42 protein-coding genes (2 of these 42 running past the window's edge) are annotated in these 57,671 nt (G+C 41.2%); 41 read left to right on the forward strand and 1 reads right to left on the reverse strand.

Annotated elements, in window-relative coordinates:
* The 41 genes from ACEQ81_RS05000 to ACEQ81_RS05200 all read left to right on the forward strand — a co-directional run.
* Positions 1-516 carry the 3' portion of a hypothetical protein gene (locus tag ACEQ81_RS05000; protein WP_411029746.1) on the forward strand. 417 nt of this gene lie to the left of the window's left edge, so only the last 516 of its 933 coding nucleotides appear in the window; the start codon falls outside the window, past its left edge; its stop codon occupies positions 514-516.
* A gap of 8 nt (positions 517-524) precedes the next feature.
* Positions 525-2,132 carry an amidase gene (locus tag ACEQ81_RS05005; RefSeq protein ID WP_411029747.1) on the forward strand — a complete coding sequence of 536 codons (1,608 nt, stop codon included), beginning with the start codon at positions 525-527 and terminating at the stop codon, positions 2,130-2,132.
* A gap of 9 nt (positions 2,133-2,141) precedes the next feature.
* Positions 2,142-3,587 (forward strand): sodium:solute symporter family transporter, encoded by a 1,446-nt coding sequence (locus ACEQ81_RS05010; RefSeq protein ID WP_411029748.1) that lies wholly within the window; start codon positions 2,142-2,144, stop codon positions 3,585-3,587.
* A 231-nt stretch (positions 3,588-3,818) separates the two neighbouring features.
* Positions 3,819-4,535, forward strand: coding sequence for a GntR family transcriptional regulator (locus ACEQ81_RS05015; RefSeq protein WP_411029749.1), 717 nt, complete (start codon positions 3,819-3,821; stop codon positions 4,533-4,535).
* A gap of 66 nt (positions 4,536-4,601) precedes the next feature.
* The gene (locus tag ACEQ81_RS05020) at positions 4,602-7,724 is read left to right on the forward strand and encodes a TonB-dependent receptor domain-containing protein (protein ID WP_411029750.1); all 3,123 of its coding nucleotides are present in this window, start codon (positions 4,602-4,604) and stop codon (positions 7,722-7,724) included.
* A gap of 25 nt (positions 7,725-7,749) precedes the next feature.
* A complete protein-coding gene (locus ACEQ81_RS05025) occupies positions 7,750-9,315 on the forward strand; it encodes a hypothetical protein (protein WP_411029751.1) in 1,566 nt (521 codons plus the stop codon).
* A 435-nt stretch (positions 9,316-9,750) separates the two neighbouring features.
* Entirely contained in the window at positions 9,751-10,647 is an 897-nt protein-coding gene (locus ACEQ81_RS05030; protein ID WP_411029752.1) for a TRAP transporter substrate-binding protein, read from the forward strand.
* Between the two features lie 6 nt (positions 10,648-10,653).
* On the forward strand, positions 10,654-11,157 hold the full coding sequence (locus tag ACEQ81_RS05035; protein WP_411029753.1) for a TRAP transporter small permease: 504 nt from the start codon (positions 10,654-10,656) through the stop codon (positions 11,155-11,157).
* Positions 11,158-11,164: 7 nt separating this feature from the next.
* Positions 11,165-12,442, forward strand: a complete 1,278-nt coding sequence (locus tag ACEQ81_RS05040) for a TRAP transporter large permease (RefSeq protein ID WP_411029754.1) — start codon at positions 11,165-11,167, stop codon at positions 12,440-12,442.
* 49 nt (positions 12,443-12,491) lie between these two features.
* Positions 12,492-13,535, forward strand: coding sequence for an aldo/keto reductase (locus ACEQ81_RS05045; protein WP_411029755.1), 1,044 nt, complete (start codon positions 12,492-12,494; stop codon positions 13,533-13,535).
* 15 nt (positions 13,536-13,550) lie between these two features.
* Positions 13,551-14,651, forward strand: coding sequence for a mandelate racemase/muconate lactonizing enzyme family protein (locus tag ACEQ81_RS05050; protein ID WP_411029756.1), 1,101 nt, complete (start codon positions 13,551-13,553; stop codon positions 14,649-14,651).
* Between the two features lie 13 nt (positions 14,652-14,664).
* Complete coding sequence (locus ACEQ81_RS05055; protein ID WP_411029757.1) at positions 14,665-15,411, forward strand: SDR family NAD(P)-dependent oxidoreductase; 747 nt, start codon at positions 14,665-14,667, stop codon at positions 15,409-15,411.
* Positions 15,412-15,528: 117 nt separating this feature from the next.
* Positions 15,529-17,208 (forward strand): DUF885 family protein, encoded by a 1,680-nt coding sequence (locus ACEQ81_RS05060; RefSeq protein ID WP_411029758.1) that lies wholly within the window; start codon positions 15,529-15,531, stop codon positions 17,206-17,208.
* Between the two features lie 44 nt (positions 17,209-17,252).
* Positions 17,253-17,837, forward strand: a complete 585-nt coding sequence (locus ACEQ81_RS05065; protein ID WP_411029759.1) for a hypothetical protein — start codon at positions 17,253-17,255, stop codon at positions 17,835-17,837.
* Complete coding sequence (locus tag ACEQ81_RS05070) at positions 17,834-19,381, forward strand: GMC family oxidoreductase (RefSeq protein ID WP_411029760.1); 1,548 nt, start codon at positions 17,834-17,836, stop codon at positions 19,379-19,381. Before ACEQ81_RS05065 ends, ACEQ81_RS05070 begins: the two co-directional genes overlap by 4 nt.
* Positions 19,382-19,421: 40 nt before the next feature.
* Entirely contained in the window at positions 19,422-20,072 is a 651-nt protein-coding gene (locus ACEQ81_RS05075) for a YceI family protein (protein WP_411029761.1), read from the forward strand.
* Positions 20,073-20,078: 6 nt separating this feature from the next.
* On the forward strand, positions 20,079-21,479 hold the full coding sequence (locus ACEQ81_RS05080) for a hypothetical protein (protein ID WP_411029762.1): 1,401 nt from the start codon (positions 20,079-20,081) through the stop codon (positions 21,477-21,479).
* A 44-nt stretch (positions 21,480-21,523) separates the two neighbouring features.
* Complete coding sequence (locus ACEQ81_RS05085) at positions 21,524-23,002, forward strand: hypothetical protein (protein ID WP_411029763.1); 1,479 nt, start codon at positions 21,524-21,526, stop codon at positions 23,000-23,002.
* 28 nt (positions 23,003-23,030) lie between these two features.
* Positions 23,031-24,347, forward strand: a complete 1,317-nt coding sequence (locus tag ACEQ81_RS05090; RefSeq protein WP_411029764.1) for a M24 family metallopeptidase — start codon at positions 23,031-23,033, stop codon at positions 24,345-24,347.
* 21 nt (positions 24,348-24,368) lie between these two features.
* Positions 24,369-25,718 (forward strand): M24 family metallopeptidase, encoded by a 1,350-nt coding sequence (locus tag ACEQ81_RS05095; protein ID WP_411029765.1) that lies wholly within the window; start codon positions 24,369-24,371, stop codon positions 25,716-25,718.
* A gap of 24 nt (positions 25,719-25,742) precedes the next feature.
* Positions 25,743-27,401 carry a DUF885 family protein gene (locus ACEQ81_RS05100; RefSeq protein WP_411029766.1) on the forward strand — a complete coding sequence of 553 codons (1,659 nt, stop codon included), beginning with the start codon at positions 25,743-25,745 and terminating at the stop codon, positions 27,399-27,401.
* 15 nt (positions 27,402-27,416) lie between these two features.
* Positions 27,417-28,196 (forward strand): CPBP family intramembrane glutamic endopeptidase, encoded by a 780-nt coding sequence (locus tag ACEQ81_RS05105; RefSeq protein ID WP_411029767.1) that lies wholly within the window; start codon positions 27,417-27,419, stop codon positions 28,194-28,196.
* Positions 28,197-28,428: 232 nt separating this feature from the next.
* Positions 28,429-29,544 (forward strand): formylglycine-generating enzyme family protein, encoded by a 1,116-nt coding sequence (locus ACEQ81_RS05110; protein ID WP_411029768.1) that lies wholly within the window; start codon positions 28,429-28,431, stop codon positions 29,542-29,544.
* A 26-nt stretch (positions 29,545-29,570) separates the two neighbouring features.
* The gene (locus tag ACEQ81_RS05115; protein WP_411029769.1) at positions 29,571-30,347 is read left to right on the forward strand and encodes a hypothetical protein; all 777 of its coding nucleotides are present in this window, start codon (positions 29,571-29,573) and stop codon (positions 30,345-30,347) included.
* Positions 30,348-30,365: 18 nt separating this feature from the next.
* On the forward strand, positions 30,366-32,165 hold the full coding sequence (locus ACEQ81_RS05120) for a DUF885 domain-containing protein (RefSeq protein ID WP_411029770.1): 1,800 nt from the start codon (positions 30,366-30,368) through the stop codon (positions 32,163-32,165).
* Entirely contained in the window at positions 32,131-33,285 is a 1,155-nt protein-coding gene (locus ACEQ81_RS05125; protein ID WP_411029771.1) for a formylglycine-generating enzyme family protein, read from the forward strand. The genes ACEQ81_RS05120 and ACEQ81_RS05125 overlap by 35 nt, the downstream gene beginning before the upstream one ends.
* The gene (locus ACEQ81_RS05130; protein WP_411029772.1) at positions 33,285-36,032 is read left to right on the forward strand and encodes a WD40/YVTN/BNR-like repeat-containing protein; all 2,748 of its coding nucleotides are present in this window, start codon (positions 33,285-33,287) and stop codon (positions 36,030-36,032) included. Before ACEQ81_RS05125 ends, ACEQ81_RS05130 begins: the two co-directional genes overlap by 1 nt.
* 62 nt (positions 36,033-36,094) lie before the next feature.
* Entirely contained in the window at positions 36,095-37,216 is a 1,122-nt protein-coding gene (locus ACEQ81_RS05135; RefSeq protein ID WP_411029773.1) for an aminotransferase class I/II-fold pyridoxal phosphate-dependent enzyme, read from the forward strand.
* Positions 37,217-37,218: 2 nt separating this feature from the next.
* A complete protein-coding gene (locus tag ACEQ81_RS05140; RefSeq protein ID WP_411029774.1) occupies positions 37,219-38,565 on the forward strand; it encodes a YfcC family protein in 1,347 nt (448 codons plus the stop codon).
* 32 nt (positions 38,566-38,597) lie between these two features.
* Positions 38,598-39,416: a hypothetical protein gene (locus tag ACEQ81_RS05145; RefSeq protein WP_411029775.1), complete on the forward strand. Its 819-nt coding sequence runs from the start codon at positions 38,598-38,600 to the stop codon at positions 39,414-39,416.
* A 50-nt stretch (positions 39,417-39,466) separates the two neighbouring features.
* A complete protein-coding gene (locus ACEQ81_RS05150) occupies positions 39,467-40,669 on the forward strand; it encodes a hypothetical protein (protein WP_411029776.1) in 1,203 nt (400 codons plus the stop codon).
* A gap of 30 nt (positions 40,670-40,699) precedes the next feature.
* On the forward strand, positions 40,700-41,659 hold the full coding sequence (locus tag ACEQ81_RS05155; protein WP_411029777.1) for a hypothetical protein: 960 nt from the start codon (positions 40,700-40,702) through the stop codon (positions 41,657-41,659).
* 478 nt (positions 41,660-42,137) lie between these two features.
* Positions 42,138-42,722, forward strand: coding sequence for an RNA polymerase sigma factor (locus tag ACEQ81_RS05160; protein WP_411029778.1), 585 nt, complete (start codon positions 42,138-42,140; stop codon positions 42,720-42,722).
* 137 nt (positions 42,723-42,859) lie between these two features.
* A complete protein-coding gene (locus ACEQ81_RS05165; RefSeq protein ID WP_411029779.1) occupies positions 42,860-44,080 on the forward strand; it encodes a FecR family protein in 1,221 nt (406 codons plus the stop codon).
* An 87-nt stretch (positions 44,081-44,167) separates the two neighbouring features.
* Positions 44,168-47,734 (forward strand): SusC/RagA family TonB-linked outer membrane protein, encoded by a 3,567-nt coding sequence (locus tag ACEQ81_RS05170; protein WP_411029780.1) that lies wholly within the window; start codon positions 44,168-44,170, stop codon positions 47,732-47,734.
* 11 nt (positions 47,735-47,745) lie between these two features.
* A complete protein-coding gene (locus ACEQ81_RS05175; RefSeq protein ID WP_411029781.1) occupies positions 47,746-49,140 on the forward strand; it encodes a SusD/RagB family nutrient-binding outer membrane lipoprotein in 1,395 nt (464 codons plus the stop codon).
* Between the two features lie 137 nt (positions 49,141-49,277).
* The gene (locus tag ACEQ81_RS05180) at positions 49,278-50,462 is read left to right on the forward strand and encodes a M14 family metallopeptidase (RefSeq protein ID WP_411029782.1); all 1,185 of its coding nucleotides are present in this window, start codon (positions 49,278-49,280) and stop codon (positions 50,460-50,462) included.
* Positions 50,443-52,008, forward strand: coding sequence for an N-acyl-D-amino-acid deacylase family protein (locus ACEQ81_RS05185; RefSeq protein WP_411029783.1), 1,566 nt, complete (start codon positions 50,443-50,445; stop codon positions 52,006-52,008). The genes ACEQ81_RS05180 and ACEQ81_RS05185 overlap by 20 nt, the downstream gene beginning before the upstream one ends.
* Before the next feature lies 1 nt (position 52,009).
* Complete coding sequence (locus tag ACEQ81_RS05190) at positions 52,010-53,548, forward strand: glutamate racemase (RefSeq protein WP_411029784.1); 1,539 nt, start codon at positions 52,010-52,012, stop codon at positions 53,546-53,548.
* A 10-nt stretch (positions 53,549-53,558) separates the two neighbouring features.
* Positions 53,559-54,866: a dicarboxylate/amino acid:cation symporter gene (locus ACEQ81_RS05195; RefSeq protein WP_411029785.1), complete on the forward strand. Its 1,308-nt coding sequence runs from the start codon at positions 53,559-53,561 to the stop codon at positions 54,864-54,866.
* Positions 54,867-54,885: 19 nt separating this feature from the next.
* Positions 54,886-56,142 (forward strand): M14 family metallopeptidase, encoded by a 1,257-nt coding sequence (locus tag ACEQ81_RS05200; protein ID WP_411029786.1) that lies wholly within the window; start codon positions 54,886-54,888, stop codon positions 56,140-56,142.
* A 57-nt stretch (positions 56,143-56,199) separates the two neighbouring features.
* On the opposite strand, the gene ACEQ81_RS05205 is transcribed toward ACEQ81_RS05200, so the two are convergent.
* Positions 56,200-57,671, reverse strand: partial view of a WD40/YVTN/BNR-like repeat-containing protein gene (locus ACEQ81_RS05205; RefSeq protein WP_411029787.1) — the final stretch only. Its footprint extends 1,492 nt past the window's final position; 1,472 of the gene's 2,964 nt are visible here — the last part of the coding sequence; the start codon falls outside the window, past its right edge — the gene reads right to left on this strand; it ends in the stop codon at positions 56,200-56,202.

A 57,671-nucleotide genomic window follows, 5' to 3' on the forward strand; every position in this document is an offset into this window, starting at 1 on the left:
ATGAACGCAGATGGCAGCAATGTTAGACGTATTACACAAGAAGATTTCCATGCAGGTTCTCCTTGTCCTTCTCCAGACGGATCCATGGCGGTTGTGGAACATGAAAGCGGCCCTGCCTGGACGGAAAAAACAGAATATTTGAGGCGGGCTCAGATATGGATCGTCCATACCGACGGAACTGCCCCAAATCAGGTTACGGATATTGATGCATATAATGGCTATCCAGCATGGTCTCCCGATGGCAGTAAAATAGTGTTCGATTCCAATCCAACGCCGGGTAACCCGCCGGCCAATATTTTGAGCATTAATAGAGACGGTTCCGGATTAAAAAACTTGACCAATAGCAAGGGGTATAACGAATTTGCCGCTTGGTCCCAAGACAGTAAGAAAATTGTTTTCGTATCCGATCGTGATGGTAACAATGAAATTTATAGCATGAACGCAGATGGAACACAACAAACCAGGCTGACCAATAACAACAATGACGATACAATACCATCTTGGTCTCCCTTTTAAATATTTCAATGATGAATCAAATTAAAAAACCGTTCGCATATCTTTTTTTAGCAACTCTAATTTTGTCCTGTAATCAGGAAAAGATACCGCAAGCATCTTCCCGAGCGTTGGATCATCTTAATATTCATGAAGAAATTACAGTTGATGAGATTCATAAGGCGTACAAAAACAAAGAATACACGATAACAGAATTAACACAGTTTTATTTGGATAGAATAAATGCTATCGATAAAAATGGACCTTCCTTAAATGCGGTACTGACCATAAACCCGGATGCACTTGATATTGCCGCAAAGCTCGATGAAGAATGGCAAAATGATAATATCATGGGCCCCTTGCATGGCATTCCAGTTTTACTAAAAGACAATATTGATACAGCCGATAAAATGCCCTGCACTGCGGGTTCTAGGGTAATGAAAAATTCATATCCACTAAAAGATAGTCCATTGGCGGCACAGCTAAGAAAGGCGGGGGCAGTTATTTTGGGCAAGGCCAATTTAAGTGAATGGGCAAATTTCCATTCGAGCTATTCTTCAAGTGGTTGGAGCGGTTTGGGCGGACAGACTAAAAATCCCTATGACCTTAGTAGAAACCCTTGTGGGTCTAGCGCAGGATCTGGTGCAGCAGTAGCCGCTAACCTGTGTGTTCTGGCAATAGGTACAGAGACCAATGGCTCTATAGTTTGCCCATCAAACAACAACGGGATTGTTGGAATTAAGCCTACCGTAGGCTTAATCAGTAGAACCGGGATAATTCCAATTTCATTTACCCAAGATTCTGGTGGCCCAATGGCAAGAACGGTCAAAGATGCGGCTATTTGCTTGGGAACTTTAACCGCCATGGACGAAAATGATAGTAAAACCATGGTTCCAGATCGGGTAGCATATCAAGATTATGTCCAATTTCTCAAAGAAGGGAATCTTAAAGGAAAACGGATCGGTTATTTTAAAAGTCCGTTGGGTACCAATGCTAGGATGACCAAACTAATGGAAGAAGCTGTAGGGTTTTTTAAGGAACAAGGAGTAGAAATTTTTGAAATAGAAGAACTTTTGGATAAGGCTACGGGAGATCATTCTTTTGAAGTTTTATTGTATGAATTTAAAGATGGTCTTAATAACTATTTTGACACATTGGGGGATAATGCACCGGTAAAAGATTTGCAAGAACTAATAGATAGCACTTTTGCCGATAATGTAGAGATGCGATATTTTGATCACGAACTATTGAAGCTGGCACAGTCCAAAGGAAGTTTACAGGACGAAGAGTATAAAAAGGCCTTATGGACAATGCTAAAATCTAGTAGGGATGAAGGAATTGATAAAATAATGGACGATAACAATTTGGATGCGATTATTGCTCCAACAGGCGGCCCGGCCTGGAAAACAGATCTCACCAATGGGGATAATTTTAGTATTGAAAGCAGCTCACCCTCGGCTATTGCCGGATATCCCATAATCAATGTTCCCATGGGCCTGTTGGATGGGCTTCCGGTGGGGCTGTCTATTTTTGGTCGTGCTTGGTCAGAATCCGTACTGTTGGAAATAGCCTACAATTACGAAAAAGGAACGCATCATAGAAAAACACCGAGGTATATTAACGATAACCAATCGGATTAAAGCATAAATATGAACTATATCGGAATTGCTGTAATTGTTTTTGCTATTATCACTTTTTGGATAAGCCTTTGGACTTATTTTAAAGTGAAAGGGAAAGCTGTTAACTATTTCAAAGCTGGGGCAATGATGCCGGTATGGGTCGTTGGAATAAGTCTTGTGGCACCGGCGATAGATGCAAATGGCTCCATTGGCGCTGCAGCACGCAGTGCGGAATTTGGGTTTTGGTCCGGGGCCTCAATTCCTATAGGTCTGGCGGCATGCATGTTTTTATTGGGACGTTTTTTTGCAAAGCCAATTTGGAATATGAATATGATGACTTTGGCCGATTTTTTCGGAAGACGCTATAACAGAACTGTAGAAACTTTGGCCACGTTAACCATGTTGGTGGGTAGTGTAATACTTTTGGCCGGTAACATAGCAGGCCTGGGAATTTTGTTCCACGGAGTGTTCGATCTTTCTTTTGTTCCCATCGTCATTGTATTGGGCGCGGGGATTTTGCTCTATTCACTAACTGGTGGTTTTTTTGCTTCCCTTTCATCCAGTGTTTTTCAAGTTGGCATTTTTATCATAGGCATTTTATCCGCTTTCTTTTGGCTGACATTCCATTATGGATGGGAGGATCTCTTAATGAAATTGCCACATGATAAATATTCAAGTGTTGGGTTGACCCAAATAAAAAATGGAGCTCTTCAAAATTGGGCCGCAATTATATCCTTGGCGTTGGGAAATGTTGTTGCATTGGATTTGGTTCAACGGGTCATATCCGCGGAGTCACCAAGGGCTGCACGTAAAAGCTGTTATTTGGGAGGAGTGTTAATTTTGTTGGTAGGAACCCCCGTTTCCCTCATTGGTCTTTACGCCGTTTATCTTAAAAAAGAGCTGGGTTTTTCACTGTTGATAGATTTAGCCATGGAGAATGTACCTGTTTGGATAGGGATATTACTTGTGGTTGGCGTAATAGCAGCAAGTATTGCCGTGGCCTCGGGAGTTATTTTGGCAATGGCCAATACAATGACCCACAATCTTTTTCAACGATATTCCCAATCTGTTTGGAGCGATAATAAATTATTGCGAACAGCACGTTTAATGGCCATACCGTTAATGGTCTTGGCCATAATCTTTGCTTGTGTTCGCCCGGAGCCCGGTACGCTTTTGATACTAGCCTTCGATATTGTATTGGCCGGTTGTTTTGTGCCATTTGTTTTGGGGATTTTTTGGAAGAAAGCAAATTCCGCGGCGGCTATATTATCGGTAATATGTGGTGTTGGTATTAGAATGGCCTTGTTTTGGATTGTTCCAGAAGATTGGGCAGGGTTAGACACCTTACTTGCGCCAGTATTTTCGTGTGTTTTGTTCGTTGGTGTGGCCATAACAACTCAGGAGAGATCGCCCCCAAGGTCAGATGCCTTTAAAAGGGCACTTTCCAAAGAGGAGTTGGTGGCCGGAAAATATTAATTGGCCGGTAGTTTAGCCTTTGTTTTGTAGGTAAATAAAACAAAAAACAGATATCGCCAAAATATAGGGGAAAACGGACGATAATTGATGCTTATTTTCTTGGATTTGTGATATATTAAGGATATATTAGTTCGATATTACTGATATATCAGTTGTATATTAATAAGAAATAAATGTTAACGAATTGCACAAAACCGAATTACTAAAAAATGGCATTATTCAGATAGAAATATGACTTGGAACAAAGAGGTTTTGATCAACAAAAAAGGCAAGAAAAAAATGGGATTAATCGCACATTCAGAAAAACATAAATCTTTTAGCAGTCTGGCCGACAAGGCTTATTACCTCCTTGAGGAGATGATAGTAACCCTAAAGCTAGCGCCCGGAAGTCTTATTTCAGAAGCTGAATTGAGTAAAAAAATCGACATAGGCCGTACACCGCTAAGAGAAGCTTTGCAACGGCTTACAAGAGAGCGTTTGGTCTCTGTTTTGCCAAGACGAGGAATGATTATCAGTGACGTTAACATTATGGATCAATTGGAAATTGTGAAATTAAGACAGGTGGTAGATCGATTGATAGTAGGAAATGCCACAAAACGATTGACACCCGAACAGCGAGAACGTTTAAATGAACTTGCAGATGGTATTTTAAAGGCAGCTAATGAAGATGATGCTTTAGAATTTATAAAGTATGATGGGGAGTTTGATCAAATCCTTCAAATAGCATCACGCAACTTTTTTGCATCGCAGATTTCTGAAACCACACATGCGCATTGCCGCCGTTTTTGGTTTATGCACCGGGTGGCTTCGGATTTAGTGGAATCAGCAAGTTTACATGCCAACATGATGAGGGCTACGGCCAATGGCAATCAAGCGGAGGCCGAAACGGCTTCGGACGCATTGAGTGAATATATTGAAAAATTTACCCGGTCCATTTTGGACCATTAAGGTGAGGTTCAATATCAAAATTTCAACTTACTAACTAGCATATAATTATAACTAACTAAATGTATTATGAAACAGTTAAATCTGGCTTTTATTCGTAAAAGTCTCCGTAAAAAACCTAGGTGGACTACGGTATTGCTAATTTTTTTAATGACGTTTACCAATGTTGTTCTGGCGCAATCCTCCGGAACGCTTGTTGGAAAGGTTATTGACAATCAAACAGGTGAATCCCTTTTGGGTGCAACCGTACAAGTGGAAGGGGCCAATCTTTATGCGGTTTCTGACATTGACGGTAATTTTACCATAAATAACGTCCCCGATGGGAATTATACGGTAAAATGTAGCTTTTTAAGCTACAAAACACAGACTCAGAACATTACTATTTCTGGGCAAGAAACAAGCATTGAGTTTAATTTGGAAATTGACCTACTTCAGATGGATGAAGTTGTAGTAACTGGGGTGGTGTCTCAAAACTCCAAGGCAGTTTCCAGTATTTCTGTTCAACGAATCAACGCAAGTGAGCTTTCTAAAAAAGCCAGTTACAATGGTGTTGATGATTTGTTATCCGGTAAAATTGCAGGGGTATCGCTACAAAAATCTGGTGGTGGATTTGGCTCTGGAACTAGGTTTATAGTTCGGTCCGGTGCAGGAATAAATGGAAACGGACAACCACTGATTTTTATTGATGGTGTAAGAATGGATAATAGAACCTCTACTGGTACCGGAGGTGGTGATAGAGGTACCGGAGGTATTTCTTCATTAGTTGGTCTAAACCCCGAAGATATTGCTAACGTAGAGGTTATAAAAGGACCTGCCGGATCGGCATCATACGGAACAGGCGCTGCAAACGGGGTGATTTTAATTACCACTAAGCGAGGAACTAGAAGTGGAATGGAAGTTAATTATAAAACCACCATCGGTTTTCATGATGTAGGAAACGTTTTAGATGAAAGGAATTACAGAAACCATGAATTCTTAAGAAGCGACGTTTTTGAAACAGGGGTTATATTTAAAAATAGTCTAAACGTATCTGGTGGTAACGATGTTTTCAGATCTTTTTTCTCAATAGATAGAAACGAAGAAGACGGTACAACCCCTGATAATAGTATGGAACAGACCAGTGCCCGATTCAACATTGATTTTACACCTTCTGCCAAATTTAGCTTAAAGGCCAGTTCGCAATATAGCAAAACGGATATTTTATTACCTCAAAGAGGTCGTGGTGATGGTGAATTTGGAGCTCTTGGTTTTAACCCAGCCAATTATGATCCCGATTTTGATCCAACAAGGCCAGCTTTTTTCGAAAGTTCGTCCGATGACAATCAAATAAATAATTTCACGGCTTCCTTTCAAGGAAAGTATGCTCCTTTTGTAGACAGGGAAAATGCCCTAAAAGGTCTATCAGCTGCCTTTACAATTGGAGTTACCAATAGAAATGAAAACAGTGTTTTTGTACAAAGGCGTACAAGCGAGGCCATTGAGGGAGTAGATGATCCGGGTACTGTAATAGTGGCTAATGACGAGTCTACTGCATTTACCTTTACAAATAATATTAACTATACCTATAACCTAGGTAAATTCTCAGGGTCATTATCCGTTGGATCACAGATTTTTAGTGAGCGTTCTAGTGGTAACTTTACCTCTGGCACGGATCTTCCCCCGGGATTTGAAACCCTAAATGCCGCAAACACAATTTTACCACCTACACAATCTGCCTTTCATTCAAAATCGGCAGGGATTTTTGCCTCAAATGATTTGTCCTACGATGATAAGTTTTTTACAACACTTATGATCAGAAGGGATTATTCCAGTGTTATGGGCAATTTGGCGCCAAGTATAAGTTATCCGTCCGCAAGTTTTTTAATCAGATGGGATAATTTTGATTGGATGCCAGAAGTATTCTCATTTCTTAAGACTAGAGTGGCATATGGCGAATCTGGCACGTTGCCGGATGTTACGGCAGGCATACCTTTTCTTTATGCTCCAGGGTCATCCCAATATGGCGTAGGGCTTAACGTAGCCTCTATTGGAAACCCACTCTTGGAACCGGAAAGGGTACAACAATTTGAAGTAGGTTTAGAGGCCGAAGTTGGTAATTTTGGTCTGGAATTAACCTATTACAAAAATAAAGCTAAGAAATCTTTAGTGCCACGACCTCCGGTATCATCTTCAGGATTGGCCAATTTTGCTCCTTTCGTAAATGTTGGTTCGGTAGAAGGTTCAGGTTTGGAACTTACATTGAGTACAAGCTTCGCTGGGGAAGCCTTGGGAGGATGGAGAGTTAATTTCACTTTGTTAGGAGGATATCAAGAAAATACCGTAACAAATTTAGGGTTTGACGGACAGATACAAGGTGGCCCAGGTGGAGGCACACAAGTTTTTAGGTCTGGTTTGCCAAGAGGGGCCTATGTTAACTCGGTGACTTTAGGAGCACTATTCTCAGATGGTACAAACGAACAGCAAATAGACATTTTGCCTAATTTCGGAGAAGTGGTACCGGCAGGGGAACTCTATGATTTTGAAAATAGTGACGGAGATGTATTTATTGGCGTAAATACTCCCGAGTATATAGCCAGCTTAAATACCAATATAAGTGTGGGCAATTTTAATTTCTCTGCTCTTTTAGAGGCCAAAACTGGTTTTGTTGTATACAATGAGCAAACGATCGATCAAATATTTTTTGGAGTTGATACGGATTATTTTAATGGTATCGGAACCAATTATTTAGCTTTTGATAGACTGTATCAACAATTGGGATATGGAGATTTTGGTACGGGTGACGCAGCGCTTACACCTGGTTCACCGGCCTACATAGATGCTGCCAATCAGTTCGCTTCATTGTCTCCCTTTAACGATGCAAATGGCATTCAAAAAGGTGATTTCATTAAACTTAGAGAAGTGAGCATTAGTTATAATTTTAAAAAACTGGTAAGTAAATCGAAATTTATCAAAGGTCTAAACATAGGTGTTGCCGGATCAAATGTATTGGCATGGTATAAGCGCAAAGCAAGTTTGCATACCGTAACATCTATTGATACTGGCGAAAAAATACAGCGTTGGATCTCTGGTTATTCCGGTTTAGATTCAGAATCTAACGCGGGAGCATTTACCAATAGCCCTTCAACTGGTGTGCAATCGGGACAACTACCACCAAGTAGAACGTTCACCACATTTGTAACATTAAAATTCTAGCAGAATGCTTTTAAATTTGGAAATTATGAAAAATATAAAACTAATTGTCTGTTTTGTTACACTGCTAGGTTTTTCTTTAGCATCGTGTGACAGTTATGTACAGGATATTGATCCGCTCCTCAACCAAGTTGAAGGTACAGATTTGAACAACGAAACCAGTCTGGGGCTACTTGTAAATGGTATTAAAGGTCAGATGGGTAGTACCGGGGACGCCGGAGAAGGAATTGGACGTATGCTTTGGAGAGTAGCGGGCTATTCTGATGAGATGATCCTAGGTGCTTTTGGTTCTGCACCCGATCATATTACATTTGTCCAAGATCTACCCGGGAATCTTACATTCCATGAAGATGATTGGAGCAATTATCAGCTTTTACGCTTTCTTGCGGATGACTTAGTGCGTAGAGTAGGAGTTATTGACGCAAATGGAGGCTTTGTTAATGAGGAATTGAGAGCAAACGCATTGTGGTGGGGTAACTTTCTAGGGGGGCTAACACGCATGTATCTGGCAGATCATTGGGGAGCAAGAGCTACCGTGGGTGATTCGCCCGGAGCGCCAATTACTACACAAGAACAACTGGATAATGGCGAAGTTGGGGCGTTTTTAAGCTCCAATGAACTACGTGCCCTAGCTCGCGAAAAGTTCAATGCACTTCTGGGAACAGATCCTGGTGATGTTCCTGAGCCGGATAAGTTTGCTTGGTCTTTTATCGCCCGTACCTATTTGTTCGATGGAATGTATGCCGAAGCCAAAACTGCGGCAGAAAACGGATTGCAAGAAGGAGATGAAACATTTGGCATAATCCACAATACAATTTTTCCGAATCAAATGTGGTTGCAATCTGGAAGGACAAACGACGACAATCAATTTATCTTTAGTCCACATCCCCGATTTCTTCAATATGTGTTGGATGACCGTAAGGAAGGTGAGATTATTTCGGAATTAACCCAGGAAAATTTGGATGATGGTATTGTTTCAAGATCGCTTCGGGGTATTGAATCTGGCGAGGGCGAACCAGGAAATGCCACAACGCCCAATCCTAGAAGTGGTTTGGCAAATCAAAATGAGCGATTACCTCTATGGGAAAAGGCAATAACAACAGCATCGGTATCAGGAATCGGTGACGATACGCAATGGGCAGAATTCGCAACAGGCGCCAATGTCACTCAAGATATATATACCGCTGCCGATAGTCCATTTCATATTATAGACTGGCGGGAAATGCAATTAATTTTAGCTGAAGTGGCAATCAGAAATAATGATAATCCCACGGCATTGATACATATTAACAATGTGCGTACATTTCACGGCTTAGATCCGTATGACGAAGCTCAAATGTTGGCATATGATAATCCGAAAGGTGGCGCAAGTGCATTAGGTATTGGTGTAAAGAATGTTCTGTCTGCTACAACAAATTTTACTGGCCCTATGGGTTTACTTATAGAGGAAAGGGATAAAACATTGTTTTTGAAAGGGACACGGATCGTTGATCAGGCAAGATTTGATCTTTGGCATTTAGAAGGGGATGTTTTTAGATTTTATATGCCAATCCCAAGAAGTGAAACAGATAATAATCCAAATGTTCCAAACTAAGAAGTATTTGAGTATAAGCGTGTACATCCTTATTGTACAAGTATTTTATTAAGCAAAAGTATATGGTATAAACACACCTCCAAAAAGCAAATGTTTTCATGCGTGAGTTAGTTTAAGTTGATTTGCAAGAATAAACCCCGGAGGTGTGTTTTTATAAGAATGATTTGAAGGAGAATGTGGAAGCACCAGTTCATTGGTTCTCCGCTGTTTTATCATGGCGGGATAAAAAGTGGAGCAGTGCCTTCATATGACTTAAATAAGTTGATAAACAAGAACTTGCAAAGTTGCAAATTGGACTATACCTTATGGGGTGTTCTACCAATAACCCAAATAATGACAATGAAAAGTAAAAGTAGTTTGTGTTTGTGCTATACAATAGTTTTGTTCTTGTGCTTTTCTTCATGTAACTGGCATGGGAATTCCAAGAACGTCGTAATGAAGAATTCACATAATGCAGGTGAAAAACATTCTTTTCAGGAGGGATATCTTTCCATGAAAAAGCATTTAGAAAAGATAGGCGAAGGCAAAATAGATTTTCAAGTTTTTCCTGCCGCTCAAATTGCTACGGAAAAAGATGCCATTGAAATGGTTAAGTTAGGGGTAATTGCTTCCACACCGGTTAACATTGGTGCTTTAGGATCATTTGTTCCAGAAGCGGATTTGTTTAATTTTCCTTTTCTTTTTAGGGATACAAATCATTTTTATGATATAATAGATGGACCGGTCGGTAAGCAAATTGCCAAAAAAATTGAAGACAAACTAGATTGTATTGTCTTGGGATGGTGGTTTGCAGGGGTTAGGAATGTTTGGAACAAAGAACGCCCTATCCATAAACCTGAAGATCTTCAAGGATTGAAAATTCGCGTTATAGGAAGTTCAATAATTTTGGACGGATTTAATTCATTTGGTGCCCAGGCAACCAGTATGTCATTCAATCAACTTTATTCTGCCGTTCAGACAAAAGTACTTGATGGGGGAGAATGTGATAACACTGATCTTCTTGATATGAAATTCTACGAAGTAACGAAGTACATTTCCAGTACGGAGCATTTATTTCCGGCGGTCGCATTGCTTTTTAGCAAAAAACAGTTTAACGAATTATCACCGGACGTTCAAAAAGAAGTTTTGGAAGCTGGGCATACTTCTGTTGCTGTTCAGCGTAGATCGATGAAACAAAAAACGGAAGAAGCGGTGGTTCAACTTCAGGAAAAAGGAATGGTTTTTAATGACGTGGATAAGAAACCCTTTCAGGACCTTGCTAAAGAACTTTATTTAAAAAATGCAGAAAAGGTAGGCGGCATGCAATTAATTGAACAGATTATAAACCAGTAGCTTGTTATGAAGGTAAATACATCATCTGTTGGAATAGAAATGAAGAATTTATGGAAACATCCTCTAGAGTTGGCACTTTGCCTATTGCTTATTGGTATTGTAGTAGTGACTTTTTTACAGGTTTTGTTTCGGTTTTTTCAGCTTCCATTGGGTTGGACGGAAGAATTGGCTACCTATTTGTTCATGTGGGTCGCAGGGCTTTCCGTAGGCTATGCGTTTAAAACAAAATCCCATTTTGCACTGCGTTTCGTGGTAGATCGTTTAGGCTCAAAAGCACAGCGAATGACATCAATTTTTGTTTCGGCAATAATGGTCGTCTTTTTGGTATTGTTTACATGGAAAGCCGTAGAATATACTATAAGTTCTTCGGATCATTTTGGACCCGGTACGGGCCTATCATTGGCAGTACCATATTCCTCGGCAATCTTCGCCGGCTTAATAATGCTTTACTATGTAATAAAAAACTGGTTTGACGAAACCTCGGATAAAACAATTAATAAAAAAGATTAAGGATAATATGTGGTGGATTGTTGTAATTGTATTGATTGTAGCCTTGCTTTTGGCAGTGCCCGTAGGTATGGCACTGGCAATTACAGCCTTAACAGCTATGCTTTTATTGCCAAATGATATTCTGATCATGATGCCGCAAAAGTTTTTGGCAGGATTTGAATCTTTCCCTTTAATAGCGATTCCGTTGTTTGTGCTCGCGGGCCAACTTATGGCACAGGGAGGTTTGGCAAAACGTATTGTTGATATGGCCATGGTATTTGTGGGCAGAATTTATGGAGGATTAGGATTGGTGGTAATCTTATCAACAATGCTAATGTCCGGTATATCGGGATCGCCCAGTGCAAATACCGCAGCTATTGGTTCTGTGGCATTGCCGGGGATGAAAAGAATGAAATACCCCCCGGCTTTTGCAACGGCATTGTTAAGTGCTGCAGGCGGCGTATCTACATTGGTGCCACCGGCAATAGATCTGATTATCATTGGGGTCATTGCAAACATTTCTATAGGAGGTCTTTTTGCGGCAGGTATAGCCCCGGCAATCTTTAATGGGGTGGCAATTATGGGATTGGCCTATTACTACGCCCGTAAAATGAAATTGCCATTAGCGGATAAAATGAAACTGAAAGAAAAACTTCATGTTTTAAAAGGAGGCTTTCTACCAGTTTTAATGGTAGTGATTATTTTAGGAGGCATATATGGGGGTATTTTTACGGCTACCGAGGCGGCATCCGTGGCCGTTGTATATGGTTTTCTGGTATCGGCATTTGTATATAAGACGCTGAAGGCAAATAACCTGCCAAAAATACTATTGGATACCTGCGCTTTAACTGGTGTGGTTTTATTGGTGTTGGGAACAGCCTCCATGTTTTCTTTTGTATTGACATTTGAGAGAATACCCCATGTAATGGCCGAATGGATTATGACCTATGCAGATAGCCCTCTTGTATTTCTTTTATTGGTACATATTATTTTTCTGGTTCTGGGAATGGTGATGGATGCATTGCCGCCCATTATTGTGTTATTGCCCATATTGGTCCCGGTAGGTATTACGTTGGGTATAGATCCTATGCATCTTGGAATTATGATTGCCGCCAATGTGGGTATTGGGATGATTACACCACCCATGGGCATATGTCTTTTTGTAGCCTGCGGTATTAACGGTGTCCCCATAGAGAAGGTAGTAAAGCCACTGTTGCCGTTTTTGTTGATTTTAATTTTCAGCTTGATAATAATTACGCTTGTACCAGAAATAACATTGTTTTTGCCTAAGCTGTTAGGCTATTAGACTTAATATCAAATTAAAAAATTATTAATACATAAATGCAAAGTAGAATATGGAATATAGAACTTTAGGCCGTACAGGTGTTAATGTATCATCGTTGGTTTTGGGAACAGATAATTTTATGGATCCCTCCCCACCGGCCGAATGTGAGCGAATTTTATTAAAAGCGTTGGATGCAGGTATCAATATGGTAGATACGGGAGATGTATATGCCGATGGAGAAGGAGAACGTATTATTGGTAAAATTTTAAAGGAGTCTGGCAGACGAGATCAGGTTATTATTGGTACAAAGGTAGACCATGGGCAACGTAGGCCTGGTTTTACTTTAGAAGAATACAATCCGGAACTTGGGCCTAATCAACATGGCCACACCCGCTTAAATATTATTCGTGCCTGTGAAAATTCATTGAAGAGGCTAGGAACAGATTATATAGACCTATATCAGTTACACCGCCAGTCGCCCAATATTCCAATGGATGAAATTTTAAGGGCCTTGGACGATTTGGTTACACAAGGAAAAGTACGTTACATCGGTTGTTCCACACATCCAGCTTGGGCGGTTGTAGAATCAATCTTAATGAGTGAAATGAAGAATTATGTTCGGTTTGTCTCGGAACAGCCTCCTTACAACTTGTTGGATCGTCGTATTGAGAATGAGTTGGTACCTGTCTGTGAGAAATATGGGGTAGGCTTAATTACCTGGGCTCCCATGGCCATGGGTGTATTGGCAGGTCGTTATACCGATGCCAATAAATTCCCCGAAGGTTCCCGAGCGGCACTTCGAGGAGGATTCTATGCAGATAGGGTTACAAAAAGAGGTATTGAAGTAGGAATTGAATTCACCAAAATTGCAAATGAACTTGGTCTAAGCCCAGCGCAACTGGCCATACTGTGGTGCAAAGACCAACCCGGTATTACGGCACCACTTATCGGCCCACGTACCGTGGAACAATTGGAGCCTTTATTGCCCATTATGGATATGAAACTTACCGATGAAACGAGAAAAGCTTGTGATGCGCTGGTGCCTCCAGGGAGTACTGTAGCCAATTTTCACAACACGGCAGATTGGATGATCGGGAAAATAGCGGATGTATAAACAACCAATGAAATTATGAAAATTACTAAAATAGAAACGATCGCATATGGGATTCCGGTCAAAGGTTTTGCCGATGCGTATACGAGCTTTGTGCGATCGGATGCAATTTTGATCAAGATATATACGGATGACGGACATGTTGGAATTGGCGAAGCGTGTGCTTGGGAACCCGAGTTTTACGGAGAAACTCGAGAGTCTATCGAATCTACCATCCTAAACTATGCCGCTCCAAAAATTATTGGAGAAGATCCTTTTAATATTGGACGTATCATGATGATTCTAGATCAGAATCTCGCCCGCATCACCTGCGTTAAAGAAGGTATTGATTTGGCATTGCACGATCTTTTGGGAAAGATTCTAAACGTTCCGGTTTATAAACTATTGGGAGGTAAGTTTAGGGACAAAGTACCCGTAGGTTCGGAAATAGGAATCAATACGCCAAAGGCAATGGCAGACAATGCACTACGGGTGTTAAAGGAAGGCATCAGTGTTATCAAAATTAAAGGTTCCGATGATATGAAACTCGATGTGGAGCGAATTAAAACCGTTCGTGCCGCTGTGGGAGATGATGTGGAACTTCGGCTAGATCCAAATGCCGCTTGGGATACTATTGGATCAATACGGGTTATGAGGGCAGTAGAAGACTGCAATCTACAACTATTGGAGCAACCCATACCTAATTGGGATTTAAAGGGAATGGCGCACATTCGTAGCAATATAGGCGTCCCCTTAATGGCCGATGAAAGTATCTGGACCCCTCAGGATGCAGTGAAGATACATGATTATGGTGCTGCGGACCTCTTAAACCTTAAAATTGCAAAAACATGCGGTCTTCATTTGGGCAAGAAAGTAGAAGCTGTTGCGGAAGCACTAGGACTACCATGTATTGCAGGTACGGAACTAGAACCCGGAATATCCTCCGTTGCCAAAATACATATTGCAGCATCTATGAAAATACACCCGATAGCCAGTGAATTTACGGAACTTACCCAAGTAGATGGTTCAGTCCTAAAGCAACCTCTTAAAGTTGTTGACGGTTGTTTGGCCGTGCCAGAGGGTCCTGGTTTTGGAGTAGAAATAGATGAAGACGCATTGGAAGAATATAGAATTAAGTAAAAGGGTATAAAATATGAAGGAAGAAAGGGTCATTTTAATTACAGGTTCATCGAGCGGACTGGGGGCATGTTTGATTAGACACTTTTCCAAAAAAGGTTTTGGTGTAGTGATCAATTACGTTATGGATGCCGAAGCAGAAGCATTGTATGGGGAAATAGCCGAAAATGTTGGAGATCAGAAGGTGATGAAGTTTAAAGCAAATGTTTCTGACCGCTCAGAAGTAAAAGCCATGTTTGATGCTGCTATCAAGAAATTCGGAAGGGTAGATATCCTCATCAATTGTGCCGGAATAAATCGGGATGGCCCCTTTATGGAAATGACGGATGAACTTTGGGACGCCGTGGTGAATGTACACTTAAAAGGACATTTTGTGTGCAGTCAGGAATATGCCTTTCACAATACGGATAGAGAAGGTCTAATTATCAATCTGGGTGCTGCAGCGGGCCAGATTGGAAGAAAAAATGGTGCTAATTTTTGCGCGGCAAAAGGGGGCATTTTTGCCCTTACAAAAGCGATGGCACTAGAACTGGCTCCAAGGATTAGGGTCAATTGCCTTGTTCCGAATGCAATACGCACAAAAGAAGTCATTGAGCGTTACGATTTGGAAAATAAAGAAGGACTGGAAAAAGAACTCGCAACCATGCCAATGGGGCGTTTGGGAGAGTATGAAGATGTAATTCATATGGTAGATTGTATTGTTGATGCCAAATTTTCAACAGGTGCCAACTTCTACGTAAATGGCGGGCAATACATGCATTAAACACTAACCACTAAAATATTGACAATCAATTACTTACCAAGTCATTTTATGGCTATGGGAGGAGAGTTACACCTCTTTTATTGTGCAAAAATTTAATTAATTCAAAAAACTAACATCATGATCAAGTATTTAAAACCCATTATTTGTACCGTATTATGTGCCACTATTTCATGGGGCTATTCCCAATCCCATGAAAAGAGTTCCACTTACGACGCATTGGTAGAATTATTCGTAGGGTTTCGAGAAGCGCAAAAACCGGCCATCGTTGATGGACTGCCAGATTATAGCGAGGCCGGAATGGATAGGAAGCATATCGAAATGAAGAATTACCAGAAACGACTGGCCGATATAGATACCACAGGTTGGTCCAAATCCTTGCAAGTAGATTACCTTTTGGTATGGGCGGAAATGAATGCTGTGGAGTTTCATCACCGTGTGCTTAAGCCATGGAAACACGATCCTGGGTTCTATTCTTTCTTTGGAGCGGGAGATGCTGGGGCATCAATGAATCTAGAAGACATCATGCCGGTCTTTTTTGACTTTGAAGGTCCTTTGAACAAAGAACAAAAGGCACAATTAAAGACCGGACTTAAAATGGTTCCGGCAATTTTGGAACAGGCAAAGGTAAATCTTACCGAAGGCTCTGGTGACTTGGCAGCTTTCGCCATAAGAAATTTTGAGCAAGAGGCAGAGTTCTTCAATGCCATGGGGGAAGATTTTTTAAAAGGCGAAAGAGGTTTGATCAAGCTTGCAAAAAGCGCAGCAACAGCAATAGAGGAATACCGCCAATGGATCATTGCCAACAAACATAAAATGACCGCTTCTGCCGGATCGGGTAAGGAAAACTATTCTTGGTGGATGCACAACGTACAGTTATCCCCATGGGGATGGGAAGAAAACAATGCCATTATCCAAAGGGAGTACGACCGAGTTATCACTTTTTTGAAGTTGGAAGAACAAAGAAACCGAAAACTTCCCCCACTAGAGGTGGCCATGTCGGAAAGAGCCTATAACAAGAGCTTACGAGAGGCATTACATTATGTGGTCAAATTTTTAAAGGAAAATGAAATAATGACCATTGATGATTGGGTAAACCCCGCCGATTATTATATGGGTGGACGTGGTTCCGAAGGCGACCTATCTGAATTGAGTGATGAGGTAGGCGAAGAGTTTTTACCAGAAAATTCCAATGTAGACCTAAAGTACCGTCAACGGGAAATACTGCCCGGTGAAAACCATGAGTATGTTGGCCATATGCTAGATTACCAGAGACAACAACGTCTTAATTTGAGTCCCATTCGCAAAATGGGAACACGATACAATATGGGTTCTATGCGCTTGGAAGGTTGGGCCGTATGGATGGAAGAAGGCCTTATGCAAGCGGGGGTGCTGGATGAGCGCCCACGTAAAGGAAGGGAAATGGAATATTTGATGAATGCATCCCATATGAGCCTATCCATACCCGATATGAAGATGCATGCCAATGAGATTACCCTTGCCGAGGCAAGAAAACTCTGTGCAGAAATAATGCCGCGAGGTTGGACCAAAGAGGATGAGGGTGTGGTTTTCTTCGAAATGCAATCCAATTTACGAAACCCTGGTGGCTTTCACAGCAATGTGGTTGCTGGTAAAGCTTACTTTATGAAACTGTTTAGGGAAAGGGCGGTACAGTTGGGCGATGATTTTGTAATCAAAGATTTTATAGATGAATTTCTATCATATGGAATTATTCCAATGCCACTTATTAGATGGCAAATGACAGGCTATAGTGATGAACTTGATAAGATAAGGGGATGATGGATTTCTGAGACATAAAAGTTAATTTTTTAAACCGGAAGAATATGAACGATATAATGATAGATCGCCGAAAACTTATCAAGATGGGTCTTGCAGCCGGTGCCTTGGCGATGCTCCCTTTGGGTTGTATCCAAGTGTCGGACGACAAATTGGGACAGTTGCTCAAAACCGTTGGAGATTCTGACCTACCGATCGATTGGGAACTGACCGGAAAGTTGACAGATACCGAGTTCAATGCCTTGGCATCTCTATGCAAGTATGTAAACAAGATATGGGAACTTACTCCAGATCTTGAGACATACCTAAAGATACTAAGGGTAGACCTAAACCTGAAGACCAGCGAAGAACCCAGTTATCTAACGGAGTACAGAAACGCTGTGGCATTGATCGATGCAGTGGTGGGCAAGGACGATAAGGAGTGGGCTACCTTGCTCTTTTCAGAATTTGAAGAGACCGATTTTCAAAGTACCCAACTGGGAAGGGCAAGACGGTTGGTATTCTCCGAGATCATTACCCATTTCGTTCCCATATCAGGAGGGTTCAAGACGTTCGGTTTATGGAATTATAGTGGCTATTTTGGAGGTTCTTACAATTCTCCCGAGAGCTATAGAAAAATGAAAGCCTTATGAAAAAAATTATCATTGTCGGCTCTGGGGTAGCCGGGACAATATTGGCGCGACAGCTTTTAGCAAGCGGAAATTTTGAAATTACCATGTTTGAGGCCGGACCAAAGTTTAAACCTGGTGATCGCCGTATTTGGCTAGATCATCTTGTAGGCGCCAATAATTTGTATGAGGATTTCATTGATGATCCGGGTACAGGGCATAAACACATGAGAGTACGCGGTGCAAGGTTGTTTATGAAGGGTGGTACTACCAATCATTGGGGCGGACTAACTCCCCGTTTTAAGCCTGAAGACTTTGAGCTAAAGTCGCGCACAGGTTTTGGGGCCAATTGGCCCATCAGTTACAAGGACCTTGCCCCCTATTATACAAAAGCAGAACTCCTTTTAGGAATTACAGGCGATTCTGATAATGACGATCCACCAAGATATGGCGATAAATTTCCGTTCACCGCACCGCCCTTTACTCTAGGTGACGGAATGCTTATAGGTATCCTTAACCGTTTAGGTATATCCTACGGACATGCTGCAGTAGCAAGGAATGGTAATAGATGCATTACCACAGGAACTTGTGATTATTGTCCTATGAATGCCCGGTATACAGCGCTCTATGATTTGGTACAACTGCAAACTGAATATGGGGATAAACTAACCCTGAAAACAGAATCGCCGGTGACAAAAATAACTATGGACGGCAAAAAGCGCGCTAGGGGGGTAGAATTTTTAGACCTTAAAACGGGTAATTATGCATCAATGGAGGCCGATGCCGTTGTTATTTCCAGTGGCACAATAGAGTCTGCCAAACTTTTGCTGGTCTCTGCCAACAAAGATTGGTCTCATGGTATTGGTAACAATTCAGATCATGTTGGACGGCATTTGAACGGCCACCCTGTAATGGGTGCTGAAGGTACCCGTCCAGGAAATCCGGACAAACTCGCTACCGAACTTGGTTTTACTTCCTTGCTTAGTCGGCATTTTGATTCACCCGAATATCAACCAAAAGGCAAAATGTGGTTTTCTGCAGGTATTGGCGCCAACACTGCCATTGAAAGGGGAATCCTTTCAAATATGTCGCGGGCCGATATTGACGCAAGAATGACTTCTGAGATGAACATCTCAGCCGGGGGAGAAATGGAAATGTTCGAAAGTCCCGCAAACCGGGTCAGTTTGGGAAAGGGCAAAACAAGACATGGCCTTCCCAAGACAAAAGTAGCGTTCGAAATCCAGGAAATTAATGTAAAAACCAGACAAGAACATGTAGATACTTTTATTAAAATATTAAAGGCGGCCGGTTGTAAAGAAGATAGTATTGAAACATATCTTGGAGATCCGGACGGCGCCCACGCATCGGGTACTTGTCGCATGAGTAAATCCGATGCTGACGGTGTAGTGGATCCTAACCTGCAGGTTCATGGTACGGATAATCTTTACGTGTGTTCAAATGCTGTTTTTCCCAGTATCGCCGCAGCCAACCCAACATTAACGGTATCTGCACTCGCGGTAAGATTGGCAGAACATCTCGGAGGAGAAAGATTGAATAGACCGACCTAATAAGTATCTAATTATTGACAAGAAATAACAACGGATAAAAATGACAAAATTCAGCTGCATATCGGTGCTCTCACTCTTAATCTTTCTTTCGTGCAAAGAAGTGAAAAATGAAACAAAGTCAAAAGCTCAAAAAGAAGCGGTTCAAATATCAACCGCTGGTACAACTTATAAGATAGATGCAAAAAACAGTGTAATTACTTGGAAAGGATTTGCGGTGGTAGACGGTCATAATGGTACCATTAGCATATCGGAAGGTGTTGTAAATTTTGAAAAGGGTCATTTAAAAGCCGGAAACTTCATTATAGATATGGGTACCATTGCAGTGTTGGATCTAGAAGATGAAGAAGAGAACGGTGATTTAGTTGGGCACCTAAAATCTGAAGATTTTTTTGATGTGGAAAAATTTCCGACCAGTGAATTTGTACTAACAGACATTGAGGAAAAGGAAAACAAGACATTTTTAAGAGGCAATTTTACCCTAAAAGGGACTATTAGGAATATTGAATTTCCAGTGGTCGTATCTAAACAAGGAAAAGAAGTTACCATGGTAAGCAAGCCTTTTACTATTGACCGAACCGAGTGGGGAATTATTTACGATTCGGGCAAATTCTTTAAGGATCTAAAGGATGAACTTATCAAAGATGAAATAGAGATTACCATAAATCTTAAAGGTTTTTTAGACGATAAATAATAGTTTATGATACATAAAATAATACTTGTTGCAACTATACTACTACTCTGTACGGGTTTCGTACGGGCACAAACAGATGAATATACTCCAGACCCTGAGACAATCCTTCAACTTATTAGAAATGATAAGTTAGAACTAGTGGTGCCAGGTGCCATGCGAGACAATAAGGTTGATATGTGGATACATGCGGCACGCGCCGGAAATCCGGATCCTTTGGAATACGAATTCGGTAAGATTGACGGATTCCTAATTTTCACGGACAGGGGTGATCGTATAGAACGAGCCATGTTCGGAGGTGTTTTTACCGGTAGTGGCGGTGTTGAAGATATAGATGTATGGGGCTCTGTAGAGGTCGCTAGGGCAATTGGCGGATATGACTATGGCAAGACGGATTTTTCGGTTTTTGATGAAATTAGAAAGTTTGTAGAGGAACGCGATCCAAAAAAAATTGCGGTCAATTACTCGGACTGGCTGGCAATATCGGATGGAATCTCACATACGCAATATCAGAAGTTGATCAAAATACTGGGAGAGAAGTACGCTTCCCGGATCATATCGGCAGAAAATGTGATTACCGATTTTCGCTCCCGTAGAATTCTCAGAGAGGTAACGGTGCAAACCAATACCTTGGAAATTGCCCGTCAGAATGCCCTTAAGAACTTGGCTAGGATCGTACCGGGAAAAACAACCATTCACGAATGCAATTGCGACGGTCGGGTATTGTATTCGGCCTCCGCACCCCAGCCAGAGACACCGAGGGCCACGGGCTGGATACGCAATCCGGACTATGTGCTCCAACCCGGCGATTTTATTTCCTTCAGTGGTAATGCCACTTGGATGGATTTTGGTTTTTCATCCTTCGGTGTAGATACAAAGCAGCATGCCTACCTACTAAGGGAAGGTGAAACGGAAGTACCCAAGAGTCTTCAATATGCTTGGAATCAAACTAAAAAAGCACAGGGAATTATGCGAAGACATGTCAAAGTAGGCATGACCGCAGGTGAATCTCTCCAAGCCATCATCACAGCAATGGAAAAAGAAAACTTTATTTATACACCCTTTACAGACGATTCGGCAGAAGATTACAAGATGATACAACGGATGTTGAGAGGTAAAGAAAAATCTGGATTTTATGTGGATTTTCATGCTATGGGTAACAATGGTGGGGATCTGGTAACCGTGGGACCGTCCATTGCACCTTTTAGAAGGGATAGAGACCATTTGGTCATGAAAGAGAATCACATTTTTGCCTTTGAATATGCAGTGCATACAAATATTCCGGAACGACCAGGTTTCCCAATGACCATAAATTTTTCGAACCCGCAGGCCGTTACCAGCCTTGGCGTGGAGTGGATTCAACCAGCTAACGAGCGTATATATTTAGTTAAGGGAAGTGCCCAAAATTAAGGGAAATCCTATCGTATGTAGTGATGAATATAAAGCAAACAATCATGAAAAAACGAAATCCAATATTTAAGATACTCCTATGTGTTTTCATAGCAGGATCTAGCATGGAAATCGCATCCCAAACTACTTCTGTATTGCCTACACAACAGGAGTTGGAGAAGTTAAGCGAGGATGAATGGAAAAATCAGATCAGGCGAGAGAAATTCGATATTGTTCTGCCCAAAATTATGCGAGAGCAAAAAGTGGATATGTGGATCCATATTATGCGAGATGCCATCGAAGATCCTTTTGGAGAACATGATTTGGGTTCTGCTTCGGGCGTTTTTGTTTTTACCGACCGGGGAGGAGATAGGATCGAAAGGGCCATCGTAGGTCGCAGATGGGGAGATTCTCAGCGAGGATGGAGCAGCAAGGCCAACAACAACTTGGAGCGGTCGGGTGCGTTTGATATTATCGGAGATCCAGTGTTTGTGGTAGAACCCATTGCCGAACCTACTACGGAATATGACTTGCGATTTAAAGGAATCAAAGAATTTGTTGAAGCAAGGGATCCCAAGGTAATTGCAGTGAATTACATGGAAAAACTTGGGCCATGGGGAACTTCCCAAGAAGTGTATGACGGTATCTCATTGACGGATTACCGCCTTTTGGTCAAAGCGTTGGGAGCGAAGTATGCAGATAGGATCGTTTCTTCCGAATACCTGATGATGAACTATCAGATAACCCCTGTCCCCAGCGAGGTTAAACTGCTAAAAAAAATGCGGCAGGACGAGCTAAAGATAGTCGAGAAAATTTTTGATGGGATAAAACCTGGAATTACTCCAATAGGGGAATTTGGCCAGGTAGGAAACATAGAATCGTACGAAGCTTATGTAGTAGCTTTTAGAAGGATGAGCACGGGCCTATCCCAAAGGGGAAGAAGTGCAGGTTGGGAAAATGAGGTGGTCAGAAAGGGCGATATTATAGCTGCCACTACACAGGGCATGTTTGCGTATGTACTTCGTGATGGGGAAGAAGAGCCTCCTGCCGAAATAAAAAAGTTATGGAATACCTACTTGCAAATAGAGAAGATTTTTGCCGAGACCATTAGGGTAGGAAGAACACCAAGGGAAATAGTGAAAGATTATTCGGAAAGACTCAAGAAGATAGATGTCTTGGTAGAAGATTATCAGTTGCACATGTTCAGCCCCAAGAATGATTTTCCGGCATATTCCAAAAAATATGATCCTACAAAGACCATCATCTCCGTTGATCATCATGGCAAGGGCATGGGAGCATCGGGCCAAAAGCACGATATCTATCTCGGCCCAAGAATAGGGTCCTACGGCCCCGATTGGGTGCTAGATATCCCCTTACCGGAGAATCATCATTTTGTACTGGAATACTTCTTCTATATGCCTTCGCCAGGACCGGCAGGGAAAGATCAGTACCTATTATTCTGGAACCATGAGCAGGCAATAGCAACCAAAGAAGGGGTAGAATATTTATCACCACCTCAGAAAGAGCTGATTTTAATTAGATGATGCAGGGATGAAAAAAGAACAAACTAGAATGAAAAAAATCACCATTTTTTTAGTGCTGGTCATAACAACAGCTTCTACATACTCCCAAAGAGGTTCTTTTGAACCCATGGGCGATATCGAAAATATTCTACCTGTTTGGGAACAGGCGAAAATTATGGAAAAGCAGTTACGCATCCGGCAAAGAACTGTTGTTCCGCAAATTATGGAACGAGAGAATGTAGATATGTGGTTGGTGTCCTGGGATGAATATGTACTCTACGTTTCGTTGGCCAAAGGGAATGAAGAGGGGCTGGTTTCCAACCGTGCGGAAGCACTCATTTTTTATGATAAAGACGGGGAAGGACAAATAAAAATGATAGAAGCTGAAGCAGAACAGATCAGCAGTATTGTATCAAAACTGAACCCTTCAAAAATTGCAATCAGTGAAGAAATGAAAGAGGAACTAGGTGCGGCATTAAAAAAATATAGTTCGCGTTTTGTATCGTCAGAAGCGCTCCGAACATCATTTTTGCAGATAAGGAGTGATGAAGAAATGAGCCTTTTCCAATACGTGGCAAGAGTAGCACATAGCGTAATAAAAGAAGTTTTTTCAAATAAGGTCATCATTCCTGATGTGACCACTACCGATGAAGTAAACTGGTGGATACGTCAGCGATATAGGGATTTGGGTTTGCTTACCAGTGATCATCCAACAATCAATGTCCAGCGCAGCAAATTAGAACGTCCAAAATATACCGAAAACGATGAACATTTCAGAATCGATATACCCCCTAGAAATGGGTACAATACCATAATACGAAGAGGAGATATCATCTCTTGCGATACCGGCATTGATTATTTGGGATTGGGAACAGATACCCAACAGAATGCCTATGTGCTGAAAAAAGGAGAAACAAATGCACCGGAGGGACTTAGAAGGGCATTTAAGAATACAAACAGGCTTCAGGAAATATTTGCCGATGAATTTGTGAATGGTAGACCCTCAAATGATATTGTAAATGCTGCCATAAAAAAGGCCAAAGCCGAGGGGCTTAGACCTGAAATTTATAGCCATCCCATCCCTCATTTTTTAATGCGCTATTCGCTCAACGGCGGATTTTTTAGCGGTACCCGTTATTTTGCCGGCCCGGAAATGGGCGGTGAGGGCGGTGAAGAACTAGAACCCGGCGGAGGTGGCCCCGTGTACAACAATACGGTATATGCCATGGAATTGGATGCGGAAACCGCTGTTCCGGAATGGGGTGGGCAGGATGTGCGATTGGTGTTAGAGCAGACCATAGCGTTTACTGGCGATAAAGTAGTGTTTTTAGGAGGCAGACAGACCAATTTTTATTTGATAAAATAAATAACTTAAAAGTAGAACAGGATGATCAAGAAATTAAAAATAACCGTGGTTTTAATACTATGGTGCCTGGGACAATCTGCACTTGCCCAATATAGTACGGCCAAGGCAAATCATGAATTGTTAAACCTGATCAGAAAGGAAAAATTTGACCTGATCCTGCCTGGTGCTATGCGAGACAACGGAGTTGACATGTGGATCCATGTAATAAGACGTGGGGATACGGATGCATTTGCAATAGATTTTGGAATTACCATGGGCTATATTGTTTTCTCGGACCGTGGGGGTGAACGTATTGAAAGAACCGTTTTTGGTTTTGGATGCTGTGCCGAAATTGCCGACGAATCGGTTTACGATGATTTTTTGGAGGAAGAGGCCCTGACAAAATTCGTGGCAGATAGAAATCCGAAAAAAATTGCAGTGAACATGTCTAGTTTATTGACCCATGCGGATGGACTTTCACACACCAATTATCTAAAACTAAAAAAACTGTTGGGCGATGGTTATTCAAAAAGATTGGTATCCTCCGAAAATGTCATCACGGATTTTAGGGTACGGAGAATTCAACCCGAAATTAGAACGTTTGCCAATTTATGCGAGCTGCAACGTAGGATCATGGAAACCGCTTTGGGAAATATTAATCCCGGGACTACCACAATAAACGATGTATACTGGTGGTCCGAAGATCAGTTGCTAAAACAAGGTATCCAAGCATCCTATTTTGGGGGCAGAACCCCTGGAGTTTTACATTCCGAGGTTTCCAAACCTTCGGAATATCGCAGCTTTGACTATGCCTTTCAACCGGGCGATTTTGTGTCGTGGGATTGGGAAGTGGTCCATTTAAATATGGGAACGGATTATAAACGAAACGTTTATATTCTACGTGAAGGAGAAACGGAGATACCGGCAAGCCTTAAACATGCTTGGCAGCGAGGCCTTGAGGCCCGTAAAGTGATTCGCAAGGAAATTATAGTGGGCCGCACCGCAGGCGAAACCCAGAAGGCCGTTGTAAAGGCATTGGAGAAAGCAGGTTTTGTTTATACACCCTTTGAGGACACGCCCCGAGATAGGGAAATTGTGGAGGCACTTAAGGATAACCCTAAATCTGGTATATCCCTAGACTTTCATTGTGTGGGGAATACAGGTAACAGCGAAGTGGCCGTGGGTGCGGCATTCGCCCCTTTTAGACCATATCGATCCCACTTTAAGATTCAGCCCAACCATTTGTTTTCATTTGAATATATAGTTCATACTTGGGTTCCGGAGTGGGGCAAACGGATAGCTATCAATTTTGAGGACAATCATATTGTAACCCATAATGGTGTAGAATGGCTTTATCCGCCAAATGAAAAGATCATTTTGGTAAAACCGTAATCAATCATAAGTAAAAATCAATTTATGGACCTATTTAAAAACTTGAATATCGTTTTCGCAGGCATTTTATGCTTGGTTATATCCGCTTGCTCGGAGGTCAATAAAAATTCCAAAGCCAAAGAAACTACCAACAAAGTGGCAGTTACTACAAATTACAACGACCTGGTAAGTTTGTTAAACGAATTTAGGGCGTTCAGGGAGCCAAAAATGGAAAATGGGGTTCCAGATTACACGTCGGATGCCATTTTACAACAGAAAAATAGACTTGGAAATTTTCAAAAACAACTCCAAGCAATAGATGTAACAACCTGGCCAGTATCTCAGCAAATAGATTACCAGTTGGTACGGGCAGAAATGAATGGCATGGAATTTCAATATCGTGTAGTGCGCCCATGGGCCAGGGACCCAAGTTTTTATTTACAATCCCAAGAAGGCAGTGGTCCAACCCGATCAGGGGTCTTAGAAGTTGAGGGCATGCCAATGAGCGACCAGAAATTGGCGGGGTTTACTACACGCCTAAGAGCCGTTCCCAAGATTTTTGAACAGGCCAAGCAGAACCTCGTTGAAGGAGCCGGCGATTTTGTTACACTGGCACTTCAACACCTAGATGAAGAAATCGCTATCTACACCCATTTGGCACCCCTACTTGCAGAACATCATCCAGATTTGGTCCAAGATGCAAAAAATGCGGAAACGGCGGTTAAGAACTATGGTAAGTGGTTAGCGAAGAATAAGGAAAATATGACCGCCCAAGCCGGGGTTGGTAAGGAAAACTATAACTGGTTGATGAAGAATGTATATCTCTTTCCCTATACGTGGGATGAGATACGGACTATTGTGGAATTGGAAGATAATAGGGTCATTACATTTCAACGACTCGAGGAAAATAAAAACAGGCATTTACCCAGACTTAAACCGGTACGGTCGCAAGAGGAGTATAAGCAGAGTGTTAAGGAATCCATAGACCACATCATGGACTTTCTTAAAGATAAGGAAATCTTCACAGTCGAGGATTACCTTACCCCGGAAGGTTATTTCGGTGCTTGGCATGGATTTGAAAATCCTTGGCCTGAAAAACACGATTATTTCTTCAACTTTTCACATCGCGAATCCGTAATGGAGGAAACCCACGAAATGGTTGGGCATCATTTTGATGAACTACGGGCACAACGGAATCCCCATCCCATCAGAGGGGGTATTCCACCCTATAAAATTGCTACGGCCAGGCATGAGGGTTTTGCTTTTGCCTTGGAAGAATTAATGGTATATGCCGGTTACTTGGATGGGCGCTCTCCTAGAAGCAAGGAAATTGCCTATGAACAGGCTGCTTTTCGTACCGTAAGAGCACTTTCGGATGTGTACATGCATAGTCAGGAATGGACGTTGGAAGATGCAGTAGACTATTGTGTAGCCAATGCACCTCACGGCGAGCTATTGGAGGATAGCCACCATTTATGGTACGAAATGGCTACTACCCTTCGTGGTACAGGGCATCATATGCTTATGGTGGTAGGGAAGGTGCAATTCATGAAGCTTTTTAGGGATCGTGCCAACCAGTTAGGGGATGACTTTAACCTAAAAACCTTTATGGACGAATTTTTTGCCTCCGGTTCAATACCATTTGCACTCACCCGTTGGGAAATGACAGGTTATGATGACGAAATCAAGAAATTATTGGAATAAATGAACTTCATGTAGATGAAAAAAATCTGGACATTTTTATTGTTAACGTTTTTGCTAAGTGCTGTTTTTTATGCAATGATCCTCTCCTTGGAATCATTGAAAGAAGCGGATAACCTGGTTTTTGGATTAATGTGGTGTCCTGGTATTTCGGCCATAATAACCGTACTGATCTTTGATAAAAATATTAGAGGATTGGGCTGGAAACTAGGGAAGGCCAAATATCTTTTATTAAGCCTTTTAATACCGATCTCATATGCATTGATTCCTTATTCCATAGTTTGGGTTACAGGTCTTGGCAAGTTTGTGCCCTCAAATTTTGAAGAGAACATACTAGTTTTTTGGACCTCTGGTTTGGCCCTAAGCTGTCTATCGGCCTTAGGGGAAGAAATAGGATGGAGGGGTTTTTTAGTCCCGGAACTTTCTAAAAGAATGAACTTTCTAAAAACTTCATTGATTTCTGGTTTTGTTTGGGCATTGTGGCACGTTCCCGGAATAGTATTCTCGGATTACAATAACGGTGCAGGCTGGGGCTATTCTTTAATTATGTTTTTCATATTGGTTTTGGGAGTGAGTTTTCTATTCGCCTGGCTCCGGTTAAGATCGGGTAGCCTATGGACAGCGGTAATCATTCATGGTGTCCATAATTTGTTTGTACAAGGGTATTTGGATGTGGTAACCGAAGACACCGGTATTACCAAATACATTACTGGTGAATTTGGGGTGGCGCTGGCGTTATCTGCAGTAGTAGTGGCGTTTATATTTTGGAAAAAGAGGTCGCAAGTGATGAACATTTAGTTTTATAAAAAATCAATGGATTTCTATGATAAGAACGAAGAATTTTGTCAATTTTATTGTATTTTTAGAAGGATTAAAATAGTGTGGTAATATGCCACAGGCTTATTTTCTATCGTAAGGAAGACAATAGGGAAAATAAGTTATTTTTTTACGGATAACCTCCGTATACCTTAAGCAATAAAATTGGTTAGGTGTACGGAGGTTTTGCTTTTTACGATTAAGATGACATGAAATGGGAAAATTAAAAACAGAAATGATAAAGGTGCTTTTTATAACTGTGATAACGATGTTGGCCGGATGTAAATTGGGTGGTTCCAATCCTAGTTTTAATGGGCAAATGGAAAATATAAGAACTCAAGAAGAAGAACTGCAATTTGTGAAAAAAAAGGCCCTCTCTTTTGAGAAAAACCAATCGGGCCACTGGGAAGCAACCTTTGACCATAATATAGTAATGATCTATGTGCCTGAAGGGTCTTTCACCATGGGCAATAATAAAATTGAACAAGCATTGCCAGAACATAAAGTGAATTTAAGTCACTATTGGATAAGTAAAACGCCCGTTACCATAGGACAGTTTAGGGCGTTTGTAAATCAAACAAAATACCAGACCGAAGTTTTGGAAAAGGGGCATACCGGGCCATGGGTCTATGATTTTAAGGAAAAAGGATTTTTGCCCAAATACGGTTATTATTGGGACAATGCATTTAAAGATGTCATTGCAAAATTTCCGGAAATCACTATTGATGATCTACATCCGGTGAGCAGCGTTACCTGGAACGACGCCATAGCATATGCCAACTGGCTTTCGGAGGAAACAGGCTTACAAATTTCGCTGCCAACGGAAGCGGAATGGGAATATGCCGCCAAAGGTACGGATGGCCGAATTTACCCATGGGGAAATGAAGAACCCGATGGTACCAGGGCAAATTATGCCGATGAGACATTCAATAAATACTTTCCAGGGACAGAGCAGGCACTTGTACATTATGGAGTCAACGATGGCTTTGCCATAACCTCGCCCGTTGGGAGCTTTCCCAATGGCAGATCACCAGTTGGTGCCATGGATATGGCCGGGAATCTAACAGAATGGGTATATGATTCGCACTACACCTTAAATCCTGATGAGGTAAAAGAGGTGAGCAACCCAATTTACACGGAAAAAAATGGCGAAAACATGGAAAAAGGAGGTCTTTGGTGTGGTTCGGCCGGCCGAGTTGGACAGACCCCCGATGAAATAGAAATGGGACATAACATAAGAACGGATACTAGACCTTCGGATGAAACCGATAGTGCCGATGACCATATGGGGTTTCGAATAGCAATTTCCTATACCCCAAGAAATAGATAAGATAATTTGATCAAAACACAAGAATAATGAAAACAACAATTTTAACCGTATGCCTTTTGGCAATTTCGTTTACCTCATGCGGACAGCCAAGTAATTATTTACCCGATGCCAAAGCTTGTAATCTATCCTCGGATAAGCCAAGCAGTACCGAAACCTATGAGTTCGATAAGGGATTTAACGAGTATTTTACGCAAAGCACACGTTGGGAATCACATGATGCCGATATCCAAATTGTAAACGGAAAAGGCCAGCTCACAGCAAATTCCGATAATGTCTCCAATGCTTTGGAAGCTTGGAAACTTTATAAAAACCAAATGCCTTACAACAGGTCCTGGGAATTTTCTGTTGTTGTAAATGTACCTATTTATTGGAACACAAACGGGGGTAAGGAAGCGCAAGTAGGTGTTGGTCCGTTTGCGGGCAGACCTGTTGAAAAAGGACAATCACCAAAGGTTTATGAGTGCAATATGGCAGCCATTAATGGTGAATTTAGATTCGTGCAGGCACAGTTGATCAAAAATCGTTTGGGCTTTGACCCCGATGATGTACAGTTCAAAAAATTGCCAAAATCAAAGGAGAAAGCAACCCTAACACTTCAGTATTGTGCCGACCACAATAGCCTGGGCCTATTTTTGGATGGCGTGCAGGTTGGCAAGAGCAAGGCCATAAATAAAGAAGGAGCGGACGATTGGCAGTTAAACGCTGATGACAAAATAGATGTTGGTATTATGGGCTTTGCCGAAAACACAGTAATTACCTCGCATTCTCCTACCATAGAAAAAGTAACCGTTACAGTCTATTGATACCTGAAAATGAAAAACATGGGTAAACTTAAAATATATTGGATGACACTTTGCATTGCAACCTTGGTCGTGGCATGTAAGACAGAGCCAAAAATCGAAAAGGACAACAATAATGTTGCAACCGATTTTGAAGCGTTTTTAATGGATTATTATGAGGAAGGCCTTCGTTTAAATCCGTTGGATGCTACTTTTCAGGGAGATTATAGGTTTAACGACCAATTACCCAATATACTTTCCGATGAATTTACGGATAAAACAAAAGCGTACTATACCAAATACAAAAGTAGATTGGAGGAATTTGATGATACTTCACTTTCTGAAAATGAAAAAATGACCAAGGCAATACTGACTTGGGACTTTGAGGTTAACCTAGAAGGGTTCAATTACAGATCTGATCTGATGCCTATTGACCAGTTCAATTCTTTTAATCTTACTATAGGACAACTGGCAAGTGGCAAAAGTGCCGTACCATTTAATACCGTGCAAGATTATATGGATTGGTTAAAGCGTTTGGATCAATATTTAGAATGGATGTCCTCCGCCGAAGTCAAAATGAAAGAAGGCGTAAAAGCGGGTTATGTACTTCCTAAATCATTGATCGTAAAGGCACTCCCACAACTGAAAGTGCTCATAAATGATAATTTGGATGAACACATATTTTATGCTCCTATAAAAAATTTTCCCGAAAATTTCTCCGAACGGGAGAAGGACCAACTTACTACGGCCTATTCCAAAATGATATCTGAAAAGATTATCCCTGCCTATAAAAATATGTATAACTACATGAGTACGGACTATTTGGATGCCGGGAGAATGTCTTCCGGAATTTCTGATATTCCACAAGGAGAAGCCTACTATGATTACTTGATAAAAGTAAATACGACTACCGATATGAAAGCCGATGAAATTCATCAGATAGGACTTTCTGAGGTAAAACGTATTTTAAGCGAAATGGAGGAGGTGAAGGCCGAGGTGGGCTATAAGGGCGATCTAAAATCTTTTTTTAACTACGTTAGAAGCAATAGGGAGTTAATGCCTTTCACCGAAGCACAACAGGTTATCGATAATTTTTATGCCATCCATGATCGCATGAAACCGCAATTGGAAAAGTTGTTCGATAAAAGACCTAAAACAGCTTTTGAGGTAAAACAGGTAGAAGCTTTTAGAGAAGCATCGGCAAGTGCGCATTATGACCCAGGTTCTTTGGATGGTACACGCCCGGGGGTTTTCTATACCCCAATTCTCGATGTTACAGAATACAACACCTATTTGGACGAATCCACTTTTTTACATGAGGCCATTCCAGGACACCATTATCAAGTATCCCTAACACAAGAGAACGAAGAATTACCTCATTTCAGAAAAACACAGTCGTACAGCGGCTATGATGAAGGTTGGGCATTATATACCGAATCGTTGGGCAAAGAACTGGGGCTGTATGAAGACCCATACCAGTATTTTGGGATGTTGGATGCCGAAATGCACAGGGCCATCCGTTTGGTGGTAGATACAGGGCTGCATTCAAAAGGGTGGACGCGAGAACAAGCAATAGAGTATTCATTGGACAATGAAGCGGCATCGGAGACCTCCATTATTTCTGAGATAGAACGATATATGGTTATTCCCGGACAGGCACTGTCCTATAAAATTGGACAATTAAAAATAAGGGAACTCCGTGCTAAGGCCGAAGCGGCTTTGGGTGATGATTTTGATATCCGAGAGTTTCACAATCAGGTGTTGGAAACTGGTTCCATTCCATTGGCCCTGTTGGAAAATAAGATAAATGAATGGATTAGATCGAAAAAAGCTAAAGGATAACACCATGGGATTAAGTCGCCTTTTTTTATGCCTTGTTTTTCTATTTGCAGGATGTAAGAATGCAAATAAAAGTACTGATGCGCCCAATGGTACCGTTGAGGTACAGCAAAAAGAATTTGAAGAAGTGAAGACAAAGGCAAAATCGATTTCAAAAAACGAGCAAGGCCATTGGGAAGCCACTTTTGGTTATGGAATTGTTATGATTTATGTGCCTCAAGGAAGCTTTGTTATGGGGAATGACCTATTGACCGATGATGCCGTACCCGAATTGAATTCGTTTGGCGCCGCTCCGCAGCATAAGGTAGACCTAAGTCATTATTGGATAAGCAAAACACCAATTACAATTGCCCAATTCAGAGCATTTGTACAGGAAACAAGTTATGTTACGCAAGTAGAAAAAGAAGGACACTCCGGTCCTTGGGTCTATGAATTGAGGTTGCGGGCGTTCGAAACAAAATTTGGACATAACTGGGACAATGCCTTTAAGGAAAACGTATTGGACAAATTTCCCGAAATAACTATCAACGAACAGCACCCTGTGGTCAATGTTACTTGGTTTGATTGTATTGCCTATACCCAATGGTTATCAACAAAAACGGGCTTAAAGTTCACTTTACCCACCGAAGCAGAATGGGAATATGCGGCCAGGGGCAATGATTTACGCACGTATCCCTGGGGCAATGAAGTACCTAATGGAACTAGGGCAAATTATGCGGACGAGAGTTTCAATAAGTACTTTTCGGGCACGGGTGAAGCGCTGGTACATTTTGGTGTAAATGATGGTTATGCCGTTACCTCGCCAGTAGGTAGTTTTCCCATGGGCATGTCTCCGATCGGCGCTTTGGACATGGTGGGCAATGTACGGCAGTGGGTCTATGATTCTAAATATACTTATGGAAAGGAATTGGAGACAAACCCCATTAATCTGGAAGAGAACAATATAAAACTAATGAAGGGAGGGCTTTGGTCTGCCTCCGCGGGTAGGTTTGACCAAACTCCGGATGAGATAGCCATGGGCCATAATATCAGGGTAGATGCCAGACAAGGTTTTGAACCGGACAGTGCCGATGATCATTCGGGCTTTAGAATAGCTATTTCCTATGTTAAAAGACCATTGTAATGAAGATCAAAAAAATTAATATCCATCAAATATGCATTTTCTGTCTGCTTTGTGTAATTCCCAGTGGGATTAAGGCGCAAGCGGATACAGAAAAGCTGTTGAAAAGTGTGCATTATCGTCAGATAGGGCCAACCAGACAAGGAGGTAGGGTGGTTGCCTTTGCAATTTCCAAACAAGACCCATTTACATTTTATGTGGCGGCGGGTCCTGGCGGTATCTGGAAGACCGAAAACAACGGAAATACCTTTTATCCGGTATTTGATAATGAGAATATTGCCTCGGTGGGAGATGTAGCCATAGCCCCATCCGATGATAACATTGTTTGGGTAGGTAGTGGTGAGGCCAACCTCAGAAACAGTACATACTATGGTAACGGGGTCTACAAATCCGTCGATGGTGCTAAAACTTGGGAGCATATGGGGTTGGTAGAATCCCATCATATAGGTAGGTTGCTCATTCACCCCACCGATCCCAACATTGTTTATGTGGCGGCCCAAGGACATTATTATTCCGAAAACTCCGAGCGTGGCATTTATAAAACTACAGATGGAGGTAAAACCTGGAAAAAATCTTTAGATATACAAATAGAGGGAACTCATATTGGGGCTACCGAAATTAAAATGGATCCAAACAATCCAGATATCCTATATGCCGTAACCTACGATCGAATCCGCAAGCCTTGGATGTTCAAAACAAGAGGTGTTGGCAGCGGTATTTACAAATCAATGGATGCCGGAAAATCTTGGAAAAAACTTGAAAATGGATTGCCAAGTGGAAAACTCGGGAAAATAGGAATCGATGTCTATCTTAAAAACCCAAATATATTGTATGCTACGGTTGATGTTGTCCGAACATCTGCGGGTCATGAACAGACCAATGTGCATGAAATATATAGAAGTGATGACGCCGGCAAACATTGGCAGCGGGTCAGTGCAGATGGTGAAAGTATTGGAAACCGATCTAACTACTACGGCCAAGTTATTGTTGACCCCAATGATGATCAACACGTCTATGCATTAAGCCCAATTGTTCACGAATCTTATGACGGTGGCAAGACCTGGGCACAACATATCCGCTATGCGGGAGACAATCATGTGCTTTGGATAAACCCCAACAACTCCGGGCATATGCTTTTGGGTTACGATTATGGTATGGCCATTTCCCATGATGCCGGTAAAAATTGGTATCATCCGGATGAGCTGCCCATGGGACAGTTTTATGCCATAGGGATAGATATGGATTATCCCTACAATGTCTATGGAGGTACCCAAGATTTTGGTTCATGGAAAGGTCCGAGTACAAAAAAAGGGCGTTTTCCCATTCGTTTCGAGGATTGGGAGCACGTTAATGGAGGTGATGGATTTTCTAATTTGGTCGACCCCTCCGACAGTAGATGGTTATACTCAGCGGCCCAATTTGGCCATATTACGCGTATAGACCAAAAGACGGGGGACCGAAAAACCATTATGGGCGATAATGCCAAGGGTCTTCGGTTTAATTGGAATACCCCTTTACTGATTTCACCCCACGATAGCAACACTTTGTTCGTTGGTGCCCAAAAGATTTTACGATCTACGGATAGGGGCGATAATTGGGAAGAGATAAGCCCCGATCTGGCCGGATTCAGTGAAAATAAAAAAGGTTTTGGCCCTTTTTTATATGGCACATTGACTACTATGGCCGAATCCCCAATAGAAAAAGGGGTTATTTGGACAGGTGCGGATAACGGCAGCGTTCATGTAACGACCGACGGGGGTGAAAGTTGGGCAAAATTAAATCAAAATATAGATGGATACCCAGATTACTGGGTTACTCGGATAACAGTTTCGAGCCATACCGCTGGCAAGGCATATGTAACCCTATCCGGATTGCGTCAAGATGATTTTCGCCCTTTTATTTATGAAACTACCGATTACGGAAAGAGCTGGACCTCCATAGCTGAGGGCCTTCCCAATGAATCCGTTAACGTTATCAAAGAAGACCATAAAAACCCGAACCTTCTGTTTATTGGCACGGACAAGGCAGTATATACCAGTTTGGATGCAGGGCAACATTGGACCAAAATGAAAAACAATATGCCCACAATCGCTGTACATGATCTGGTAATACATCCTAGGGAAAACGATTTGGTTGTAGGAACCCATGGACGGAGCATTTTTATTGCGGACATTTCCCCCTTGCAAGAGCTGACCTCGGAGGTGATAAACAAGGATGTTCACTTGTTTCGTGTTGAGCCAAAAGTACAATGGAGAATGACAGGGCAACCCGCCATTAGCGCGCAGAATTTTACCGGGGAGAATGAACCTGCAGGGGTAGGTATCAACTATTATCTAAAGGAACCGATAGAAGGTGAAGTAAAATTGTCAATCTATGATGGTGACCAGCTAATAAATGAAATAATCGGGACGAACCGAGTAGGAATAAATACTGTACAATGGGGGATGACAAAGCGAAAGCCAAGAACGGATAAAGAAATGGAGAATTGGGAAAATGAACAAAAAGAGCTGGCCGAGGAAGAAGAGTTTTTTGATTATTACGATACGGTAGAAATTTTCCCTACCCCTACCGAAGAGGTAGACAGATACGGCCGTTCCCTTCGGACCCGTGTACATTTTGTGCCAGGACTAACGGACAAGCAATATAAATATACTAGAGTAGGTCCCGGACAATACAAAGTGATATTATCCGTGGACGGAAGAACATTTGCCCAAGAGATATCCCTTTTGAAAGACATCTGGTACGATTGATCGGGCACCTAAATTTAGAAACTAGCAGGCAATAAACACAATAACTAATAACAACGCATAGCATGATGAACATTCCAATTTTTGAACTAGAAAGAGTACAATCGCTTTTTGAAAATACGGTCGATTTTAACCTTACCGAAAGCGGTTTTCATCCGTACACCCTTAATGAGTTACTAACTACGGAACAAATAGGTGAATTGACCAATACCGTATTGGGTTACGGACAGACCAATGGCTCTATCCCTCTGCGTAAAAGGATAAGTGATATGTATAACGGGGCAAATGAAGAAAGTGTATTGGTTACCAATGGTTCTTCCGAAGCTAATTTCATTGCTTGTCATACTCTATTGGAAAAGGGGGACGAGGTAGTGATGATGGTGCCCAACTACATGCAGATTTGGGGAATAGCCGAGGAAATGGGTTGCGTTCCCAAAGCGTTTCACCTTAGGGAGGAAAATCAGTGGAAGCCAGATATTTCAGAACTAAAAACATTAGTGGGCCCAAAAACAAAAATGATTGCATTATGCAACCCGAACAATCCCACAGGATATACCCTTACTGCGGAGGAAATGCAAGAGATTGTGGCCATTGCCAAAGGGGTAGATGCCTGGGTGTATTGCGACGAGGTATATAGAGGCGCCGAATTAAACGGTAAAACTATTGAGAGTTTTATGGGTATGTACGATAAGGTAATGGTAAACGGAGGTTTATCCAAAGCCTATGCCTTGCCCGGTCTTCGGTTGGGATGGTTGGTAGGGCCCGAAGAGCTTATAGCGGACACTTGGGCATATCACGATTATACTTCCATCACAGCAGGGGTCATGAGCCATTTTATTGGCGAGATCGCCCTACGGCCCGAAAAGCGTTTGGAAATTCTGACCAGAAATAGAACTATGTTGAACCAAAATTTGAAGGCCGTAAAAGCATGGTTAGACCACTATGGCGATCTATTTGAATATACCGAGCCCAAGGGAGGTGGAATGCTATTTATAAAATATAATCTGGACATCAATTCTACTGAATTGGCAGAATGGTTGCGTACAGAGAAGAGTGTATTTATTCTGGCAGGTGATTGCTATGGAATGGACAAGCATTTTAGAATAGGTATTGGGGAGCGAAAAGAATACATCCTTAAAGGCTTAGAGCGAATCAAAGAGGCATTAAAAGAACGATTCGACCTATAAAAATGCTGCGAAGAATCAAATTTCCGGATCCCTTGTTATTGCTATCGGCATTTATATTTATTGCTATGATAGCAAGCTATATTGTTCCTGCTGGAAAATTTGATAGACAAATAAACGAAGCGACCGGACGGGAGATAGTAGTTGCCAATTCTTACCATACCGAAGTTTCTAGTCCGGTGACATTTTTTGAGATGCTGGTAGCTATCCCAAAGGGTATGCAACAGGCTTCTTCCGTTATCTTTTTTGTTTTTTTGGTAGGTGGTTCTTTTGTGGTAATCAATAAAACGGGAGCGTTGAATGCGGCCGTAGATTGGTTGGCGGTTAAGTTTAGTTCAAAAGAAATGATGATCATACCGGTCTGCGTGGTTCTTTTCGCCTCTTTGGGGGCCATTCAAAATTTTCAGGAAGAGATTATACCTCTGGTGCCCGTGCTGCTGTTGCTATGCAAGCGTTTTGGCTTTGATAACCTTACGGCTGCGGCAATAAGTATTGGTGCGGCCATGGTAGGATCGGCGTTCAGCCCAATAAACCCATTTCAGGTGGGAATAGCGCAAAAAATTGCCGATATACCCCTGTTATCTGGTGCGGCATACCGAAGTGTGTTTTTAATATTAGCAGTGTTTTGCTATTTCCTACTTGTTCGGAGGTGGGCCTATAAAACTAAAAAAGCACCGGAGACCAATGCCGTAATCGATTCTAAACCCTTTTCAAAAGCCCATAAGGCCATTCTTGGTGTTATAGTAGCAACCTTTGCCTTCCTGATTATTGGTGTGTCTCGCTGGGATTGGGACTTTGAGCAAATGACGGCCTTGTTTTTTTTGTCGGGCATAATATGTGGCCTTTTAGGGGGTCTAGGTAGTTCAGGAACCGTAAAATCTTTTGTAGAAGGGTTTAAGGACATGGCATACGCAGGGCTGCTCATAGGTTTTGCCAGGGCCATATATGTGGTTTTGGAAGATGGCGCAATTATCGATACACTGGTGAACAATCTTTTTTCGCCATTATCGCAGTTACCAACGGCGGTTTCTTTAGGAGGGATCACCTTTATGGAATCGCTTATTCATTTCCCCGTTCCCAGCGTAAGCGGACAGGGAGTGCTCACCATGCCATTGCTAACATCACTTGCAGATCTTATGGAGGTACCGAGGCAACTTATGGTGCTGTGCTATCAATATGGCGCCGGTTTGGCCGAGTTAATAACACCTACCAACGGGGCATTAATGGCCATTCTGATGGCCTGTAAAGTTTCTTTTGCCCAATGGATAAAGTTTTCGATAAAAGCTTACGGATTGCTTATAGTACTGGGAATGATTGCCATATACATAGGTCATATAATCGGGTTTTCATAAAGCCCGTAAAAACAAAAATAAAATGTAAAGAGATGAAATGGATAAAAAAAATACTGATAGCAATACTTGTTTTGCTCGTAGCAGGATTTGCTTACCTACAATTGACAAACCCCGACGAATTTAAAAATCAGGAAAACCCCGTGTCAAATTCGCCAATTGGGATGTTTGATAAATCAGCGGTTATTTTCGATGCGATAACCATTTATGGAACAAATGGGGTCCCAAAAGAAAAACTACAACACGCTGCTAAGGTTACGGCGCAATGGTTGGATAACGACGAGAACGGGCAAATTGATGATTTAAAATTGCAAGAAACCTTGATAAAGAACAACCCTGTGGTCATTATGTCCAAGGACGGTTTTTCGGGCATGGCCATGGTTAAGATAATGGCGAGCTTTTCCGGGCATTCTCTTCAGGATTTATCGGCCGAAGAAACAAATAATCCTGAAAGACGGGATGCCTCGCAAGAAGAGATTCATCATATTATTATGAATGCAGGGTTCCAAAAAATGGTGCCCAAGGTTTTTAGTGATCAAGAAAGTGATGGCAGTACACTTTATAAAATTTGGAAATATGCCAATGACAATGGCTACTACGCCTATGATGACCCTACCTGTGATGATGCCTGTAAAACTACAGAATTTGTGTATTTGGCTACCGCCGCTTATCTAGACTCGCAAGTAGATTTATTTTCTGATGAGATGCGACTGAAGACCAGAGATGCTTTAAGGGAAAAAATCCCGGAGATATTGGAAATATTTGAATCTAACGCTTATGTATACCCCATCCATATCTGGCCCAATGGCAGGTATGAGCACACTAAAAACATACAATATTTTGGAATGGATTAAGGAAGAAAAAAACATAACTATAACACATCTATAACTTAAAAATTGAAACAATGAAAAACGGGAAGAGATACTTTACATCGGCACTGGCTTTGCTGTTGATGATGGCCTGTGGGTCAAAAACCACTGGTGAGTCGTCCGTCACCCCGGAAGAGCAACAAACTTTTAATACCGCATTGGGTATAGAGGCAGTACCGGAGGAGCTCGGAAAAGCATATACCGATAATTTTAATAGATATACCAAGGTGATCGCGCCTAACGGAAAACCAATACATATAGTTGTCCAAGATGACATTACGGACGAACAGGTGGTGCGCTGTAGAGGTATTCTAGAGCACTTTTTAAAAGATTACCCGGGTTCTAAATTTGGAAGCGACAAAAGTGCCATTGCCAGTAAAATGGCAGAAAATAATGCCGTATTGGCCCTTATGAACGGGCAGGATGATGGCGCAAACCCGGTAAGGGTAAATGCGCAGCCCTTGTTTAAAAATGAAATTCAGGTAGAGGGGCATTCGTGGTATGTGAATCAAAATTATGAGCATAGGGATGCTGCTTTCGAAGAGATATTACATTTTGTCCATGATCATGGCATAGGGGTAGACGGACCTAATACGTTACCTGGGGCAGCTCCTGAATTTCAGCAAGAAATTAGGGCGGCACAGATAAACGGGCTGTCAAATGGGCTCTGGGCCAATGATGCGCGGGCAGCGGATTGGATCAAAGAGTTGGATGAGGAAAATAGCCTTTCACAAGAATATTTGGCAGCAGTAATAGACGTTTATTACGGTTTATGGGGAGCTTGGTCCGAAAGCGAAACGGAAGGTATGCACGGTCTTTACGTATCCAAGGTAAGGGACGAAATAAAAGATGAGGACCCTATGGCCTACGAATTAATGGACAACAAGTTCTTTCATCCTTATTTAACGTACAATGCTAGAATTGATGGGGAATTTGAAGGTACATTTTCATTAAGGTTTAGCGGGTCAATACCCTATTCCCATCATTCCAGATATTTAAAGGACATAACGTTGTTGGGCAGCAAGAATACAAATGTCCGGGTAAATGAATTGAACAATGATATAACGGGCAATGAAGGGGCTAACACGGTGATCTTTTCGGGCAATTTTCAGGAGTATACTGTGCATTCGGACGGTGGAGTAACGACAGTTGCTGATAACATAGCGAATAGAGATGGGGAGAACGTTCTAAGAAATATTGAAAAACTTCAATTTGCAGATCAGACTATCACTCTCTAATTGAAACTTATAAATTTTAAAACGATACATATGACACTTTTAAAAATCAATTATAACATAAACTATGTGTTAGTGGTTGTGCTGTTTTTTACATTAAGCTGTAAAAATGCAAAATCCAACACCGAGAATGGGCCCGAACCTCAAAAAGATGAGGTTTCGGAAGAAACGGATGAGACACAAGATAGAATAGGAGGTTTTTTAGTGGACAAACCTTACAACAACGATACCATAGATTTTTCCAATGTTTCAGTAACTATAAGTGACGATATGAATGTGGTAGGTTTTCCAAGAAAAATGGAGACCTATGGTACCCTATTTGCGGGCATGAAGGCCGTTCCAGATGAATTTTTGAACGAAGTGGCCGAAACCTTTCATCAAATGTTTCCGCAAGACGCAGGGTTAGACCTTAAAAAACAACATGAATTGTTAAACACCATGCTTCAGTACCGCAGTGTTATTCCTGTATTGGAAGGCAGGTATGAGTCCGCATCGGAAGACATTAATGAGGGTCTGGAAAAACTGTCTAACGAGTATTCCGTATGCGATATCATTATGTACAAAGATGGAACCGGTAGGCAGACCATGGAAGTGATAGAACACTTATTGCACTATGTTACGAGCATAGGGTTACATCTAACGGCGCCGGAAGCTTGGAGTTTTACCGATCCAAAATCCGAAGTAACCGTTGCAATGAACAAGGCCATAGATTTGGGGTTGTACAATATTGATGGTTATGAAGATATACTGGAAGAAGCCAAGGAAGTACATCAGCGGGTCATTGTACAAGAATTTGCTTACTGGTTAATAAGCACATATTGGGACCTGCAGGAACCTTATGGACCCATGGAAGAGGAAGAATGGAACATTGACAACAAATCGCAGCTATTGGAAAAGTTGCCCGAGGGATATCATTTGGTCGAAAATACGGTTGCTAAATACATGAGCGCACCTTCTAAAGAGATTTTGGAAAAATTTAGAAAATACAACTAGACTTCTATATGGTATTATTTAAGCTATTTTGAATTCGGCCAGAAACCTTAAGGATTTTTGATAGGGTATAACCGTCGGTAATATTGCCGGTTACGGTATCTGCCATGTTTTCTGTCAAACTATTGGAGAATACACCATCATTGGTATTGGAAGTATCGAAATTACCTTTATGGTCAATGGTTTTTAAACTAAATTTTTAAGGCCTGGGTTTTTAAATCTAAATCTATAAAATTCCCAGAATTAATGAAGATAGTACATTGACAACGATCTAGGTAGAGGGTAGTAAGCACTGTTAACCCTTAAAATCCGTATTATGGGCAAAGCGATAAATTACGATGTACTTTGTTATCTTAAGTTATGGTAAGGATAAGATGATATAAATTTTATTTCTCTGTTAATAAATCTTATATTTCAGTTGGAATGTGTTTTTTGTTAGGATATAATTATAACAAGTATTACACATATAGCACATGTTTAGATGATACAAGAAGGTCTTTGGTTAAAATTGAAGAAAGGCGATAAAAAAGCCTTCGGATCTGTATATGAATTGTGTATTGATGATATGTACGCTTATGGTCTAAAACTTAACGCTAACAAGGAATTGGTAAAGGATTGCATTCAAGAGGTGTTTATAGATATTTTTGAGCATAGAAATAGTATTTCAGAACCCAATAATATAAAATTCTACATTTTAAAATCATTAAAACATACCATATTTAGAAAACTTAAAAAAGAAAGGCGCAATGTGGATATAATGGAGTTTTCCAACTTGGAGTTTAAGCCAGAATACAATATTGAGGATAAAAGAATTCTTGGAGAAATCAACGATTGTAAAATAAAACTGATTAAAAAAGCATTACAATCGCTATCCTCAAAACAAAGAGAGATACTTTATCTTAGGTTTACCATGGGTCTTACCTACCATGAAATCTCGGAAATTGTGAAAATAGATCATAATTCAGTAAGAAAACAAGTCTATAGGGCAATTAAAAAGCTTCGAAACAGTAAAGCTTTCGATGATTATCAGAGTATTATTTTATTTTATTCTAGCCTTACCTACTAGCCTTACCCCGTATAAACAATAGCTTTTCTAGACTTTGCGAGCATATTGCAACCACTACTTAGAATAGATCTGAAAAGAAACTTCAAAAAAAGTGTCCACAGATCATGTAATTTCTTCCCTCTTATATAAATAAGTTTATGCACGATTCTTTTTCCAAATATTTGGATGATGAGAAGTTTATAGAATGGATTAGTAACCCCACTGGCCAGAACGATGATTATTGGGAGGGTTTTATGCGTAAAAACCCCCAAGAAAAGAAAACAATTTTGGCTCTCAAAGAGTATTTGGCCGCTTTGGGCACTAAAGAGGAGAAACTAACGGCTGAGGAGAAACATGAGATTCTGCAGTCCATATATGGTAAAATGGATTTTAAAGAAAAAGATCAACTAAAAGTTCCTGTCCTAAGAAGATTTCTTAAATATGCGGCGGTTTTCGTAGTACTGATAGGGTCAATATTATATTATAGAAGTCAACAAGAAGGGAAAGAACTGAACAGTACAGAGGTGTTTAAGCAGGTGTCCATAGACTCCGTGTTAGAAACTAAATTATTACTGGAAGATGACAATCTGGTTACTATAGCCCAAAAAAAATCCGAAATTGATTATAAAGATTCCAAAGGACCGGTCATTAATGGGAAAGATACCGTAAAGATTGCGGAAAAGGTCGACGGTGAGGAATTGGTTTTAAATCAGCTTGTTGTTCCTTATGGCAAACGTAGCAAGTTAACATTGGCAGATGGTACCGTAGTGCATTTAAACTCTGGTTCAAGGTTTGTTTTTCCCAGACGCTTTGTTGAAGAAAAACGCGAAGTCTATTTGGATGGGGAGGCATTTTTTGAGGTTGCATCAAATAAAGAAAAGCCGTTTAAGGTAAAAGTATTCAAGGATAACGATCTATCCATAGAAGTTGTCGGCACCAAATTCAATGTAAATTCATATGGTTTTCATGATCGTGTGGTAACGGTGCTTACCGAAGGAGAAGTACATTTAAAGGACAACTCTAAAAAATCCCTTTTTTCCAAAGAAAAGAAAACGGTTATGAGGCCGGGTGAGCTTGCTGAATGGAGTGTTAGAGAAAAGCAGATTAAGAACAAGAAAAAAGTAGATATCGATTACTATACTTCTTGGATAGAAGGGATATTTATATTTAGGAGCGAGCCGTTGGAAAGAATAATCAAAAAACTGGAAATATATTACAACGTAAAGATAGATTTGGACGAGGCGGTTCAAAGAAAATTTAGGATTACAGGAAAACTGGACCTAAACGATGACATTGAAAAGACAATGGAAAATCTGGCTTTGGCCGCTTCCTTGAAACATGAAAAAATTAAACTCGATGAATATTTAATATTGAAGTAAAAAAAACCAAGGTATGCTACCAACATACCCTGGCTAAGTAAGCCTGTAAATACATACAGGTATTGTTTAATAACAACTAACTAAATTATGGAAAAAAAACTGTTTCCAGCAGATTCCCTAGGGAATTTTATGGACAAAAGTAAAGAATTGATGAGGTACTTGTCACTGTTTCTACTACTCTTCATGCTTTATTCATTTACGAACTCCTATTCACAGAACACGAAGTTAAAACTGGATTTGAAGGATGCGACCCTCCTCGATATGATTCAGGGTATTGAGCAACAAAGTGATTTCGTTTTTATGTATGGAGATGAAGTGCTACCACTGCTAAATGAAGGAAAGGACAACTTTTTTGTAAAGAACAAGAACATTTACAAAACTTTGGACAAGTGTTTGGAGAATTCAAGGCTAAACTATGCAGTAAATGGGCGTCAGGTAGTCTTAAAGAAGAAGCACGTTGTGCCTTTAAAAACAGAATCAGTATCCCTGCAATTGGAGGTAACGGGCAATGTAAGTGATGATGCAGGCCCCCTTCCCGGTGCAAGTATCGTGGTAAAAGGAACCACTATCGGAACAACTACGGATTTTGATGGTAATTACTCCTTGGAAGTAAATAGTTCGGACGCCATTTTGGTGTTTAGTTATTTGGGCTATACGTCTGCGGAAATACCGGTAAACGGACAAACCGTAGTGAATGCTGTGTTAAAGGAAGATGCTCAGGCACTGGAAGAAGTTGTAGTAACTGCATTGGGCTTTGAAGTGAAAACAGATAAACTGGGCAGTGCCGTGGCAACGGTAAAGGCTGCAGATATTGTAAGATCGGGAGAGACCTCTATTACCAACGGTATCCAAGGCAAAATGTCCGGGGTAAACATAACAAGGAGTAATGGCGATCCTGGTTCTGGCTCCAACATTAGGATTAGGGGTGCCAATACCATTTTTGGTAGCACCCAGCCACTTATTATTGTTGACGGAATTCCTATCAGCAATACCAGTAGACAGGGTAGTGGAAGTAGTGCCACAGGTAACGGTACCTCACAACAATCGCGTCTTAACGATATTAATCCCAACGATATTGCCACACTACAAGTTTTAAAAGGTGCCTCTGCCGCAGCCTTATGGGGATCTCGGGCTTCTAATGGAGTGGTGGTGATCACCACTAAATCTGGGCGAAGAGGATTTAAAGTAGATTTCAGGTCTACAGTTGGGTTCGATGAAGTAAACGTACTCCCAGAGATACAGAGAAATTATGGACAGGGAAACAATGGGGTTTTTATAGAAAACAACGTGCGCTCTTGGGGCGATGAAATATCGGCAAGATCGGGAGGTGCAGATGTATTTGATACTTCTGGAGGCTTCTTTGTGGGAGACCAAACGGGAAGGACCTACTACCCCGTTTTACAAAAGAACTCTAGAGAAACCTTTGTTGATAGAAATTTTGACCAAGCCTTTGGAACCGGAATACTTTTTGAACAATCTCTAAGTATTAGCGGCGGAGACAACGATCAAAACATATTTCTTAGTCTTGGAAATACCGATCAAAATGGTGTGGTAAGAAATAATGACTACAGTAGACATTCGGTTTCTTTGAACGCATCCAAAAAGTTCAACGATTTTATCAAAGTAGGATTTAGAGGAAAGTTCTCTAGGGTAAAGGCCAATAGGGTAGAACAGAACTCAAATACTGCCGGACTTCTATTGGGGCTTAACAGAACACCAGCTGGCTTTAATAACGAAGATTTTACGGGTACCTACACCGATGACACAGGCGCTGAGTTCCCAGGAAGGCATAGAAGTTATAGAAATTCCCTTGGGGCCAATGACAACCCCCTTTACAATAACCCCGGTTGGACGATCAACAAACAGAAATCGCCCAATGTGGTAAACAGACATATTTATGCTGCCGAGCTAGACGTTTTCCCTACCGAGGGTTTAAATCTAAAAGTTAGGGGAGGTATAGATACCTATACCGATGATAGAATTTATTTCTATCCTAGAGGTTCTGCAAGAACTGGTTTAAGACCTAGACTCGAAGGAGGATTTACCCAAGAAGTTATTGCCGAAACCCAATTAAACCTGGATGTTATAGCCAGATATGTTAGGGAATTTAGCGAAAACCTGAGTACAACCTTTGTTCTAGGGTGGAATATAAACGACAGAAAGTTTAAGAGTACTGCTACAACAGGGGGAGACTTTATCGTAAATGAAGAGATTTTCAATTTTACCAATTCCAGGGTCATCCAAGCAGAAAACAGACAAGAAATAATTAGATCTAATAGAGGTTATGCTACGGCAAACTTAGAATTGTACAGGCAATTGTTCTTGGATTTTTCAGGAACGGTAGAAGCCGCTTCAACCATTAATGATCCATTCTTTTATCCTTCTGCGTCAGCAGCTTGGCAGTTTACAAATGCGGAGTTTTTTGGGGAAAATGATTTCTTGAGCTTTGGAAAAGTAAGGGCCAGTTGGGGAAAAGTGGGTATACAGCCAGATGTTTTTAGAAGTGCTACCAACTATGAAGGTGATTTCTCCTATAGTTCAGGGCTTTTCGGAAATTTAACTTCCGTGGCCAATGGTGGCGGATTTAGACTCGATAATAATTTGGGCGATTCTAACCTTAAACCCGAAATAAAGACCGAACTGGAATTTGGACTGGAGCTTCGGTTTTTGGAGAACAAATTGTCTACCAGTTTTAGCTACTATACCAATGAAGTGGAAGATATCCTTTTGGAAATTGATACTTCCCCAAGTAGCGGGTTCACAAGAAAATACACCAATGGGGCATCTCTAGAGAACAAAGGTTTTGAGTTTGAATTTAACTATAGATTGTTTACCGATAATGAAGATTGGAGCTTAATGCCATACGGAACTTTTGCTACCAATAAAAATGAGGTTACCAGCCTTAATGGAGCAGATGTACAAAGATTAACAGGTTTTGGCGTTGGTGATGGCGTAGCAGCCGTAGGCCACCAGATCGGGGCTCTGTTCGGCGGTAAGCTGCCAAGAAACGATGATGGTAGTATCATATTGGATGCCAATGGTTTTCCCGAAGGAGCTCCAGAATTTGACGTCATCGGAGATCCAAATCCAGATTGGACCGCAAGCGTTGGACTACAAGCTAGTTATAAGAACTTTTCCTTCAATGTCCTTTTCGACCATTCGCAAGGAGGAGATTTCTACAATATAACAAGGCAAGTAGATTCTCAGCGTGGACATAGCAAATTATCCGGTAATAAGGTTACCATTCCCTCGGATGGAATACTCGATGTTACAGGAACGAGTTATTCCGCTGGAGAAGTGGTACGTGGAAACCTATTCGATTTTGGTGCAGGGCTGGTACTGTTAGAACAAAATTGGTATCGTGGTAACGGTGCCGGAAACAGAGGTTTCAGTGAACTGTGGTTAGAAGATGCTACCTGGACCAGATTGAGGGAGATATCGCTCAGCTATAGTTTTCATGAAGGGATCATCGATAAACTAGGTTTGTCCGGAATGAGTGTTGGACTTACCGGAAGAAATTTATTTCTATGGACAGATGTTGAAGGGGTAGACCCAGACAAAAATTTTGCTGGGGTAGGTAACTCTAGAGGACTGGACTATTATACCAACCCGTCCACTAGATCCATTTTGTTCAATGTAAATCTTTCATTTTAAAAAAAGGAATTATGAAATTTAAAGATATATATATAGCATTCCTACTAATTTTCAGTCTTGCTTCGTGCGAGAAGTTGGTAGATGACATAAACGAAAACGATCCCAATACCATAAGTAATGTAAATGGAAGAGATTTGTTCATAGGCATTCAACTGGCCGACATCTCGGCGCAGTCGGCTTATTTGGACTGGGTTTCCGGTATTTGGTGTGGGTACTATGTGGGCTCAGGAAGATTTGAGCCTATACAAAACTATCAGTTTGCCGATGTAAATTCCAATACACCTTGGGGCAATATTTATCAAGGTGTGGTAAAACAGGTTAGGGAATTAAGAAGTGGTATAGAATTGTCCAATAAAGATTTCTTTTTTGGAGCTTCAAAAGTGGTAGAAGCACACGCGCTAGGAACAGCTGCCAATCTTTTTGGTGACGTTCCCTTTACCGAGGCTGGAAATGATGAAATCTCTAGCCCTGTCTATGATGCACAGGCTTCGGTTTATGCCAATTTGCAAACCCTATTGGATGAAGCTATTACTGATCTAACAGCTTCCGGCACTACCGGAGGCATAGTAGAAGATCTCTTTTATGGAGGAGATACCAATAAGTGGATTGCCGCTGCCTATACCTTAAAAGCAAGACTATACATGGATGTTGGCGATTACGGCAGTGCCCTGTCAGCAGCTCAACAAGGTATTAACAGTGCCGATGCCACCATGGCATATAGCCCACCAGCGGTGGTAGGTACCGGTGATATAAACCTGTTAAATTCCTTGGCTACCAGTGCAACCGGGGTAGATCTTGCCGTTGATGGGTCTTTCTTGATCGGATTATTGGGAACCGATGCTACTAGCAGAAACAATGGCAAGACAGATGAAGTGGATAGGTATGCCTTTTACTACGATGGTACCGAGATAAATCTTAATGGTATTGCCAAAGACGATGCACCCATGAAGCAAATTTCGTTGGAGGAGAATCTATTGTTGTGGGCCGAAGCACTGCTAAGGACGGGGGGCTCCAATTTTGGTATGGCCCTGCAAAAGTTAAATGAACACCGAACCAATCTTCGCAATGGAGTATATTTTGCGGTTACAACCGGGGTTTACGATGATTATGTTGAAACCGATTTTGATGCAGGAGGGATAGAAAACGTATCGGGTACAATATCTAGGGAAGATGCCCTGTTAAGAGAGATTATTGAGGAGAGGTACGCTACTTTTTTCAACCAGGTTTTGGGATTCAATGATCTAAGGCGTACCAAGAAAGACAACCCGGCAATACAGGTGCCAGTGCCATTTAATGCTGGGGCCGTACATCCAGAAAGGTTTTTATACCCTTTTACGGAAAGAAATACCAACGAGAACACTCCGGCAATTGAAGACATATTTACCAAAACGGAGATTAATCAGTAAGAGTTTGAGTTAGCTAGGTTACCCCCAAATTTAATCAATTGTTTTAGAGTAACGGCTGCTCAAACAGTACTGAGCAGTCGCCTAAAACAATGAGAATCTTTTTTACACATTGTTGGGCCTTGAAAACCATTGGTATTATGATTATATCCATAAAAAAACACGCTTTTCTGATTGGCCTTACAATACTAGTGTGTTGTTGTGGACAAAACAATGAAAACGAAGGTAGAGAGGTAGTGTTTGATACCTCCTTTGCAGGAGCACGTCTCAACAGAATTCAAAAAATAGAAGAGAACAGATATATGGGTTTTATCTTTCCCGAAAATGAACCTATAAACAAAAGCCCTTGGTTTGCTTTTGGTGTAAGTTCTATTAAGGAAAAGGAAATAGAACTCCTTCTGAACTACTGTGATTATAAGCATCGTTACATCCCCAAGTTAAGCACGGACCGTACCACTTGGAAAACGATCGAAGCGTCTAGAATAAAAGTCGATACAACAACGGGTATAGCAACGCTGCGATTATCGGTTTCCCCAAAACCTTTATATGTAGCAGCACAGGAGATTGAAACAACTAAGGATACCTATCGTTGGATGCAGGGCTTCCTAGAGAAAAACCCTGGAATAAAAAAAGAAATGGCCGGGAAAACAGCCCTTAACAATGATAATTATGTGTTGATACAAGAACATGAAGATGTTAAAAATACCTTGGTGTTGGTGGCTAGGCAGCATCCGCCGGAGATTCCCGGAGGAACCATTGGATTTAAAAGCTTTTTTGAAACGATTTTTTCCGATACACAACTGGCAACTGAATTTAGAACCAATTTCAATATCTATACCTTTCCACTCCTAAACCCAGATGGTGTTGATGCAGGTAATTGGCGGCACAATGCCAACGGTGTAGATCTTAATCGGGATTGGATATCGTTTTCGCAGCCAGAAACCCAAATGGTGAAAAAGTTTATGTCAGAGAAAATCCAAAAAGGCCAAAAAATTAGATATGCCATAGATTTCCATACCTCGCATTCCGGACCCTATTTATTGGTGTTAGATGCTATAAATGAAGCTAAAACCCATAAAGTTACACCTCAATGGATTCAAAATATTCAAGCGATGACCAATATTGAGGTAGATGCCAGAAAAAGAAGTCAGGAATTGCCCTACTGTTATAATTATTTTTTTAACGAGTTGGGCGCAGAAGCCGTTACCTATGAAGATGGTGATGAAATAGATAGGGAAGTTATAAAATCAAGAGCAAAGGTTTATGCAGAAGAACTTATGAAAGTATTGTTGAACAAAATTAAAGATGGATCATTTGAGAATTAAGATATCACTTTTGATAGCGCTAACTTTATTTTTGGTTTTCTGCACCCCAAAAACGATCGATGCCGATTTGCTGATTACCAATGGTTTGGTTTATAATGGAATGGATACTATTCCACATAATCTTGGTGTGGCCGTTAAAGGGGATAAAATTGTTTTTATCGGTGATATAGAATCCGTTCGGATAAATACACAAAAAACGATCGATGCTTCGGGCCTCATAGTGGCGCCAGGCTTTATAGATCCGCATACCCATGCCGATCGGGACCTTGTCGACTCAAAAAATGCACACAATCTGCCTTTTATGATGCAAGGCATTACCACGGTTATTGTGGGCAATGACGGAAGCAGCTATTACCCCTCGGAGAAGTATAAGAAGTTATATGAAACACAGAACATAGGCACCAATGCAGTCTTTCTAGTAGGACATGGAACCATAAGGAAAGAAGTTTTGGGAGAAAGCAATGTAGCGGCCAACCAAGAGCAAATTGCCCAAATGCAGGCTTTGGTGAAAGCTGAAATGGAAGCTGGCGCAGCTGGCCTTTCCACAGGATTGTTTTACGCGCCGGGCAGCTATTCCAATACAGCGGAAGTTATTGCCCTTGCTAAAGTGGTTGCAGAAAAAGACGGAATATATGACACCCATTTACGGGATGAGAGTGCCTACACAGTAGGCCTTATCCCGGCCATTGAAGAAGCTATAGAGATAGGCAGACAGGCCAAGTTGCCCGTACACATATCACATATAAAATGTTTAGGGGTAGATGTTTGGCACCAGAGCGATACCATTGTGCAATTGATAAAAAAGGCGCGCAAGACCGGGGTTGAGGTTACCGCAAACCAATATCCCTACAATGCCTCGGCTACAGGCCTAAAGGATGCCGTTGTGCCCCGATGGGCAGAAAGCGGGGGAAGGGATTCAATGATGATACGATATAATGATCCCAGACTTGGACGAAAAATGCTCATAGAAACCAAAAAGAACATCGATAGGCGAGGAGGTCCCGATAAATTGCTCATGGTAAAGGTCGAGAACGATGCTTTCCTCAACAAAAACTTGTTGGAGATTTCCGAGGAGTTGAACCTTTCGCCCGAGGAATCGGTTTATGCAATATTAAAATCAGGATATGTAAGGGTTGCCTCCTTTAATATGATCGATGAGGACATTAAAACTTTTATGCGGCAAGATTGGGTGGTCACTGGTTCTGATGGCAACACGGGACACCCAAGAAAATATGGCTCCTTTCCGCGGAAGTACCACAAATATGTACTGCAGGAAAAGGTAATCGGTTTGGCTTCCTTTATTAACCGGAGTACCGGTAAAACAGCGGAAATTTTTAAAATTGAAAAAAGAGGGAAATTAAAAACGGGTTACTATGCAGATATTATCGTCTTTAACCCCGAGACCTTTAGGGATAATGCGGACTACCAAAATGCCTTTCAACAAGCGGAAGGTCTGGCATATAGTATTATCAACGGACAATTATCCGTGGACCGGGGAAAATACACGGGTAAAATGAACGGAAAAGTACTGACAAAAAACAATTGAGATGAAGCATAAGTTACAATTCTTGGTAGTTGCCGCCTTTTTGTTAGTGGGGTGTAAACAAAATCTTGTAAAAAACAAGATAGAACAAGCAACGGGTAAAAAGGAGAATATTGTAAATACCGTTATTCATGATAAAGAAAGTTTTTATCATATAGATTTCTCCAATTATCCTGATAATGACAAAACCCTTCCCATAGGTGTTTTTGATTCTGGTACAGGAGGGTTAACTGTACTGAAGGCCATTGTTAATTACGATGAAAATGGCAATATCACACACCAAAATGGCAGTGATGGCCAGCTAGATTTTAACAAAGAATCTTTTATCTATTTGGGAGATCAGGCCAATATGCCCTATGGCAACTATTCCAATGAAGACAAATTGGGACTTTTAAAAGAACATATCATCAAGGATGCCCAATTTTTGATGGGCAATAAATATTATGGAAACACTGAAGACCAAACGCCCAAAACAGATAAGCAACCTGTAAAGGCCATTGTAGTAGCCTGCAACACGGCTACCGCCTATGGTAAAGAATCTATAGAGGCGTTCATAAAAAAGGCCAATGCCGATATTAAAGTAATAGGGGTCATAGATGCCGGGGTCCGTGGAGCTTTGGAGACCATCTCAAAAGAAGAAGATGCCATAATCGGAGTGCTGGCAACGGCTGGTACCGTAACCTCAAAAGGATACCACAATACCATTCTAAAATTTAAGGACCAGTTAGGCTATTCAGGAAATATCGAGGTCTTTTCCCAAGGTGGAGTTGGCATAGCTGAAGCTGTAGATGAAATTTCGGATTATTATGATAAAAACTTAAACAAACCTCGAGATGGGTACAAGGGCCCGGGCATACAAGGGAATCTAAAAATTGATAAAACCCTTTTGGATGTATATAATTTTAAATTCGATCATGGTAAAATGCTGTGCGACAACAGCAATCAAAATGACTGTGCTGTTTTGCAGATCAACGATGCGGAGAATTACGTTCGTTACCATTTGGTAAGCCTAATGGAAAAAATCAGAAGATCGGGTACGCCCAACAAGTTAAAATCGTTGATTCTGGGGTGTACTCATTATCCCTATCTAATGAAGGAGATAAATACGGTGCTTAAAGAATTATATGTATACAAGGGCGTTGATGGTTCTTATCCATATAAAAACTATATGACAGAGAATATTCAACTCATAGATCCGGCCGTAAACACTGCCAAGGAACTTTACCAACATTTAAACGAAAAGTCCTTGTTTAACCCCGATGGAAATATCCAGGACAGTGAGTTTTACATAAGTGTGGTCAATAAGGACAACCAAAATAGTCGTACGGACGAAAATGGAAATTTCACCTATGACTATAAATATGGGCGAAATGAAGGGGAGATACAGCAATATGTAAAAGTAGTACCCTTTAGTAGAAATAACATTTCCGATGATATTCTAACCCGTTTTCAGGAACAGATACCGTTTGTTTATAAGCTTATGCAGCATTTCAATAAGGAGAATCATAAGACTGAAAAACTTTCTAAAAAAGCCAAGATTTAACAACATTATTATGAAGAAAATAGCATTACATTGGAAAATATTATTGGGAATGTTTCTTGGAGTCGTTTTAGGATTAATAATGACCAATTTTGAGGGAGGAAAAGGGTTAGTGCAAGATTGGATAAAACCCTTTGGAAAAATATTTATAAACTCCCTAAAACTTATCGCCATACCACTTATTTTGGCAGCCCTGATAAAAGGAGTGTCCGATCTGAAGGATATTTCGAAACTTTCCCAGATGGGTGGGAGAACCATCGGTATTTACATCACCACGACGATTATTGCAGTTTCCATTGGACTGCTTTTGGTAAACCTTGTAAATCCGGGCAAATCCATCACCGAGAAAACCAGGACCGAAATGGTAGGTAATTATAGCGATAATACCACACAGTATAAGCAAACGGCAAAAAATCAAAAAGAGAGCGGTCCGTTAAAAGCGTTGGAAGATATAGTCCCCGATAATATTTTTTCGTCCGCTACTAGTAATAGAAACATGCTTCAGGTAATCTTTTTTGCCATTTTTTTTGGGATAGGGTTGATTTTGATTCCGGAAGAAACAGGCAAGACCGTAAAACATTTTTTTGATGGTTTCAATGAGGTTATACTAAAAATGGTAGATCTTATTATGTTGGCCGCTCCTTATGGCGTATTTGCTTTGCTGGCGGCATTGGTGGTAGAGTCACCAAGTGTGGATTTGTTTAAGGCCTTAGGCTGGTACGCCCTTACCGTTATAATAGGTTTGATAATAATGGTGATGATATATACTACCTTGGTCTTGGTTTTTACCAAAAAGAAACCAGGGTTTTTTATAAAGGGTATCTCACCTGCACAACTGTTAGGATTTTCAACAAGTTCTAGTGCGGCTACCCTTCCTGTTACCATGGAACGCGTAACGGAACATTTGGGAGTAGAAGAAGAAGCGGCAAGTTTTGTATTGCCCATTGGTGCTACGATCAATATGGACGGTACCAGTTTGTACCAGGCAGTAGCCGCTGTTTTTATAGCACAAGCGTTTGGTATGGATCTAAGTTTCTCAACGCAGTTGGGCATAATTGCCACGGCCACTTTGGCATCTATAGGTAGTGCGGCCGTTCCAGGAGCAGGGATGGTAATGTTGGTTGGGGTGCTTGGGTATGCAGGAATCCCCGAAGCCGGTCTGGCCCTGATTTTTGCGGTAGATAGGCCTTTGGATATGTGTAGAACTGCAGTTAATGTAACCGGAGATGCGGCAGTTTCCATGTTGGTGGCCAAATCCATTGGAAAATTGGGAGATCCCAAAATAAAGAACTGGGACGACAACTATAAAAAAGATGAATAACAACCCATAATTACCGCATATGAAACCCGAAACAAATACGCTTAGAATAGAATTTCGCCAACTATTGGCCCTTATGGCTCTTGGTCTGTTTGGCTGTAGCGCTCCTAAAAAAGTTACGTTTCCCGAATCTGTGGATACCAATGATAAAATAATTTCGTATCAAATGAAAAAAACATACGAAATTGAGAAAATGGATGTTTGGGTCAGCAATGAGTTCGATGCTGCACGGGTCAATGGGCTAGAACAAATTAACGATTCTACGATTGCCTTGAGTATAGAACCAGAAAATCTACCCATTAATAAAAGCCCTTATTTTGCATTTAGGACTTGGGCAAAGGAATCCAAGACCGTTTATTTTCGCTTTACCTATCCAAAAGGGTTTAAACATAGATATAACCCTAAAATTAATAAAGATGGGGCTTGGCAAATTGTGGATTCGGTCAACCTAATAAAAGAGGATAGTATAACTACCCTTAAAATAGCAGTGGGCCAAGAACCCCTTTTGGTTGCGGCCCAAGAAATTAATTCCACTGCCCATGTACGTAATTGGTATCAGGATCAGATTGTTGGTACAAACAACTTTGTAAGGTTAAAGAGTGCTGGGAACTCCGGACTTGGGAGAAACCTTCCTGTGTTGGATATTTATAACGGCGATGCCAAAGGCAAGGATATTATTGTACTGCTTACACGCCAACACCCCCCGGAGGTAACCGGATATTTTGCGTTTCAGAGTTTTCTTAAAACAATTGTCGCAAAGACCGACCTTTCCACGGCCTTTCTAAACAAATATCGCGTGCTAGCCTTTCCAATACTAAATCCCGATGGTGTGGATCTGGGCCATTGGAGACATAACAGCCATGGCGTGGATACCAATAGGGATTGGTCTTTATATAAACAACCAGAGGTCAGGAACGTGGTGAGTTTTATAACCAAAACCGCTAAAAAAGATAGAGGAAGAATTGTTTTGGGACTCGATTTTCATTCTACCTATGAAGATGTTTTTTATACCAATAAAAAGAGGAAGGGTACCACATTGCCCAATTTTGTGGAGGACTGGTTTGCATTATTGGAACAGAAGATACCTGGATACAAGGTGAACGAGGCTGCAGGCAACAGTACAAAACCGGTTTCCAAAGGATGGTTTTTATACGGAAAAAATGCAACAGGAATTACCTATGAAATTGGTGATGAAACTCCAAAGGACAGAATACAAGAGATTGGGACAAATTCTGCAAATGCTATGATGGAACTACTTTTAAAGGCATCGGAAAAATAGAGAAAGAAGGTTGTATAATGCTATAAAGAGGACAACCATGATAAGGTATCACGAGCTTTATTCAAGAAACTCTTGAAATGCTTCATTCAGCGTTTTAAATCTTTCGAACGCATCGTTCCCAAGTTTTTGGGGAGCGCTACTTATCATTTTGTATAGATAATCAATATGGTCCTCCAACATAGGCTTGTCATACCTTTCCTCACCTTTCTTTAGGGCGGCTATTTTAGCTTTTATCATTTGCTGCTTCCGGTTAGATTTAGCTGCCTTTAGTTGGCTTTCCAATTGCATTCGTTTTTTGTGTACTTCAAGCAGCAAGGTCGCCGTTTGTAAGGCCAGTAGTTCTTGTTCCTCCAAGTCGAGAACAGTGGTGCCTATTAATTTTAGGTTAGGATGTAATTCATAGTTAAAACTCCTTGTAATTGAGGTATCTTTTAGTTTAAGAGCTACTTTGTATTTGCCGGGAGCCACTTTGGGTCCTTTGAAATCCTTTTGACCTTCCCTCTTTAAATAATGTCTAAGATCCCATTGCGTTTTTCTTAGACCAAGGCCATCTTTTGGTATGTCCGCTAGCTTTTCATATTTACTGTGTATAAGTTTTCCACGTTCGTTGGTGATCTTTACGTAAATAGAATCGGTCTCTTTGGCTACTATGGAAAAATAGAGATTAACCGTATCGTAAATGGTATTTTTGGGAGTATAAAAAAAGTTCTTGGCCCCATCTTCAGGATTAAATTGGCGTAAAACGGAAATATCCTCCAAGACCCAGAAGGAACGTCCCAGAGTAGAAATATTAAGGTTGTCCCTAAATATTTTTAACCCAGTTATGGGAACAACGGGAAGATTGCGCTGAAAAGGCATCCAATCTTCGCCACCATTAAAAGAAATAAACAACCCGAATTCAGTGCCGCAGAATAGTAACCCCGATCTTTGGGGGTCTTCGCGGATTACCCGTACCGGGAAGTCATCTGGAATACCTTTGGTAATCAACTCCCAGTGTTTTCCATAGTTTAGTGTTTTATAAGCGTAAGGGCGGTCGTCACCCAATAAATCCCTATATACTGCCACGTAGGCCTTTCCCGGCTGATGTTTGGAAGCATGTATTTTAGAGACCCTACCATCCGCCGGAAGGCTTTCTGGTGTGATGTTTTCCCAACTACCCCCACCGTTTTTTGAAATATGGATCAGGCCATCGTTAGAACCTGCCCAAATAATACCTTCTTTCAATGGAGATTCCTCTATGGCATAGAGAACGTTATAATATTCTTCACCCGAAATGTCTTCATCTATAGGCCCCCCACTTCGCATCCGAAATTCTGGTTTATTTGCTGTAAGGTCTGGGGATATGTTATGCCAAGTGCGTCCGCCATCAATAGTTTTATGGACGAATTGTGAACCATAATACACCACATTGGCGTTATGCGGAGACACTTCAATGGGTGCTACCCTCTGAAATCTATACGTAATATCATCGGGGTGGTTTCCGTAAAGGCTTTCGGCACCAATGTAGTAGTTCTGTTGAAATCCGGTTC

Origin of the sequence: Spongiimicrobium sp. 3-5 (genome assembly GCF_046557915.1) — a bacterium.
GTDB lineage: Bacteria > Bacteroidota > Bacteroidia > Flavobacteriales > Flavobacteriaceae > JBHEBG01.

Bases quoted from the DNA above. Each gene is read 5' to 3' on its own strand.
- ACEQ81_RS05005 (WP_411029747.1), top strand. From the start codon at position 525: ATGATGAATCAAATTAAAAAACCGTTCGCATATCTTTTTTTAGCAACT.
- ACEQ81_RS05010 (WP_411029748.1), top strand. From the start codon at position 2,142: ATGAACTATATCGGAATTGCTGTAATTGTTTTTGCTATTATCACTTTT.
- ACEQ81_RS05015 (WP_411029749.1), top strand. From the start codon at position 3,819: ATGACTTGGAACAAAGAGGTTTTGATCAACAAAAAAGGCAAGAAAAAA.
- ACEQ81_RS05020 (WP_411029750.1), top strand. From the start codon at position 4,602: ATGAAACAGTTAAATCTGGCTTTTATTCGTAAAAGTCTCCGTAAAAAA.
- ACEQ81_RS05025 (WP_411029751.1), top strand. From the start codon at position 7,750: ATGAAAAATATAAAACTAATTGTCTGTTTTGTTACACTGCTAGGTTTT.
- ACEQ81_RS05030 (WP_411029752.1), top strand. From the start codon at position 9,751: ATGAAGAATTCACATAATGCAGGTGAAAAACATTCTTTTCAGGAGGGA.
- ACEQ81_RS05035 (WP_411029753.1), top strand. From the start codon at position 10,654: ATGAAGGTAAATACATCATCTGTTGGAATAGAAATGAAGAATTTATGG.
- ACEQ81_RS05040 (WP_411029754.1), top strand. From the start codon at position 11,165: ATGTGGTGGATTGTTGTAATTGTATTGATTGTAGCCTTGCTTTTGGCA.
- ACEQ81_RS05045 (WP_411029755.1), top strand. From the start codon at position 12,492: ATGGAATATAGAACTTTAGGCCGTACAGGTGTTAATGTATCATCGTTG.
- ACEQ81_RS05050 (WP_411029756.1), top strand. From the start codon at position 13,551: ATGAAAATTACTAAAATAGAAACGATCGCATATGGGATTCCGGTCAAA.
- ACEQ81_RS05055 (WP_411029757.1), top strand. From the start codon at position 14,665: ATGAAGGAAGAAAGGGTCATTTTAATTACAGGTTCATCGAGCGGACTG.
- ACEQ81_RS05060 (WP_411029758.1), top strand. From the start codon at position 15,529: ATGATCAAGTATTTAAAACCCATTATTTGTACCGTATTATGTGCCACT.
- ACEQ81_RS05065 (WP_411029759.1), top strand. From the start codon at position 17,253: ATGAACGATATAATGATAGATCGCCGAAAACTTATCAAGATGGGTCTT.
- ACEQ81_RS05070 (WP_411029760.1), top strand. From the start codon at position 17,834: ATGAAAAAAATTATCATTGTCGGCTCTGGGGTAGCCGGGACAATATTG.
- ACEQ81_RS05075 (WP_411029761.1), top strand. From the start codon at position 19,422: ATGACAAAATTCAGCTGCATATCGGTGCTCTCACTCTTAATCTTTCTT.
- ACEQ81_RS05080 (WP_411029762.1), top strand. From the start codon at position 20,079: ATGATACATAAAATAATACTTGTTGCAACTATACTACTACTCTGTACG.
- ACEQ81_RS05085 (WP_411029763.1), top strand. From the start codon at position 21,524: ATGAAAAAACGAAATCCAATATTTAAGATACTCCTATGTGTTTTCATA.
- ACEQ81_RS05090 (WP_411029764.1), top strand. From the start codon at position 23,031: ATGAAAAAAATCACCATTTTTTTAGTGCTGGTCATAACAACAGCTTCT.
- ACEQ81_RS05095 (WP_411029765.1), top strand. From the start codon at position 24,369: ATGATCAAGAAATTAAAAATAACCGTGGTTTTAATACTATGGTGCCTG.
- ACEQ81_RS05100 (WP_411029766.1), top strand. From the start codon at position 25,743: ATGGACCTATTTAAAAACTTGAATATCGTTTTCGCAGGCATTTTATGC.
- ACEQ81_RS05105 (WP_411029767.1), top strand. From the start codon at position 27,417: ATGAAAAAAATCTGGACATTTTTATTGTTAACGTTTTTGCTAAGTGCT.
- ACEQ81_RS05110 (WP_411029768.1), top strand. From the start codon at position 28,429: ATGGGAAAATTAAAAACAGAAATGATAAAGGTGCTTTTTATAACTGTG.
- ACEQ81_RS05115 (WP_411029769.1), top strand. From the start codon at position 29,571: ATGAAAACAACAATTTTAACCGTATGCCTTTTGGCAATTTCGTTTACC.
- ACEQ81_RS05120 (WP_411029770.1), top strand. From the start codon at position 30,366: ATGGGTAAACTTAAAATATATTGGATGACACTTTGCATTGCAACCTTG.
- ACEQ81_RS05125 (WP_411029771.1), top strand. From the start codon at position 32,131: ATGAATGGATTAGATCGAAAAAAGCTAAAGGATAACACCATGGGATTA.
- ACEQ81_RS05130 (WP_411029772.1), top strand. From the start codon at position 33,285: ATGAAGATCAAAAAAATTAATATCCATCAAATATGCATTTTCTGTCTG.
- ACEQ81_RS05135 (WP_411029773.1), top strand. From the start codon at position 36,095: ATGATGAACATTCCAATTTTTGAACTAGAAAGAGTACAATCGCTTTTT.
- ACEQ81_RS05140 (WP_411029774.1), top strand. From the start codon at position 37,219: ATGCTGCGAAGAATCAAATTTCCGGATCCCTTGTTATTGCTATCGGCA.
- ACEQ81_RS05145 (WP_411029775.1), top strand. From the start codon at position 38,598: ATGAAATGGATAAAAAAAATACTGATAGCAATACTTGTTTTGCTCGTA.
- ACEQ81_RS05150 (WP_411029776.1), top strand. From the start codon at position 39,467: ATGAAAAACGGGAAGAGATACTTTACATCGGCACTGGCTTTGCTGTTG.
- ACEQ81_RS05155 (WP_411029777.1), top strand. From the start codon at position 40,700: ATGACACTTTTAAAAATCAATTATAACATAAACTATGTGTTAGTGGTT.
- ACEQ81_RS05160 (WP_411029778.1), top strand. From the start codon at position 42,138: ATGATACAAGAAGGTCTTTGGTTAAAATTGAAGAAAGGCGATAAAAAA.
- ACEQ81_RS05165 (WP_411029779.1), top strand. From the start codon at position 42,860: ATGCACGATTCTTTTTCCAAATATTTGGATGATGAGAAGTTTATAGAA.
- ACEQ81_RS05170 (WP_411029780.1), top strand. From the start codon at position 44,168: ATGGAAAAAAAACTGTTTCCAGCAGATTCCCTAGGGAATTTTATGGAC.
- ACEQ81_RS05175 (WP_411029781.1), top strand. From the start codon at position 47,746: ATGAAATTTAAAGATATATATATAGCATTCCTACTAATTTTCAGTCTT.
- ACEQ81_RS05180 (WP_411029782.1), top strand. From the start codon at position 49,278: ATGATTATATCCATAAAAAAACACGCTTTTCTGATTGGCCTTACAATA.
- ACEQ81_RS05185 (WP_411029783.1), top strand. From the start codon at position 50,443: ATGGATCATTTGAGAATTAAGATATCACTTTTGATAGCGCTAACTTTA.
- ACEQ81_RS05190 (WP_411029784.1), top strand. From the start codon at position 52,010: ATGAAGCATAAGTTACAATTCTTGGTAGTTGCCGCCTTTTTGTTAGTG.
- ACEQ81_RS05195 (WP_411029785.1), top strand. From the start codon at position 53,559: ATGAAGAAAATAGCATTACATTGGAAAATATTATTGGGAATGTTTCTT.
- ACEQ81_RS05200 (WP_411029786.1), top strand. From the start codon at position 54,886: ATGAAACCCGAAACAAATACGCTTAGAATAGAATTTCGCCAACTATTG.